This window comes from Cyclobacterium sediminis (assembly GCF_054781075.1).
This window is the reverse complement of the sequence record NZ_BAAGVC010000003.1, coordinates 403,701-461,371: the sequence shown is the minus strand read 5'-3', so window position 1 is coordinate 461,371 and position 57,671 is coordinate 403,701. Positions and strand designations below refer to the sequence as shown.

The window sequence follows — 57,671 nt, the reverse complement described above, 5'->3', positions numbered from 1 at the left end:
GACATTGGCATGAGCCCCGAAGCCAATACCGCTGCCAAAGCAATGTTGATGGCCGGTGATATCCAATCTGCCGCTGCCATGCCTCCCTGTCCTAATTTTGAAGAGATCATTGCCTGGGCCATTGAGCATCCTGAAATAGACCTTGGCTTGCACCTTGCTTTGACCAGTGAGTGGAAAACCTGGCGTTGGTCTTCTGTGGCTCCGGCGGAGGAAGTACCTGGGCTTATTGATGATGAAGGGATGTTATGGCGCTCTGTAGAAGAGGTGGTTGCCCATGCTTCTGCAGAAGAAGTGGCCACAGAAGTTAGGGCTCAGATTGAAAAATCCCTTGCTCTAGGTTACCGTCCCGATCATATCGACACCCATATGGGCACCTTGTATGGAGATCCCAAATATGCCATTGTCTACCTTAAAATGGCCATGGAATACGGTATTCCTGCCAATGCCATTGACCTTTCAAAGCCTGAAGTGGTTGAGATTTTTAGACAAGGAGGTTACCCCATCACCGATGAGGTGGTTGATTTTATGGCTACCTACACCTTGCCCAAGCTGGACTTTTTTACCAGTGCTCCGAAGGCAGATACCTATGAAGAGAAAAAGGAAGTTTTCAAGGATTTGATCAGGGCTCTTAAACCGGGATTAACAGAGATCATTTTTCATCCCTCAGCAGATACCGAACAATTGAAAACCATCACCGGATCCTGGCAGCAAAGGATTTGGGAAGCGGAAATGTTTGCAGATCCGGAAATGAAGCAATTCTTTGAAGAAGAGGGTATCATTTTCACCGACTGGAAAGAAATCATGAAGCGCTTTAATTCCTAAGTCGTTTTACAATTTCCAATCCTTCCCCTGTTAATACAAGCACCATAAGATGAACACAATAATAAAAATCAATGCCCTAGGCCTTTTGATGGCCTTTATTGGCATGGGCTGTGGGGAAACCACAGAGGTGGACATTGGTTCCGAAGGACAGTCTACAAGCCATACCGATACAGCCTTTGTACAGGAATACCATAAAGGTTTTGTGGTGCATAAGGAAATCCCTGCCGCCAATGATGTGCGTGCCATTCATTTGGCTCCTGATCAAAACGTATGGATTGCTACGGGGAATGGTGTTTACAGAAAGCCTAAAACAGGTGCCGATTGGGAACAAATGCTTCCTGAAGAAAATGTAGGGCCGGCTTATGACCTGGATACAGAACCTTCGGGCAAGGTTTGGCTGGCTTCATGGGATGGGGTTTACGTATTGGAGAATGATGCACTGGTGCAAGTTCCCGGGCCAAAACCTCCTATCGCGAAGGTACTCAGTACGCCCGAAGGTGTCTATGCATTTGGACCTTATGGGATTTGGCTGTACAGCGAGAACGAATGGAAGTCCAAGAATTTCACCAATGCCAGAAGTATTCGTGCAGTAATTTCGGACAAGAATGGTGGGCTTTGGTTGGGGACCGATATAGGATTGTACCATAGCAATGAAGCGCAAACAATAGCCTATCAAAAAAATGAAGAACTGATCAGTGCCTATGTCAAGGGGCTGGATTTTGATGAGCAAGGTAATCTATGGGTTGCAGGACTCGGGGGTGTCACCATAAGAAATGGGGACAGGGTAATCGATAGAAAAGAGCCGGCCGATGGCATTACCAATATCCATGTGAATTTTGTAAAAAAAGCCCCTGACGGTAAAATGTGGGTAGGAACTGATTATGGGATTACCAGGTTTCAGCCGGGAGAAAATGATTATTCCGTCCGCTTAAGCAAGCGTTGGTTACGGGCGGATGAGGTAAGAGACATTGATTTTGATGCACATGGAAATGCCTGGGTGGCGACTTCAGATGGCGTGAGTCTTATCGGAAGAAAAGAAATGACCTTGGCCGAAAAGGCAGATTATTTCTATGATCAGTTGATTACAAGACATGTTAGGGAACCTGGAATTGTCGCAAGGTTTAAACTGGAAGTGCCGGGAGATACCAGTAGCATAGTGGCCGATGACGACGACAATGACGGGGAATATACGGCCATGTATTTGGCCATGGAGTCTTTTCGTTATGCGGTCACCGGTAGCGAGGAAGCCAAAGTAAGGGCCAAGAAAGCCTTTGACTTTTTGCACCTTTTGCGTGAAGTCACCGGTAGAGAGGGCTTTTTTGCCCGGACAGTGGTTCCGGTAGACTGGGACAGGCCCATGCATGACATGAACAGGACCTATACCGACAGGGAATTGGCAGAAGCCATCATCGATAATCCAAGGACTAAGCCGGTGGAAGTTCGTTGGCATCCTTCAGAGGATGGGAAATGGTTGTGGAAGGGAGATACCAGCAGTGATGAATTTGCCGGACATTTTTTTGGGTATTACTGGTATTATTTACTCGTGGCCGATGAGGCAGAGAAGCAAAGAATAGCAGCCCATGTGGAACAAATCATGGATCATTTGTTGAGGAATGATTTCTATCTGGTAGGCGTAGACGGCAAGCCCACAAAATGGGGTGTATGGTCGCCTAAAAGCCTGAATGATGATCCTGAATGGTCACCGGAGAAACCCTTGAATTCGCTGGAGATACTGTCATTTCTCAAGTTTGCCCATGCGATTACCGGCAAAGCAGCTTATCAGGAAGCCTATATAAAGTTAATCAAAGAAGAGGGGTATTTGGAAAATGCCAAGCCATTGTATACCACCAATCCGGCTTTTGAAACTTATTTTGACATTTACATGGCCCTGTACATTTATCCGCCGCTTATTAATCTGGAAGAAGATCCTGAGTTGAAGGCCGAATACCGCAAGCATTTGGATCAATGGTTTGCTAAATTCAAAGATACCCGAAGTCCCTTGCTAAATTTCACCTACAATCTTTTGACGGGAGGAGCAGAAGAACTGGAAGCTTCTATTTTCTTTTTGCAGGATGCTCCCCTGAGTTTGGTAGATTGGCGCATAGACAATGGCAGGAGAGAAGACCTACAATTGGTGAGGTCTCCGATTTTGGAAGAGATTCAGGTAAATGAATTAAGGCCGCCCAGTGAATACCGCACCATGCGCTGGGATAGAAATCCCTATTTGGCTGTTTCCGGCAATCCCTCAGAGGAGAAAGAACCGGTTTACTGGCTTTTGCCCTATTGGATGGGCAAGTATCAGGGACTAATCAAGTAACCAATTTTGCCGTCATGGTTTCCATTTTCTCCACACCAATGCTGCCAAAATTTCTTTTTTTATTCTTCATTGCAGTAGCATATATGGCACTATGAAAGCACCTAATCCCGGCAGGGGAGATATGATTATAGCCAGCGGCTTCAGCCACTAGGTTAGTGAAAGAACACCAATTGATTTTGTCAGGCTTGCCTATTACTAAATTCACATGGTAACATTTAATCCAATCAAAAACCCCGGCAGGGGTGAAATGATTTTTGCCGGTGGGCCAAGCCACTGGAATAGATATGTAATGCAATCGATTTTGGCGGTATTGTTGTCATTTTCTGCAACAATGCTGACAAAATAATAACGACTATATTTTACAAAAAACGCATATAAAATTTTAAGACAACACCCAGCCCTAAAGGGGCGCAATATCTCAGCCAAGGGTGTCAGCCCTTGGGATAAAATGACCCACCCACCTTGATTTTGGCGGCATTGTTGCCATTTTTCTGCAACAATGCTGACAAAATCTCAACGGTACAGCCTTTTACCGAAACTACCCATTAATCTTTACGTCAACCTAAAACCCCTTTAGGGGTGACATGATTATAGCCGGTATCCCTAGCCACCGGGTTCAATAATGATCACTCCATCTTGATTTTGGCGGTATTGTTGCTGTTTTTTGCAACAATGCTGACAAAATCTCCCTGATGAAGAAATTGACCATGTATTCTAAATTTCAACTGACTTGATAACTATTATGTTAACCCCTTGAATTTTCAGCCTAGCGGTTTAAACAGAATTTGGAATAACATCTCGGAAGTGATAACTTTGTAATTACATAAAGTCTTAAGAAAATGGAAATATCAGTGGTGAAAATAGGTAATTCTAAGGGGATTAGACTTAGTAAAACGCTTATAGAGCGGTATAATATTAAGGATAGGATTGACTTAATTCTTGAAGAAGATCAAATTGTTTTGAGGCCATTGGCTACTCCTAGAAAAGGTTGGGAAAAGGCATTTAAAGAAATGAATGAAAATGGGGACGACAAACTTTTGATTAATGATATCTTTGAAGAGGACAATCTAGAAGAATGGGAATAGAACAATATCAGATCGTCTTAGTGAATCTTGACCCTACCATTGGGAGTGAAATTAAAAAGACAAGGCCTTGTGTTATTGTCTCTCCAAATGAAATGAATAAATACCTCAGAACCTTAGTTGTGGCTCCTATGACAACGAACTCCAAAAACTATCCCACCAGAATTGAAGTAAAACATGACAACAAAATTGGCTGGATTGTGGTTGACCAAATTAGAACAATTGATAAGGTAAGGATTGTAAGGCCTTTAGGTCGATTATCAAAACCAGAGATAAAAGAACTAAAAGCCATTATCAAAGAGACTTTCGTTGACTAACTGCAAATCAAACCTATCAAATTTAATGATGTATAGGGCTAAATTTTAGCTTAAAACTTTTTAATCCGTCGCAGTTCCTGTTCCGGTTGATTGTCGCAGCTAGATACATTACCAGACCGTTAATGTTTGCTGATATTTTTTTTAAGGCGTATATTCCATGGATACAAGGGATAATGCCAATTATAGCACAAGAACGATTTTCTGAGATGATTTAGATTAGGCCATTGCAAATGGCCATTTAAAATGACTTTTCTAAAGTTTATAGCCATTGATATAAAGGTGTAATTGCAAATTACACCTAGTCGAAGTTCAACTTCCCAAAATTGAAGTTAAGGAAAATTTCACGATATCCGAAGAAGCCTGAAAGGCTTCAATAATAATAACCGTGCGGTGTCAACCCACGGAAGTCTGAATAAAAGATCAATTGATTTTGGCGGGATTGTTGCTTTTTTCTGCAACAATGCTGACAAAATCTTCTTTATAAATGGCAAAGAAAAAGGGTCTCCTCATCGAAAAGCCAAATATGTTGCAGAAAGTTGAACTAAGGGAGATGTCACGACTAGTTCTAGGGTTAATATTCATTATTTCAAGATGTTGGAGAATTAAAGTTTCCTTTCATTGAAACTTTTTTTACCTTTGGTAGGTATTAATGCTGATTTGATGGACAAAAAGTTTGATATCAAATTATTGGAAGAGGCATTCGGATTTATCAAAAGCCAAAATGATAAAGTTCAGGACAAGATATTCTACAATATCCGAAAGGCACAACTTCTTAATGATCCGAAACTTTTCAAAAAACTAAATCAAAACATTTGGGAATTACGCACCAGATATGCAGGACTACAATATCGTATTCTTGCCTTTTGGGACAAGGATAATAATGAAATGACGCTGGTTTGTGGCACACATGGATTCGTAAAGAAGACAGATAAAGTAAGCCCTAAAGAAATTGAAAAAGCTGAAAAAATCAGAATTGATTATTTTAACCGGAAAAAGAAAGAAAAATGAAAACATACAGTTTGGACGAAGCACAGGATTTAATAATTGGCAAGGTGGGAACAGCTCGCAGAGACCAATTTGAATTTGAGCTTAAACTAGATCTTATTGGTGAAATGATCAAGACTGCCCGAAAGGAACGCCACTTAACTCAAGAACAACTTGGGGTATTAATTGGAGTAAAAAAGTCACAAATTTCAAAACTTGAGAACAATGCCAAAAATGTAACCATTGAGACCATTCTAAAAGTATTTGAGGCGCTAAAGGCAAAGGTCAACTTTAAGGTCGAACTTATCAACAACGAACCTAATATCTTCTGACTCAAGGAAACAGACACTAAAAAACATAGGCAAACCAAATCTTCTGAAAGGTAACCCAAAAAGAGGTTTTGCAATGCATCTAGCAACTGGGGCGCATATTCATTTTGATTCGACGTTATGACCAATTTACGCACATGAAAAATAAACGAATTGTAGCGATAACCTTTTCTCTTCTTTTAACCTTGAGCTCATATGGCCAACAAATCACTCCAGAAGAATTCCTGCAAAAGATTGAATTTTGCAACACCAATTTGCCAAATGAATTAATTCCAGAAATAAAGAAAGAACTAAAACAATTAGAAAATCACTTTATTGAAAGGGGGCTATTAGTAGATAACTCAGGTAAAAGCTATTACAACGTCTATAAACGAATTGCTGAGACAAACTCTTTCAACTTTCAAACAAATATTTCTCTGACCATTTTGGATTCATTAGCTCCCCAAACAATAACGACTTGTTTTTTCAAGCTACTGACAGAGGATCAATTGTCTAAAGTGAATCAGCATCACCTGGAGTCTGCCAGCAACAATGCTAAAGGATTTGATGGTGAAACCACAATTGGTGTAATTGCACAAAGATTTGTTGACCTCTTTACCTCTGAAGACTTTGAACTTGATTATTTTAAGCAATCGTCACTTCTAGGGTTTTATAAAATGTCAAGTCCCAATAATGGAATACTTTCTGTTTTTCCAAAATATGAGGTTAAAAGCAATGCAAACGAATTGCTGCAAATTAACCTTAACGAGCAAAGTGAAATATGGATTTTCGGCAAAGCCATTGACATGGACCACCTTACTAAATTGGTGGAAGATTTTATTAAAATAGATCCAATCCAGAGGGCGATTTCGATTAATTCATCCCGAAATGCGAGCTATGAATCTTACCTAAAGATGATCGAGGCTGTTAATAAGTCCATCAACGAATTAAGGGAGGAACTGGCTAGTCAGAAATTTAAAATGAGTTTTTCTGAGTTATCATCTGAACAGAAAAATCAAGTAAAAAAAGCTGTTCCTAGAAATGTAATTATTAGCGAATTGAAATAAAAGCTAATAACAGTTACTATAATCCCATTGGTTTTGAGCTATTTGCTTAGAGTAGTTGAATCAGTTTATTTGATGGAATAACAAAAGACAAGCCCAAAGAAATTTGCTTGGTGTTGTGAGCCGTAAGATATGAAACACGAAATCATAAAAACCAAAAGGTCAAAATTGATACTTCAAGTGTATCATAACTATTTTCTGTATCACAAGAATATGAAGTCATTTTCAGACAGAAAAGAACTAACAGCATGGAAGAATGAAATCAAATCTAAATCAGCATATTTGGAAGCCGAGAAATTGGTTTTATCTAAACCAGATTATAATCCTGATCTTTTAAATTGCGACTTAATAATTTTAAATGATTTTAATTCTAAATCAGAGATTGAAGCCATAGAAAGTCAAAATCAAAGATGGCAAAAGAAATTAATCGATTTTGAAGTAAAAACGGATGGACAAATTTGGGCAAATCTAAAACAAGTTCAATATTTCACTTTTTTTGGAAGTCAGAGAAAATTTGAGATATTCCAATTAAATATAGTTAACGGCCAAATCGAACTTCATCTTTTTTATGATTTGTTTGAGATTGGTGAACCTAAGCGGGAGAATTTCAAATTGTGTAATTTAGAAATGAACATTCCCATTGAGATTAAAATAAATGGGAAATTAGACCATTCATTATCAAGCGGTCGGGAACGTTCATACAAGGAACACTGCTATATTTTTCACCTAATTGGAGAAACTGATGAATTTGAATTGACAAGAGAACCATTTAGAGGGAGTGTAAAACAAATTCCTAAGCCTTTGAAAACAGTGGACTTAATGAAAGATTTATATTAAGAAAAACAGGTGAGGGGATAATGCCAATTATAGCACAAGAACGATTTTCTGAGATGATTTAGATTAGGCCATTGCAAATGGCCTTTTAAAATGACTTTTCTAAAGTTTATAGCCATTGAAATAAAGGTGTAATTTTAAATTACACCTAGTCGAAGTTCAAAATCCCAACGTCCATTCCTACTAAAATCGTATACCAAGTCCTATGATTACCCTAAGCCCTAAAGGGGCGCAATATCTTAGCCAAGGGTGTCAGCCCTTGGTAAGAAAGATTATAACTATCTTGATTTTGGCGGTATTGTTGCCTTTTTTTCCGCAACAATGCTGACAAAATAACAACGGTACAGCCTTTTACCGAAGCTACCCATTAATCTTTACGCCAACCGAAAACCCCTTTAGGGGTGATATTTTTGTAGCCGGTGGCCCTAGCCACCGAGTTAAATAATGATCAATCCATCATGATTTTGGCGGCATTGTTGCCATTTTTCGCAACAATACTGACAAAATCTCCTTAACGACCACTATATACCTGATCCGGGTAGGGTACGAATTGTCCGGTAGCGTTAATTGTTGGCATTTGTGCTTTGGTCTCTTTCAATAACATTGTCATCAATTCAGCCATTTCTTTGGTTTTAATCTTATTGGTTTGGCTTAGCTCAGTGGATTCACTGATATCATCTCTTAAATTAAATAATTCAAGTTTTTGATCCACATGGTGGTAAATCAGCTTCCAGTTTCCCTTTCTGACGACACTGTAAGGTGGGCTAAAATAGGTGTTAGGGAAATGCCAAAGTAGGGGTCTATCCCCGGAATTAGAATTCTCCCCTTTTAAAAGAGGAACAAAACTTTGACCATCTATACTTTTATTTGCCAAGCTCTTAAGTCCTGCAATTTCTAAAAAGGTTGGGTAAATATCCTCGATGATAATACAATCATCTGAAACTGTTCCCGGATTGGTCACACCTGGCCACTTGACCAATAGGGGGACCCTGATTCCTCCTTCATATGGACCTAATTTATGTCCTCTCAAAGGAAGGTTTTGAGGTGCCTGCGGATGAGGACCATTGTCTGACATAAAAACAACGATCGTATTGTCATCCACGCCAAGTTTATCCAGGTGATTCAAAATGTCTCCCAAGGATTTGTCAATGCCCTCAATCATTGATGCGTAGGTGGCTTCCAGCTCATTTAACCCTTGATCTATGTAATTTTGGTAATAGCGTTCATCCTTTTCCCTAGGAGGATGATTGGCATAATGTGATAGGTACAGGTAAAAAGGTTTGTTGTCCTTCACTGCCTTTGAAATTGCTTTTTGCCCTTCTCTGGTCAGTGCTTCAGTCAAGTATATCTCTTCTCCATGGTAAGCTTCTAGGCCGGGCAAATCCAATAAAGGGTTGCCGGAACCTTTCCAAGCGGAGCTAAAGTTATGGATACCCAGATAGCTACCAGGGCCACCTGTGGCATTTCCACCAATGTTAAGGTCAAATCCCAAGTTTAATGGATCCTCTCCTGGAGTACCTAAGGCCCCAAAATGTGCTTTCCCTACATGAATGGTCCTATAATCATTTTGACTCAATAGCAGTGGTAAATTTTCGTGATGAAAGTAGGTGTGGGGAATATTTGGGACTGGGCTCAGGCCGTTTAGATTCCAATCGGGGGACTTTACCACCTCGTGATCACTATCAGGTGATACGTCTTTTTTCAAGGTCCAGTTGGTAACTTTATGTCTGGCAGCATTTACCCCCGTCATTAAACTTACCCTGGAGGGAGTACAGACTGCACTGGCATAAGCTTGAGTGAATTTCATTCCCTCACGAGCCAATCGCTCCATATTGGGAGTTTTATACCTTTCGTTGAGTGCAGTGATTTCTTTATAAAATGGCACCGAAGTATCCTGCCATCCCATGTCGCCTACAAAAAAGAAAACGATGTTAGGCTGTTTTTTCTTTTTAGGAATTTCCGATCCATGTACTGCGCCGAAAGAGACTACTAAAAGAAAGCTCAATAGGATAAATTTTACATGTTGTTTTATCATTATTCTATAACTATTTGGTTGGCATAAAAAGAATACCAAGGTTTTGGCCTTTTCTTATAGGTCTTGAAAGGTGTTGGTTTTAAATGGATCCACTTCCCATGCTTATTTATCATTTAAGCCTTTTTAACTGGCCTCGGTTTGGTACTGCTACATGTAAAATTTCACTGAATTCACTGAATTCGTCATACCAATTTAGAAAAGTTAACTATCCCGATTCAACGTTCTTAAATACATTTTAATATTGAGCATTTTCTTTTACAGGAATGGTTACAATAAAAGATTCGTTTCCCACCTTGCAGGCCAGTCCCAATACCTTCACCATTCCTTGTTCTTGATACACAAAAGGCCTTTCCATCCTGTCAGGCTTGATATCTTCCCCTTGCAGGGTAGGGATGGCTTTGGTCATAATCTCAAAATCTTCCGTTTTTTCCCAGTGAATACCATCTGTAGAACTTACCAAGCCTATAAAAGTATGGGAATGAAAAATACCGTAGTATTTCTCTCTGTTTTGGTCATACCATAAAGACATGTCTTCAGTATCCATATAATCTATCACTGGCTTTGGTTGAATGATGAAAGGTCCTGTGGGGCTATCACCTATGGCCATGGCTTGATTTCGCACAAAGTTTTCATCATTAGGCTTGTCTCCTTTGATAATCAGGTAATACCTTCCGTCCTTTCCCTGATCAATTGCAGGGTTTACCGTTAAAGTACTTATTGGGCCTGATGGCTCAATCAACGGCTTATCCGATCGCTCCCAGGGGCCATCAAGACTTTCAGCAACTGCTACACCGGTTCTTTGGTTTGGGCGTAGGATTTTCCAGTTGGGATGACTATAGCCAGTTGTACTGGTTTCTTGGAGTTCTTGGTCTGAATAGCTGTCATCTTGGCCCATATTGGTGGAGATATAGTACAAATAATATTTCCCATTAAAGTTTTTGATTTTCGGGTTATGTGCTGTTATGGCATCCCAATGACCCTTTCCTCGCCCTTTTAAGACTGTTTCCTTATATTTCCACGGACCGCTTGGCTTGGATGAAACGGCATGGGCTATTTCTGAGTAAATCAGCCATCCGGTGAATTGGCTGGACCTTGGCCATCTGGAGTAAAACAGGTGATACTGGCCATCCTCACCCTTTAGAATGGAACCTCCCCAATTAAAGTAAACCTCAGAAATAAAAATATTGTCTTCTGAAATGGCTTGGAGCTGACCTTTGATCTTTGGAGAAGTTTGCGCCTTTGTGGCTTGAAAAAAGAATAAAAAGAGTATAAAGAGAGCTAGAAGTTTTTTGCTGAAACTCATCATTTTTTTAAATATTTATTTTAAAGCAATAATATTAAATTTTATTTAAGCTTTATCGATCAATCATCGATTCAAAAAGCTGAATTTTGTTTGACCGCATGCTTGGATAAATAGGAGAGTGAGAGGTCCGAATTCGTAAGGCTTATATCAACAGGTTCTTTAACTGTATAGCTATGAATTTTTGCTTTCTCCTCGATTCCCTTGGCAGGTGTAAGATATGATTTTTGGATTTCTTCTGCTACCTAAAACTGATGCAAAACAATTTGATTATGGAATTAGTCCAATTAATACAATACAAGATTATGATGCTGCAATAAGTAGGATTGAAGAATTGTTGGGACTGTCGCAGGTAGCGGGAAGCTATACCAAAACCATTAATGATTTACTGTTATTTTTTGGCCTACTTTCCGGAGATTTGGAGAATAATACCAATACTATCACATACAAGCTTTTCTGAGGTGATTTGTTTTAGGCCATTACAAATGGCCTTTTAAAATGACTTTTCTAAAGTTCATAGCTATTGATATAAAGGTGTAATTGCAAATTACACCTAGGTGAAGATCAAAATCCCAACGTCCATTCCTTAGCAAAATCGTGCACCAAGACCTATGATTACACCAAGCCCTAAAAGGGCGCAATATCTCAGCCAAAGGTGTCAGCCCTTGGTAAGGAAGATTATACCAATCTTGATTTTGGCGGTATTGTTGCTGTTTTCTGCAACAATACTGACAAAATCTCTTTCCTGTATGCCTCCTGAATTCCAATGAAAATCCCCCCTTGATGGAAATGTTTGTCCTATAATTGTAAATTGGCTTACCAAAGGAAAAAACCAATGAATTATATAAAAATTAGTAGTGCTATTGGGATTTTATTGTTTTTGTTTATTCAATTTATTCCCAACGCCTTTGCATCGGCAAGCCAAATTAATAAAAACGAGCTCACGATTTATGTAGCCCCTAATGGTGACGATAAAAACAAGGGCACAATGGACCAACCATTGGCAAGTCTTATTGGCGCTCGGGATTGGATTAGAAACCACAAAATGAACAATGGGTTTACCGGTCCGGTTACCGTGCTGATACGTGGAGGAGAATACCAGATGTCAGCTCCCTTTGAATTGTACCCTCAAGATGGAGGGTCGCAAGAAGCTCCCGTGGTCTATAAAGCCTATCAGGATGAAAAACCAATATTCAGTGGTGGTAAAACACTAACCGGATTTAAAGTAAATGCAAAAGGTGTATGGGAACTGGATGTGCCGGAAAGTCGCCTTTATAAATGGCGGTTTGACCAGTTGTATGTCAACGGAAAAAGGGCAACTTTGGCACGTACCCCCAATGAAGATTTTATGCATATAGGGGCAGTGAAGCAAAAAGATTGGATCAAAGGTACAGGAAGGGTAGTAGAAAAAGCACAGCAAATCCTCTCTTTTGATGAAGACAATTTCTCCCATCTTAAGGGGATTCAAGCGGATGAGTTGGAGAATGTTCGCTTTAGGGCCTACCATAAATGGGATTTCACCATGCGCCACATTGATAGATTGGACAGAGACAGTGCCCGGGTGTTTACTTCCGGTAAAGGAATGAAACCCTGGAACCCGATTAAGGAGGGAGGTAGGATTGTATTTGAAAATTTTGCTACCGCTTTGGATGCAGCAGGAGAGTGGTATTTAAATCCTGAAGGTACCTTGTATTATATTCCTCGTCCCGGAGAGCAACCCGAGAATGCGGAAGTAGTCGCACCCCTGCTGGAAAACCTGGTAATGGTCAAAGGGGATGCTGCCAATGGGAAGCCCGTTGAACATGTCCGATTTGAAGGTCTTTCTTTTATGCATTGTCATTATGCGGTTCCTCCTACCGGTTCTGAACCCAATCAGGCCGCTGCTTTGATCAATGCGGCAGTGATGCTAGAAGGTGCAAACCATGTTGATTTTGTAAATTGTGAGATTTCTAAAACCGGTCAACATGCCCTTTGGTATGGCAAAGCTTGCCATAATTCTACGGTCGAACGCAGTTATTTACATGATCTAGGTGGAGGAGGAATTTACCTTGGGGACTTCCGACCCCAAAAAGGTGAAAACCATACTTCCCATATAAAACTCCACAATAATATCTTACAGACCGGAGGTTTGGAATACCCCTCGGCAGTAGGCGTTTGGGTAGGCCATAGTTCTGACAATGAAATCAGCCACAACGATATAGGTAATTTTTATTATACCGGAATTTCAGTTGGCTGGGTTTGGGGATATGCTGAAAGCAAAGCCAAACGGAATAAAATCACCAATAACCATATCCACCATATAGGTTGGACCCTGCTTAGTGATATGGCAGCAGTTTATACCTTGGGGAAATCCGAAGGCACAGTGATCAGTAATAATATTGTTCACCATGTTCATGCCTACTCTTATGGTGGTTGGGGCTTGTATACAGATGAAGGTTCCTCTGATATAGTAATGGAAAATAACTTGGTTTACAGTACCAAAACCGGCGGTTTTCACCAACATTACGGGGCAAATAATACCATTCGAAATAATATTTTCGCCTATGCTAAAATGTACCAGGCCCAATGTACACGGGTGGAAGAGCACAGGTCTTTTGATTTTATGAACAATATTATCGTCTTTAATGAAGGGGTCGTATTGCAAGGTGCCTGGGAAAAGATTGACATTGCCATGGACCATAATATCTACTGGAATACGGGAGGAGAGGAGTATGACTTCAACGGTAAAAGTTTTGCGGAATGGCAAAAGATAGGGCATGATAAAAATAGTGTGATCAGAGATCCTCGATTTGTTGATGCAGAAAATTTCAACTTTAATTTTAAAAACAAGAGAGCTGTTAAGCAGATTGGTTTTGAGGTTTTTGACCTTGATAATATTGGTGTCTATGGAGACGCGAGTTGGAAACAAAAAGCCAAATTGCCTTCAGCTATATTGGAAGCATTTGATGCGCAGGTAGCGAAGAATATGGAAAAGGAATAGAAAACCTTTAAATAATTGTAAGCAATATCAATTTCTAATCCTAGCTTATTCAATTGGAATGATGTTAAGCCATAGGGTTTCCTGACCATACTGTGGGAGTGTTGCAATCGCAAGAAAATCAGAATTTATGGGGGTGGCATTGCATCGTTTTGGTGTGATTGGAAACTGCAACAAAGTGGCTAATTTTGGAGTGTTTTCATCTAATAGGTTGTCGATTGCTTGTTTTAGGTTAAACAACCTATGTCTTATGGAAGGGTGTTGAATAAACTGAAATTAATTATTGAATTGAGCCCCTTCATCAACCCGGACCTACTTTATGGTCATAATGTGGGACAAGTTTTTTTACAAAAATTCCTTTTCGACCTCAGTCTATATAAAATAGTGTCGTGAAATTGAAAAATACCGGTTTATATTTGCGGGCTGTTTGCCATTAGCTTAATGTACTTACATTATCGTAAGTAGATTTTTAAAGGCTTCACTACTATTAAAAAACCTAACAATAACCCTTTTGTAATAATGCATTCAATACACTGTAAATCACTGTTTTTAATTTTAGCAACAATTTTTCTTGCCTCTTATTCTTTTATTCAAGAACCTGCCTTGTATTTAAGTGATGGGAATTACCGGTTAAAAGTGGAGCTTATCGGTATGAAAATGGAAATTCAGGACCGATTAGGGACAGTTAAGGTTCCTAAGGATCAAGAATCAGGACTTTTTCTCAATGGCCATCCTGTCATTTCGTCAGAGGTATTAAAAAGCAGTTCAAAAAGTGCAAAGCTAAAGGTGAGCCTGTCCAATGGAGCTTATGCACAGGTTGACTTGGTTTTTAAAGAAGGGCGAATTACTTTAAATGTGTCTCCCCAAAATGATAATATAAATACAACCTCTATAAGGTTTGGAGGGATGCCTGTGGCTTATGGTTTAGGGGATGCCGGAGGTTGGAACAAGACCTTTAACCTAGTTGCTGAAAATGAAAAACGCTTTCGGCTCATCAATGATGGCGCGCGAAATAGGTGGGTGAGCTCATTCTGTATCTTTCCGAAAAACGATTTTGCCGGCGTTTTCTTTTCTCAAGGGAAAAAATCGGTGACTTTGTCAACAAATTCCTATCACCAGGAAATAGAGGGCAAAGGGGCTTCATCCTTCTATCTTTTCGTTGGTAAAGTACCTGAGCTTTACAAGCATTATAAAAATGCCAGGGAGGACAATGGCTATTCAGAAGTAAAGCCAAAGTTTACTTTGTTTGAATTAGGCTGGGAATCCTGGGACGCTCTGGGATGGAATACCAATGAAGAAACAGTGAAAGGAATTTTGGCAAAGTTTCTAAAAGAAGGATACCCCATTAAATGGGCAGTAACTGGGTCCGGCTTTTGGGATCAAGGAGGTACCACTACTAGTTTTGGTCGTTGGGGAGAAAAATTCCCGGAGCCCCAATCCCTAAAAAATTGGATGGGTGATAATGATATTCACTGGATGATAGGGTTGAGGACCAACTTTATACCTCAAGGAGGACCCTATTTCCCAAAAACGACCAAGAGAGATAAAAACTTGAAAGTGAATTCATTTTATGGTAATGAACTCTCCGAGGTTGGCTTAAACAAGGGTTATTTTGTTAAAGATATAGAGGGAGTTCCTTTTCGTATAACTTCCTCTATTTTCCCCATAGTTCCAAGTTATTTGCTTGATGGTAGGAATAAAAAGGCTGCAAAATGGTATGGGGCTTTGTATAAAAAATGGGAAGTAGCGGGAATAAAAGAGGACACCATGATGGATCTTGATTCTTTAATTGGGATATTTAACCAACCGATAAAAAATATTAGTGATGATGGTGGTCTGGTAATGGCTAGAAATGGTGCTTTTGTTTCGCCGGGAACCTTATTGAGGATCAATGATTCTGGGGTAGGAGAAAAAAATTCAAGGATACCGATCAACTATTTCCAGTTCGCTGCTTCAGGTTTTCCCAATGTTTATTCAGATGTGGCAGGTGTCCATAATATGCATAACCTTGCCCAGGTTTCATCAAATATCGAACATGCCTGGCTATTGGCCTTAACGGCTGGAATGGCAATAGGAGCATTTCCGGAGGGTTGGCCGGAAGAAGCTAGGAATACCTTTAAAAAACTTGTTAACTTTCACTATCAATTAGGCCCCTATTTGTATAGTTCTGCAATAAAGGCTTATCATTCAGGGTTTCCTTATACCCTTACCCCTTTACCTTTAGCCTTTCCCGGAGATGATAAAGTTTACCAGCAACAAAGGTTTGAGTGGATGATCGGTGAATCAATTTTAGCAGCACCCTTGCTCTCTGAGGAAAGCATAGAAAAGGTAGCTGTTTATTTACCGGATGGAATATGGTATGATTTTGAAAGTGGGGAAAAATTTGTTGGCCCAAAACTTCTGGATAATTATCCACACGATTTAAATAAGGTACCTGTATTTATCGGCGGAAAGGGGGTAATAATATTAAGGAAGGATGCTTCCCAAAATATAGCCCATGTGTATCCTACTTCCAGTTTGCCGGTCAGTTATGTCCACCATTTTGGTGAAAATAAAAGGGATGCACAAATTAATGTGATTAACAAGGGTATAGGGACTCCTAAGGTGCTAGGAAAAAGTGGTCAAGAGATAGACTTTCATCAGGATAATATTAGCGGTAAAGTAACCTTTAGGATTAGCCCAGGTACAGACTATAAAGTGATTTTTTAAGTATAGGATTTGAAAACCGGTTAGCATGCTATAGGAGAATAAAAACTCAAGATTAAAAAAATGGTACGAATTCTTTTTTAAAGCTTTGTACCATTTTGTGGAGTTGGCGGGAGTCGACCCCGCGTCCAGATTGGGAAACACCTTAACATCATCATGTATATTCACCGTTTGGATTTGCGACCGTTGTTTGTTGGGGGATACACCGGACAACAGCTTAGCTGTGATTGTCACCTTCTTTTTTAACCTCGCAGGGAGTAGCATTATCAAGTCGATACCCCAAATCTTCGAATCCGGTTGAAAAATTGAAGTTCAGAAACTTCAGGGAATTGATTTAATTTTTTCAATCGATAATATCGTAATCACGGGTACAGACATCAGGAAAACAGGTACATCATTTGGAGCTGGTTGAAAGATGTCTTCCTTGTTATCCAGGATCTGAAATTTGATGTTTACAGGTATGGGTTCCTGAGATACCACCCTAAATTCATCTGGTAAGTTTTCAGGAAAATAAAGATCGTCGTCGAATTCTATGAGAAACTGATAAAATCCCCTTGAAGCTACTGAGATGGCCACCTCGGCAGTACCCTCTTTATTCGGGTCAATATTATTTTCACAGGAGAAAATCAGAAGAAGGAAAAATAGAAAAGGATTAACTTTATAAATCTTCATATATTAAAGACGAATGGTACCCAGGAATTGCTACAGTTTCCTCAATTTATTTAATCCGCTGCAGAGACGGTGATAAAGATTACGGGGCATGCAGACTACCAAAGCTTTCAACGATATGTTAATTTACTGAAGAAAGAAAAAGAAACGAGATGCAGAAAGCTTGGGGCGGTCTTGAATGAATTAAGTAACCATGTGATTTAAAAGTTCGAGACCAATACCATTTTGACTTTAAAAACTCCAAAAATACCTGTCAATGTTTGTAGGCGGTTCCTAAGAAAGATAAACAATGAAATGAATAGATGCTTATTTTATCCTCGGAAACAAGGATATTAAATCAAAGTGTTAACTAAAACCTATTTAATGAGCTTTTTTTAGAGGGTATTCCCTTATAAGCCATTCTGCCGGTATTTTCAGTAACTGGCTGAATTTTCTGATCATTGTCAATGACAGGGACTGCTTATAATTCAACACCTTGCTGATGGTCCCTCTGTCACCGTAGGCCTTTGCCAGGGTGGCAGCATTATAACCAAAATCGGCCATCCGGATTTTGATCATTTCGACAGGATCCACTTCCGGCAAATCCCAAAGCTTTTTTTCGTATTGGGCAATCAGATGGACCAAAAGCATTTTTTCCTTATGTGCTCCCGAACCTTTTTCCGCATCTTTCAACTGCTCATACCTTTTACTTGCAGCTTCAAAATCAGCTTCTGATTCCAGTAAGAACCAATTATTATTTTTAAGCGTTTTCATTTTTGCTAATGTTTAAATGGTTGTGGCATCTATCTTATCATATTGATCAAGGGTTCCGATAAATCGAACTTCTACCGTTTTATCCTCAAAATTCACTTCGATAATCAAACGGTATTTATTTCCCACAATTTTAAAGCGTGCCCTATTGCCTTTAATGATCTTAGCAGTTGGGAAACTCTCCAAAATATCCTGGTTTTTTTCCCAATTGGCATTTTCTACAATAACCTTCCAGGTGGTCAGACTTTTGGCCGAATCGGAATGCTTCTTTGCAAAAACAATCAACTTGGTCAAGTAGATAATTACCATGTTTTTTTATTTACTGTAAAATTACAAATATGTTGGTAAAATACCAACATATTTAAATACCGTTCTTCCCTATTTTTTCCTAATGCCATTCACAAGGTTTCTCTAAACCTTTCGTCAATTTTTTCTTATCAAATCAAAACTTCCCCTAAAAGGAATAGATTATTAAACACAATCAACCTACTACTTACTACATATAGGTTGCAAATTAAAGGAAATCAGCAATTTAACTTGTAGTAAGATAAAGTAAATCAAGTTACTACACCTTACTACAGAGAGTGTTTTTGTAGTAAGATGGATTTTGAGTCATGACTCCCATAAGATGCAGGTTATCAATTGGTAAAATGCAAAATGTAGTAAGGTAGTAGGTGTAGTAGGTGGTTTTCACGGAATTTTAAACTTTAAAAATAAATGAAAATAAATATGGCTGATATAATGTTGGAAGCTTGGAAACAAACTGCCTTCTAAGTGGATTCACTTTTTTCTTCAATAAGCCAGCTTTTTCCCGAACTGACTTCCTATTGAGTGTCCCAGACTAAACTAACCTGAGGTACAAGAAATTCCGCTGAGTGGAATATTTTAGCATCATGGAAAAATGATAGTAGGAGCTAGGCTTTCCACCTGCCCGGATAGTTTTCAAATATTTACATATACCTATAATTATCTTTATGCATAAATATTAAAAATAATATACCTATACCTCTATACATAACTTTTCAGACAAAGCGAACGAGACACATAGGAATATTTGACCATTCTTATAGGTTTTTAACTCCATATTGAAATAATAAAAATAGTCATGTCCTAAAATAAGTAAATTTGATTATTGATAAAATAGTCCTGAATAATTCGTCCAGTGCCAAAACAACCTCTTGGTCACACCACCATTTGGCTGTGCCGGATCTTTGCAAGTTGTGTCTTTGTCCTACAAAATCCTATCGGTTTTATTGTGCCAAAAACGAACCTGCCCCACCAATTTCAAACCCGGCCAGCTGGTTTTGGAATTTGGGGGGAATGAAAAATCCTCGCAACTCGGATTTTTAAAGGATGAGAAGAGAAAGGCAACTGATAATGACTAAAGACAAAACTGGATCAAGAACCAACTATCCGGAATTTTCGGATAGTTCAATTGGAAGGCAACGAAAAGGTCACCAGGAACATTGATCATTATAATCTTGATAGGATCATCTCTAACACTTCTTATTGCGGCGAGTAAGCCTGAAGAAATGGAAACCGTGAAAAAATTGGTTATTTTAGAGTATTGAATAGAAACAGGTAATTGCTCATCTTGAATTCTTTTTTTGCATTTTTTTTGATCGTTGAAATTATGGAAAAAATAAACCTTAGCCGGACCGTTAAAGACTGAAACATTCCGCCCCATAATCCGCCCCAGACCAAAAAATAAAAGCCCTGACTACTTTTTAAAGTAATCAGGGCTTCTTTTGTGGAGCTGGCGGGAGTCGAACCCGCGTCCAGATAGGGAAACACCGTACCGTCTACATGCTTAGTCAACTATTGAATTGTCGACCGAAAGCCGCTGGTTGACACACCTACTTTCGGCTTATCTGCTGATCTTAGCCCTGCTTAGCAGCATCACAGAGAGCAGCACTGTCGAGTCGACACCCCAAATCCATCCGGACAGCGCAACGGATGGTGGGATGTGGCCGGGGAGCATCTATCGAAGCTCAACCCTTTAAGCATTATCTATTCCCCTAAGGGTAAGATTAGGCAGCCATGGCGTAATTATCTTCGCCAATTAGGATTTGTATGAATCTTTCAAGGCCGTACATACTCCAGCCTGCATGCGAGCCCAATCTTCACTCCTACTGTCAAAACCGGTCAGCCCCATTTGAATTAAGTTGACAAAACTAACACAAATTTGGTTCCAAAACCTAAAAATTTTTAATTCAACGATTATCCCGCAACCAGCCATGCTATGTTTAGCTTTAAAACCTAGCCCATAATGGACAGGTAATCTTCAACTAAGTTGTGGTTAGAGGTGGATGGTGCTTGAACCGGCAAGTTTAAAACAATAATTCCAACCCACCATCCAATTTCCTCCTTAACCAAATTATAAAAAAAAGGCCATGGAGTCGTAACCATGGCCTTTGAAATAAAAAAGATGAAAAAATGATTTTATCAGAAGTGTATTAAAGCTGTTAATTTTTCTATCACTCCTGTTTTATTGAATATTTGATGGCATATACGCAGCCCCTTTGCTGTTTGGATTTTTTCTTGCCTTTTTTCTTAAAATGTATTATTTCAATGGGTAGTTTATAGCGCTTTTTTTAATATTGGAATACTTCAATGATAGTATGCCTTGGCGGTATAGCTGTCTTAAAGCACTATAAAAAGTTTCATTGCACTATTATTCCAATATTTACTGGTATTACTGCCCTTTATAAAAAGGGACTATCCCGATTTGTGAGATTTGTCCTGATATTTTGTGCCTAATCATTAATGTATTCCATATTTCGGTTTAAATTGCTTCGTGGTTGCCTCGGATCCAGTAGGAGATCTCGATCACCTACTCACAAAGGAACCTAACCTTGTTTTTTCTTAAATTTCTATTTGTTCATGTTTGAAGCTGATTCTAGAAGTGGTGCCAGAAATCTATACAGGAAGCTTAAGTTAAATTGGATTTTTAGTACTTCTACCTTTGTAGGAAATTTTCTGATAGCACTTTTAATTAGCTATTTTTTTAGCAAGATAGGATACGATGCACCCGTCAATTTTGTGTTTTTTATCAGTATTTTGGCCATAGGCTTATGGATTTCTGAAGCCTTACCTCCTTTTGCTGTGGGAATCTTTATTATTGCCACCCTCCTACTTGGGTTTAGCACAGATTTCTTTTTTGATAAAACCATGCCCCCGGAACTCTATGTGAGTACCTGGACAAGCAATGTAATTTGGCTTTTACTCGGTGGCTTTTTTTTAGCAAAAGCCATGAGTTTGGTAGAGCTTGATCGACAGCTTTTTCAATTCACGGTCAAAAAATTCGGTCATAAGCCTGAAGGTTTGCTCCTTGGCTTGATGATGACCACGGCCATTGCCAGTATGATCATGTCCAATACAGCAACCACAGCCATGATGATCTCTTCGATTTTACCTCTGGTGCGGATAATTGGAAAAGACTCTCCCTATGGTAAAGCTTTATTGACGGCCATACCGGCTGCAGCTTCTGTAGGAGGGATCGGGACGATCATTGGAAGTACGCCCAATGCTATTGCAGTAGGCGCTTTACAAGAGAAAGGGGTAAATATCACTTTTATTGATTGGATGGTGGTAGGCTTTCCTACCGGACTGATATTGGTTTGGCTTTTTTGGAAATTCCTATGTAAAACCAGAGACTTTTCATCGGTAACACTTGACCTATCACTCCTTCCCAAAGGCAAAGGTAAGGTCAGGCCTTTTGAAAAGAATGCCGTTATATTCACTTTATCGTTTACTGTTTTGATGTGGTTAACAGAGCCATTGCATGGCATACCTGTTGCTGCCACCTCTGCCATCCCCATAGTATTGCTCACCATGACCCAAGTCATCCATTCTGAACATGTACGAAGCCTGCCTTGGGATACCCTGATGTTAGTAGCCGGAGGACTCGCCCTTGGCATTGCGCTGGTAGAAGTGGGGCTGGCCGAAATAGTCATGGTGAAAATTAACGCCTTGCCCTTACCTAGGCTTTTTATCGCCATTGTCTTTTGTTTAGTAGCAGTGTTACTTTCCAACGTAATGAGCAATACTGCAGCAGCCTCAATTTTGGTTCCTCTTAGTTTGGCCTTGCCGGGGATATACGGAATTGCCGGCCCTGTGATGGTTGCGATAAGTTGCTCTTGTTCATTATTGCTTCCTGTGTCCACCCCCGCAAATGCCATTGCTTTTGCTACAGGCTTGGTGGAACAGAAAGACTTTCGTACCGGTGGCCTGTTCTTTATTTTCCTTGGACCAATATTGGCTTTTTTAGCGGTAATGGCCTGGGTTCTTGTTTTACTTTAACTGACCTATTCCTATGAAAATTCACTTGCTAATCCCCTTAGTCCTTCTATTATCATGTAATTATGGTAACGAAGAAAAAAAACTGACTCAGCTAGAGGAAGAAATAAAAATGCTAATAAATGAAACAGAAGGGGATTTTGCCCTTGCTTTCAGGTCATTGGATGGTGATGAAAATGAATTGTTTCTCAATGAGAAAGAATCATTCCATGCAGCGAGCACCATGAAAACCCCGGTTATGATAGCACTATTGGAGCAGGAAGCAGCAGGAAAGTTTTCTTTGCAGGATTCAGTCATGATTCGAAATTCATTTAAAAGTATACTTGATGGAAGCCTTTACAAAATGGACTTGGGCGTAGATAGTCAAGAGGCCTTGTATCAGCGAATAGGTGAGAAGGCAAGCCTATATGAGTTGATGTATGAGATGATTGTTCGAAGTAGCAATTTGGCCACCAATATTCTGATAGAGAAGGTGGGAGCGGCAAATGTTACACAATTGATGCGTGAATTAGGGGCTGAAGACATTCAGATCCTTAGAGGTGTAGAGGATCTCAAAGCCTATGATGCAGGCCTAAGCAATACCACTACGGCCCTTGACATGATGCTTGTCATGGAAGCCATTGCCAGGCGCAAGGTGGTAGGCTCTCAAAATATGATGCAAATCCTTTCGGACCAGCATTTCAATGATTTAATCCCTAAATACCTGCCAAAAGAAGTCAAAATAGCGCATAAAACAGGCGCTATTACTGGGGTGCAGCATGACGCTGCCATATTAGAGCTTCCCGAAGGCAAAAAGTATGTATTGGTTATTTTAAGTAAAAACCTTCGAGATGAGGAAGCTGGTAAAGAGTGTATTGCCAGCGTTAGCCAGTTAATTTATAATTATGTCAAAGACTTATAGATAAACAAGCTATTTTGCTTGCATTCAGTTTATTCTCTCTGTAAAAGACCAAATAATATTTTAATTAAATATATTTTTAATATCTTTGCGCCTTATTTCCTTATGGAAATCACCCAAAATCCTAATTTTTTAAATTAATCAATCTATTAATAACATCATCAATCTTACAGACCTATGACTCAGGCCTTTTACAACTTATTCAGACCAAAGGAAGCCAATATCAAAGATGAAGTGCTTTCAGGCTTAACTGTTGCCCTGGCTTTGGTGCCCGAAGCAGTAGCATTTTCTTTGATTGCAGGGGTAAGCCCGTTGATAGGCTTGTATACTGCTTTTATCATTGGTTTGATTACCTCTATTTTAGGGGGTAGACCGGGGATGATCTCAGGAGCTACCGGCGCCATCGCTGTGGTGGTAGTGGCTTTAGTTATTGATCATGGGGTGGAATACCTTTTCGCTGCGGTGGTCTTAATGGGGCTGATCCAGATTTTAGTAGGGGTGTTGAAATTAGGGAAATTGATTCGCCTAGTGCCTCACCCGGTAATGTTCGGATTTGTGAATGGTTTGGCAATCATCATCTTTACAGCTCAGTTTTCGCAGTTTAAAACTGTGAATGCCCAGGGTGTTACAGAATGGATGAGCGGTACGCCACTTTACCTTATGTTGGCTTTGGTGCTAGTTACCATGGTTATCATCAAATACCTTCCTAAGTTAACCAAGGTAATTCCTTCTGCTTTGGCAGCCATACTTGCGGTTACTTTGATTGTGATCTTTGGAGGTTTGGATACCCGAACGGTAGGGGATATGGCTTCTATTTCAGGTGGCTTGCCGCAATTTCATATTCCAATGGTGTCCCTGTCTATGGAGACCTTCTGGATCATTTTACCTTATTCTGCGATAATGGCCGGTGTGGGCTTGATTGAAAGTTTACTTACTTTAACCCTTGTAGATGAAATTACAGAAACTAGGGGAAGTGGAAATAAAGAGTGTATAGCCCAGGGTGTAGCAAATGTTACCACCGGATTTTTTGGAGGTATGGGTGGATGCGCCATGATCGGTCAATCCCTTATCAATGTAAATGCTGGAGGAAGAAACCGACTTTCGGGGATTGTGGCAGCGCTAGGTCTGCTTACCTTTATTTTATTCTTTTCTTCTTATATAGAAATGGTGCCTATGGCAGCCCTCGTAGGGCTTATGTTTATGGTGGCCATCGGAACTTTTGAATGGGCCTCTCTAAGGGTATTTAGAAAAGTGCCTAAATCAGATGTCTTGGTGATGATCTTGGTAACCCTTGTCACAGTATTCCTTCACAACCTCGCCTTGGCTGTATTGATAGGGGTGATCATCGCGGCTTTGGTATTTGCCTGGAAAAATTCAAAAATGATCCGTGCCAGAAAGCGAATGGATGAAAACGGAATCAAGCACTATGAAATCTTCGGTCCTTTGTTTTTTGCCTCAGTAACCGCTTTCGGGGAGAAATTTGACCCACTGAATGATCCTGATGAAATCATTATAGATTTTGAGGAGAGTAGAATAGTGGACCATTCCGGATTGGAAGCTGTACATAAAGTGACTGAACGCTACAATAAATTAGGAAAAACTGTTTATGTAAGGCATTTAGACTCATCAAGTAAAGCATTGCTTCACAAGGCTAGCCCTATAATTCATGTAAATTATAAAGAGGATGATCCTGATTTTATGCACGCCGATGAAAAAGTGCTGAAATAGCATAAAACTAAACTGAAATTATTGATCCGGATTGATTTACTCAGTCCGGATTTTTTTGTTTAGGGCCCTTTGCTTTATCAGTAATGGCTGATAATTCCGGCCATCTATTTTAAAGTTCAGCTTTAAAGCATAATCAGGGTTAATTTTTTTTATTTAAACTATGAGACGGTGGGTTTTTGTATGATTCTCAGAGGCTAAATTTAATTTTTAGAGGTTTTTAGATAAAAAATAAAGCCAATGTTTGCATGAGATTTAAATATTTAGTTAATTATAATCTTTCCAAATATTCTTTAAAATAATATTAACCCTTTAGCCAATAAAAGACATGAACAAAACACTCTTATTTTGTTCCCTTGTAATCCTTTCCGCTTGCGGTGAAGAGACCAAGGAGAAAGAGGAAATCCCTATGGAGACTTTCAGGGATGAAGTTCAAGCCACTTCCGTAAAAGTGGGCTTGTCAGAAAAAAAGTCTTTTGATTACCTAATCAATGCGACCGGAAAAATTGAAGCTGAAAATCAAGTAATGTCTGTGGTTGAACGAAGTGGCTATTTAATAGATTTAAAGGTAGAGGAAGGACAACAAGTTAAGGAAGGGCAGGTGATTGCCTTATTGGACAAAACCGATAGTCAGCTGGAATGGGAGAAAGCTCAGGTAAATTTGCGTTCTTCTCGAGCTGAATATGAGAGCCGAAAAATTACCTCTACGGTTGAAACTACTTTTTCTGAAGATTTGAATAAAGAGGCAAGGGATGAATATTGGAGGGCTTCCAGTGGCTTATTGGCCGCGGAAATTGCAGTGAGAGAGGCAGAAATTAATCTAGACAAGACGGAAGTAAAAGCACCAATATCCGGAGCAATAGCAGATTTAAAGTTAAAAAAGGGTAGTTTGGTGAGTGCAGGAGATGAAATCTGCTTGGTGTTAAGCACTTCCTTATTGGAGATGAAAGTCAAAGTTTTGGAATCGGATATTTCCTTTGTGAAAAAGGGGCAAAAGGCGGAAATATATCCTGTCTCCGGATTAGGGGATAGTATTACCGGTTCAGTGGTTAGCATCAATCCAAAAGTGGATGAAAACGGACTGGTTCAAGTTACTTTAAAACTAAGCAAAGGAGGGAGTTTATTGCCTGGGATGAATGCCAGAGCAGTGATAAGAGCTCCTCAAAATAACAATTTGGTGGTGCCAAAAGAAGCTGTAGTATACCGTTCCGGTAGGCCTGTAGTCTTTACCATAGATAATAATGAGGCCATTTGGAATTATGTGGAGGTGGGGAAAGACAATGGTAGAGAAGTGGAGGTTTTGGATGGCTTGGAAGCTGACCGAACAGTGATTGTTAGCAATAATGTTCAATTGGCCCATCAGGCTCCTGTCCAAGTTTCAACAGAATAGGATATGGTAAAGTTTTTACTCTCACGTCCCATAGCTGTCGGCATGACATTTTTGGCCTTGCTTATTTTCAGTGTAATAATGTTTAGGACACTGCCGATCTCTTTGTTGCCACCCATAGATGTCCCGCAAATTATCATAAAGGTTAATTATCCCAATACCTCCCCCGAATCCATAGAGCGAAATGTTTTGAAGCCCATTCGAGAGGGCATGGTAACCTTAAATGGACTTCAAGATATAGAAAGTAAAGCAGGGTCTGAAGTAGGAAATGTGCGTTTGACTTTTGATTTTCAAACAAAAATGGAGTTGGCCTATATAGAGGTCAATGAAAAAATTGATCGACTGACCAATAGTTTGCCCGATGACATGCCCAGACCACAGGTTGTCCGGATCAACTCCAATGATATTCCTATTGTTCGACTGCAAATCGTTCCAAACGAAGGGGTGGATTATGCGGAAGTTTCATTGCTTACAGAGAATGTAATCAAAAAGCGCTTGGAACAACTGGATGGTGTTGCTCTTGTAGACATAAATGGGCGCCAGGAAAAAGCCATTTCTGTAACCCCCAACAAAGCTGTAATGTCGGGTTTGGGTTTTAAAGAATCCGATTTAGTTCAGGCCATTCAGGACGGAAACAGAGAGCTTCCCGGAATTAGCGTAGAAGATGGACAGTTTAGGTATTATTTGCGTTTGGCCAGCAAGCTGGAGACGGCAGAAGACGTGGGGAATCTGCCTGTAAGGGGCCCCGAAGGAAATACTGTTTTACTATCAAAGATTGCAAAAGTTAACCACACCCTATCCAGTCCAACCGGGTATCATTTATTTGATGGTAAAGAAAGCTTGGTGGTAACAGTGCATAAACAGACAGCAGCCAAAATGAACGAAACCATGCCCCTAATATATGAGGCGGTAGAATTGTTTAAAGAAGATTACCCACAGGTAAATTTTGAGTTGACACAAGATCAATCTTCCCTTCTGAACGCTGGAATCGACAACCTCCAAACCAGCTTGTTTTTTGGTGGATTGTTTGCCTTTGCTATTCTGTTTGTGTTTATGGGAAATTACCGCATGCCGATTATCATAGGGATAAGTTTGCCGGCTTCTCTGGTGATTAGTTTTATGGTCTTCTATTTTTTTAATATTTCCATAAATGTGATTTCCCTTAGTGGGCTTGCTCTCGGTTTAGGGATGCTAATAGACAATGCCATCATTGTTTTAGACAATATAAATCGAAAACGAGAGGAGGGACTTCCCTTATTTGAGGCTTGTGTGGTTGGGGTTAATGAGGTGCAGTCCGCACTTATCAGTTCTGTGCTCACTACCCTTGCAGTATTTGTGCCCTTGGTGTTTTTAAGTGGGGTAGCAGGAGCATTGTTTTATGATCAAGCTGTATCTGTTGCCGCTATTTTATCCGTCTCATTATTGGTGGCTTTTATTCTGCTCCCCTTATTGTATTTTCTTTTATTTAAGAACAAAGCCAAAGGTACTTTCAAAGAGGATAGTCGCCTTTTTAAAGGAATGCTCAAAGGGTATAAGATACTGTTTAAAAGGTTTTTTTCAAGGCCGGGTTTGTCATTGGTGGTATTGTTCCTATTGATACCTTTACTTTTGGCATCTGTACAGTTTTTAAAAGTAGAAGGTTTACCAGCCATTGAAAAGTTTGATGTTTTGATTTCATTAGATTGGAATGAACCAATCAATGCAAGCCAAAACAAAAATAGAATTCAGCATTTACTTGAGCAATTGGAAGGGAAATTTACAGTGGCAGAAAGCGATGTGGGGTTAAGGCAATTCATCTTGTATGAGGGAGAAAATGCTATTCAGCAGGCAGATCTTTACTTATTGTTTGCCAATCAAACTGACAAAGAAAATGTTGCAAGGCAGCTTCAGCAATTCTTCCTCAGGCAATACCCTCAGGCCAGTATAGAAATAAAAGACGCCCCCAACGCCTTTGATCAGTTATTTAGTTCAAATCGTCCAAATTTCGAAGTGCGATTTATGAATTTAGAAACAAAGAGGCCGGTAGGTCCCAATCAAATGAATGCATTAATGGAGGCATTTCCCGTTAAAGATTGGTCTAAAGGACCAGGTCTACAAGAGGGGGCATCTGTAATTTTTAAGACTGATCTTGAGAAATTAGCACTCTATGGTCTCGATGTCAATCAGTTGATTACGGCTATTGAGCGTTTATTTGGTGATTATTTGATTACAGATATTCGACAATTTGGAGAGATCATCCCTATACGCTTGAAAAATGATCAACTTGATTTTCAATCCCTCCTGAGGAGAAATTTTCTATATGGTGAAGAAGGGGTTCCTTATGCATTAGATGAGTTTATTTCTTCTGCTTACGATACCCATTATAAGTTTGTAACAGCAGATAGGTCCGGTATTTTCCAATCCGTAAACCTCCATGTTCCAGAACCGACAAACCATGAGGAGGATATTCGTTCATGGGCAGTAAATAAAAATCTTTCAGTGAATTTTACCGGTCAGTATTTCGAGGATCAGGAAACCATAAAACAGCTAATGGGTATTTTAATGGTTTCTATTTTATTACTTTACTTTATTCTTGCGGCACAGTTTGAAAGTTTTTTACAGCCACTTATTGTAATATTTACACTACCCTTAGGTGTAGGAGGGGCTTTCTTGGTGTTATGGCTAACCGGAACCTCTCTTAATGTTATGTCAGCCATTGGTTTGGTGGTAATGCTTGGAATCATGGTCAATGATGCGATACTTAAAATAGACACCATCAATAGACTAAGGGTAAATTATCGAGCAAATGGAACTTTGGGTAAAGAGGCCCTTACCAAGGCATTGTACCATGCAGGAGAAATTAGACTCAAGCCCATTGTGATGACATCCATCACCACGATTCTTGCGTTGGTGCCGGTGGTGTTCAGTGCGGGTTTGGGAGCAGATTTGCAAAGACCCCTTGTCTTTTCAGTAATCGGCGGCCTTACCATAGGTACTTTTACAGCATTGTATTTTGTTCCGCTGGCCTATTATTTTCTTTCCGGCGAGCGTGGTTCAGTGAAATTTCAATAACGAATAGTGGTTTAACGCGGATTATTGACCTTCTAGGGTCTTGTCTTAGGCTTTTTTTAATTCGATAACGGTGATTTCAGGCCAGATCCCTACTCTTCCGGCAAAAGCATGGAATCCAAAACCTCTGTTTACATAAAGGTATTTCCCTGTTTGCTCTGCGATTCCCGCCCAGTTGGTGTACCTGTATTGTGCCGGGCTCCATCGGATAAATGGCGTCTCGATGCCCATCTGCATGCCATGCGTATGTCCACTCAGTGTCAAATGGATGTTTTTGGGATGGTTTTTAACTTGTTCGTCCCAATGCGTAGGGTCATGCGAAAGCAGGATTTTAAAGTCTTTTTCCGGTACATTTTGTAGGGATTTTTCAAGGTCTCCCTTAGATTGGAAACCAATTCCCCAATTTTCAACACCAAGCAGGCTTATTTTTTGCCCGTCTTTTTCTATGGTTCTGCTTTCATCCAAAAGCAGATCAAAGCCCATCAACTGATGCTTGTTTTTTAACGATTCCAGGTTTTGGGCTTTTGCTTCAGGACTTGGCCAAGAAGTGTAGTCTCCATAATCGTGGTTGCCTAAAATAGAGAATTGACCATATGGGGCTTTGATTTTTGAAAAAACATCCAACATTGGATCAATTTCATTGGCCTTGTGATTGACCAGATCTCCTGTAAATACAAAAAGATCAGACTGCTGAGCGGCAGCCATTTCTGCCCCTTTTTTTACAGCCTGAATATCTTTAAAACTACCGGCATGAATGTCTGACAACTGAGTGATGGTAAACCCATCAAAGGCCTCCGGCAAATCTTTAAAGTAAAGGGTTTTTCTGATCGTTCTAAAGGCATATTTCCCTTTAACAATCCCATAAATAAAGCCTGTCATAGGTATGGCAGCCACAGCAAACGCCAACTGGCTAACAAATTTTCTTCGAGAAACCAATAATGTGCCTTCATTGGAATAATTGGTAGCATATCGGTAAACAGAGCCCAAGCCCCTAATTAGGTCTTCACCAAATAAGAAAAGGACTACGGTTAGTTGGGTAACAAGAATAACCAAAAACCAATTGAGAGATTGCTGTGAAGAGGAGGAAATTTTGCCCTCTTGCATAATGGTGTAAAACGTATACCCAAACCACATGGCGATTGCAGCAGTTAGCACCCAATAGACCGTTTTTCCCTGCGCTAAATAAGCTGAAGGTAAAATGGTTTTGATTCCTTGAAATACATACCAATCCAGAAAAAATATTACGGATAGTAAAACGATGATAAATATTGTGCCTCCCACTTTTTTCATAGAATTTTTTGTGTTATTCTATTAAACTGAAAGCAGGTTAAAAAGGTTAATAAAATTTTGTTTTATTGGGTTTGTTTTAGAAGAAATGGATTTTTGTTTTAAATCTGATGGATGCTGACCGAAGTTTGTAATGTTGAAGGCTTGAGGTTTTCTCCGCCAAAGGTTCCGTGCACAGGAAGCGTATTTTCGGGGAGAAAACTTGAAGCAAGGGGTATGTAATGTTCGTCTACCATAAGCCCCAGGCTAGGGTCCAACCCCACCCATCCTGCACCGGGAAGATAAGTCTCAACCCAAGCGTGAAGTTCATGCCCTTCTTCCAGTTCGGGATTAAAGGCATAACCGCTGACAAATCTGGCCGCCAAGCCTACATGCCTCAACATTTCCATCAGCATAAAGGAAAGGTCTCTACACGACCCTTTTCCGGCAGCAAAAGTCTTGGCAGCAGACCAAAGATTTTCTTCTTCCCGAATGATATGGTGCCAATCGGCATGAATGGCAGCATTCAATTGAGTCAAAAATTGAATGGGATCATTGGATTTGAGTTTCTCTAGCGCATAGCTTTTTAGTAAATTGTTTTTATTGTGTGCCAAAAAGGCTGCCAATAGGGGCAAGTTCTTGGGCCGGTAAGAAAAAGGTTTTTCACTTTCAGGATTAAATTGTTGTAAAAACCATTGATCCATTAAAAACAGGAAAGGGTTGAAATGTTTTGTGTTGACCTGAAAATTCAAGTGAATCTCCATGGATTCAGTTTCTCCTGTAAACCAAGCTTGAAAATAGGGATTGCCTTCAATGCTGTACCTCTCGTTGATCCCTTCAGGTTTGGGGTCGATTTCCAATGAATACGCTTCGACTTCCAAATAATTTCGCTGGAGGGGTTTCAGGTAAAAATGATGAGGATTTAACCTGACAAGTTTTTGGTATTCATAAGTTGTGATATGTTGAATTTTCAGGCGCATAATAGTTTATTTGACCGATAAATTCCAATACTATCAAACCCTTTCCAAGAAGTGATTTTATCAGCCGGAAGAGGCATTGCTACATTTGTCGGTGGTACTTACTTTTCTTCCTTTTTGGGCAGAAAAGCTTTTTTTAAGATCTCTGCCGGTAAGTCATGAATGACATTTTTTAAAGAATCGTTCCAAAATTCAGAAAGGTGATTTAATTCGTGTTGTTCAAATCGGTTTTCTACAATATTGTAACTATCATTTTCTAAGATAACAGTATCTATCGGATAATCAACATCATTGGAGCTGATTCTAGTGGCGTCGAAAGCCAAAAAAGCACTTTTAAGTGCCAACAATAAGGGCTCCTCATACTTTAAAGAACGCTTAAGGACGGGGTTACCAAAGCCGGTGTTTCCGATAATAACAAATGGAGTTCCCTGTCTAATTTCAATCCAATTGCCCTGAGGGTAAAGTAAATAGAGTTTGGGTTCTTTGTCCTCCTCGAGTTGCCCACCAATGATTGAAAATAAATTAAAGAAAAAACCTGATTTTTCTAGAGAGTCTTTGTCTTCTTCCGCTACTCGCTTTACTTGATCAGCAAAGCCATTGACAGCTTTGTATAGCTTGTCATAGGTTGAATCATTTTTTTCAATTAATTCACCAAAATAGGTAATGGCTTTGTCTCTTACAGACCGCAAGCCGGAGGTCATAATAAAAAAAGAATGGTTTCTCCTATTAACTGTATATACTTTTTTTGAGGTGGTTGTATCATTACCTGAGGTAATCCTAGTGTCTGACAAACCTAAAATACCGTGTTTTGTTTTTATTCCGATGCAGAAAGTCATTCTTGTGCCATAGTTTGGCTGGCAAAGTTATCTTTTATTTGGAAATAATTGTCGTTTATTTTATTAGAGATATTATTAATTTTTATTTGTAAATGTTCTATGTATTCATGTAATCCGCTGGAAATAATATCGTTGACATCGTCAAATTCTAATTTTGATCGTAATTCTCCCATTGCCTTTTCAGCACTGTTGGAATACCCTTCACCGCTTGAATTTGAGATTTTGTACAAACATGTTTCTGCTTCTTTCAAGCAAAAGAAAACTGATCTAGGGAAGTATTTATTTAAAACCAAGAACTCGACTACCCCTGAAGGAGAAATGTTTCCATAAAGCCTCCGGTATGTGTTGAAAGCTGTAACAGACTTTAGTAAAGCCATCCAGTGAAGGAAATCCAATGGGGACCCCACTTCCTCGGCAGAGGGGAGGAGGATATGGTATTTGACGTCTAGAATCCTTGAAGTTTTGTCTGCTCGCTCCAAATATTGGCCCAGTTGTCTGAAGTGCCAGCCTTCTGTACGGGCAACGGTATTATCCGCCAGGCCGTAGGACAACAGTATTTGAGATTTTACGTCTTCAAAGAAATTTCTTGGGTCTTCCTTTTTCCAGATTTTTCCATTGGCAGCCTTGTTGACAAAATGATAGGTTTCATTTAGTTTTTCCCAGGTTTCTTTGGTAAGGTTTTCTCGTATCATTCTGGCGTTTTCCCTGGCATTAGAGACAGATGATATGATAGAATTCGGGTTGTTTTGATCGAAGGCTAAAAAATAGATAACCTCCTGCATGTCAAAGGTTTGGTTTCTGGATTTGTATTGTTCATGGTCCCCTGTAGCCATAATTAAAGGTTCCCATTGCTCCTTTAGGTCCGGCGGTGAGTCCAACATAAGGTTGAAATTTACATTGATAAATCTGGCATAATTTTCTGCTCGCTCCATGTATCTCCCCAGCCAGTAAATTGAATTTGCAACTCTACTTAACATATTGTTTCGTTTTAAATTAATATAGCACCCAAGTGTCTTTGCTTCCGCCACCTTGAGAACTATTGACAACAAGAGAACCTTTTTTTAATGCAACCCGAGTAAGGGCTCCGGGTATTACTTCTACTTCCTTTCCATACAATACATATGGCCTTAAATCTACATGTCTGCCTTCTATTGTTTTGTGATCCACTAAGGAGGGTACAGTAGAAAGGGATAATGTAGGCTGTGCTATGTAGTTGTTAGGGTTTTTCTTTACCAATTGTCTGAATTTTTCGTGCTCTTCTGCACTAACTTTAGGTCCTATCATCATGCCGTAACCGCCTGCCGCATTGGTCTCCTTCACTACAAGATCAGAGATGTTTTCTAAAACATGTGCCCGGTCTTTCTCTTCTCGGCACAGAAATGTTGGGACATTATGGAGAATAGGATCTTGATCCAGATAGTATTTTATTATTTTTGGCACATATGCATACACCGCTTTGTCATCGGCTACTCCTGTTCCCGGTGCATTGGCAAGGGCAATATTGCCGGCTTTATAGGCGTCGAAAAGACCAGGAACACCTAGCATTGAGTCTGGATTAAATGCCAGTGGATCTAGAAAAGTGTCGTCAAGCCTTCTGTAAAGCACATCGATTTGCTCCAGTCCTTTAGTTGTTTGCATGTAGACTTTCTTGTTTTGGACCAAAAGATCCATTCCGGAAACAAGTTCTGCTCCCATTTGTTGGGCTAGGTAGGAATGCTCAAAGTAGGCAGAGTTATATACACCTGGTGTTAGTACGCCAATAACCGATTTGGGTTTGTCCGATAAGAATTGAAGCATATCCAAGAGTTGTGTTGGATAATCTGAAACAGGTCTTACCCCCAATTTATTGAATAGGTTGGGAAAGGCACTTTTTATGATTTCTCGACTCTCCAGCATATAAGATACACCGGAGGGACAGCGAAGATTGTCCTCTAAAATATAAAATTCTCCATTATTATCTCTAACCAAGTCTGTCCCTGTAATGTGACACCAAATGCCTTTTGGAGGGGTTAAACCTATACAGGGTTTTAAGAAATCCTTGCTTCCCAATATTAAATCGGCAGGAACAACTTTATCTTTAAGAATTTTTTGCTCGTTGTAAATGTCCTGAAGGAAAAGGTTTAAAGCAGTAATTCTTTGTTTCAGCCCATCATTTATTTTTTGCCATTCATTGCCGGGAATAATTCGTGGAAGGATATCTAAATGCAGAATCTTTTCTACGCCTTCTTTGTCGTGGTAAACATTGAAAGTCATACCCATGGCCATTTGAGCCTTGTCTGCAGAGAATTGGAGTTGGTTGAGCTTTTTTGCTGAAATGTTTTCAATAAATTCTCCGAAGCTTGAATAATGTTCCCGTAATGTTCGGTCTTCATCATACATTTCATCGTAAAATGATTGTTGGTGTTCGTGGTTTACCTTCATCTTGGTTAATTTAAACAGTTGGTTTATTTACCTGAAAATTATAGAAGTTATAAAAATTAGGCAAAATATTTTATTTATACAAATAAATGGAAGTAGTTGTTGGTTTTTTAGAAAAACCACCTTTGGATTTCATACCCGCTTATTAATTATTTTGTTTTGATATCAGTCATAAGTCTGGGGCTTGTTTTAAAATAATTTTGTCCACGCTAGAAAAGTTGCTTTAACTCCAAATTAGAAGCTATAAAATAAATGTTTAGGCAAAATTGTAAATGCAAGCTAGATTAACTAAGTTATCAGGTGTAAAAAAATGATACCTAAGTATTATAGGGCATTGGCTTTAGGGTTTATAGACTTGAAATTTCAGTAGCTTAAGAAGATAGTGGTAGGGCAAAAAAAACAGGTTCCGTGAAAAGGATGAAACTTGGAAGTAGGGCCATTACATTTATAACAATAGCAACATGGGTAGAAGACAAAATCCATTTGACAAATATAAGCGATACAAAATCTCTGGATTCATAGTGATTTTAGCGATGGTTTTTGCATGTGAAAAGGATGAAAAGGGTAAAGCTACAGTGCTAAAAAAATTAGTTCAATCCTCAAATTCTATAAGAATACCGATTGATTCATTGACAGATAATAGAAGCATGCAGCTGGCGTATCATCAGGAATCTAAAGATTGGTTTTTTAATCTAAATCCAAAAGCGAATGAGATTCAGATGTATGACATGGAGGATAATACCTTACGTAAAAGGTTAAGGTTCTCAGTTGAAGGCAACAATAGCGTAGGTCGGATTTTTTCATTCTACATCCATAAGTTAGACAGTATCTTTCTTTTTCAGCAATTTAGTCCAAATATATATTTAACGGACACAAGCGGATCGGTCAGAAAAAAAATCACAGTTCAGGTACCAGAGATGCATACTTCCCCTTTTGTCCATTTAACGTATTTTTCTTCTCCGGCGGTGCTAGAAGGAGAGGCTTTGGTGGTAAAAACCCGTCCTGCGGATGACCATAACCAAATTACAAATGATGTGTTGTCTAAAAGACATTTGACTTATAGCATCAACCTCAACAATGGAGAGACAAAGCTCTTGCCCCACAAATTCCCCATTAACTATTTGGTAGATGGTTATAGGTTTTTCGATTTCAGCTTTGCCAAAGGCTTAGACAAATGGGTTTATTCTTTTCATTCCGACCATGACTTGTATTATTCAGATGCAATGAATACTTCTTTAGCTTCAGTTTCTGCAAAAAGTAAGTACATTAACCGCTTTCAAAACTTCGATTTGTCAGGATCTAGAGAGGAGAATTATAGATATATTGCTAGTGCACCGAATTATAAGAGTATCCTCTACGATAAATTCAAAAACCTCTATTATAGGGTTTGTTATCCGGAAATAGAATTAACTAGTGAGGAGGAAATAATGAAGTATAGATTCGATCCAAAGGTGTTTTCCATATTAATTTTAGACAGCGGGTTGAATGTTATTGGAGAACCCTATTTGATAAGGAAAAATTTTTACCGGACAACCTGTTCATTACTGAAGCAGGAGTGTACTTGTCAAAAAACCACTCGGGTAACCCGGATTTGGAAGAAGACTACCTGTCTTTTGCTTTATTTGAACTATTGGATCTAGAGTGAAATTCATGTTGATTAAACCCAAAGTAGGTAAGCCCTCTGCTAATAGGGGATGCATTTACTTTCTCATGGATTAGGAACAGATATTCCCCCTAACTAAGCTCCGGATGGAGGAAGTTTATGTTATACTATAAGGGAAAGAAAAAGCCTGTTGAAAGGAACAACAGGCTTAATAGAGTTTTTGATCTTAATTTAGGTTAATTTTTAACAAGAGATAGAATAAAGGCATATTCCATGGCCAATTCTTTCAAAGCGTTAAAACGACCTGAAGCACCGCCATGACCGGCCTCCATATTGGTGTGAAGCAAAAGTAAATTATTATTGGTGCGCAAAGCCCTAAGTTTTGCTACCCACTTGGTAGGTTCCCAGTACTGTACCTGACTGTCGTGTAGACCTGAGGTTACCAGTAAATGTGGGTAATCCTGTGCTTTTACATTGTCATAGGGTGAGTAAGAAAGCATATAATCATAGTAGCCCTTTTCCTTGGGGTTTCCCCATTCGTTGAATTCCCCGGTAGTCAAAGGAATGCTTTCATCCAACATAGTAGTCACCACATCTACGAATGGAACGGCAGCGACCACTCCGTGAAAGAGATCCGGCCGTTGATTGATTACAGCTCCTACAAGAAGGCCTCCTGCACTTCCTCCCATGGCAAAAAGTTTGCTTGGATGGGCATATTTTTCTTGAATTAAAAAATCCCCACAAGCGATGAAGTCTTCAAAGGTGTTGTTTTTCTTGAGCATTTTCCCGTCTTCATACCAGTGGCGTCCCAGCTCTTGACCTCCCCTGATATGGGCAATGGCAAAGACAAAGCCTCTGTCCAACAAACTCAACCTACTTGAGCTAAAATAGGGATCTGAACTCAGTCCGTATGAGCCATAACCGTAAAGGAGTACAGGATTTTGACCTTCTTGGGCAAACAATTCTTTTTTATAGACTAGAGACACAGGAATTTCAGTTCCATCTTTAGCGCTTGCCCATATGCGTTCGGATTGGTAGTCCGCCGGATTATGACCCCCCACGACTTCTTGTCGCTTCATAAGGGTTTTCTCCCTGCTTTCCATATGGTAGTCATAGACTGAAGCAGGGGTGGTAAGGGAGTTGTAACCATACCTTAGCACTTCAGTGTAGAACTCGGGGTTGGTGCCAATCCAAACTGTATAGGCAGGGTCCTCCATTTTGATGGTATGCTTTTTTTCTCCGTCCCAAGATCTGATTTCCAGTCTTTGCAGTCCATTGAATCGATTAGCGATGACCAAGTGATGCTTGAATACTTCAAATTCCTCCAAGAAGACGTTTTCTCTTACCGGAATAATGTCTTCCCAATTTTCTTTTTCCGGTTGGTCAATAGGTGTCTTTACCAATTTGAAATTCTTTGCTTGATCAGCATTGGTTAGGATGATAAAGTTAGATCCATAATGATCCACTTCATACTCCAGATTGTCCTGCCTTTCCTGAATTATTTTCCAATCTTCGTTAGGCCGGTCCACCGGAAGAAAACGGTACTCAGTAGAGATGGTGCTTTGGCTAACAATGAATAGAAACTCTCTGGATTTTGATTTCTTTAAGCCAACAGTAAAAGTCTCATCTTTTTCTTCAAAAATCAATTCATCTGTTTCCTGGGCGGTTCCCAATACATGACGGTATACCTTATTCGGACGAAGGGTTTGAGCATCTTGTTGGGTATAAAAAACTGTTTTATTATCCGCTGACCAGACAATATTCCCTGTAACGGCTTTTAGTTGATCCTTTACAACCTTGGCACTATCAAGGCCTTTAAAATGAATGTTGTATATTCTTCTGCCTACTGTATCCAGTGAATAGGCTAAAAGCTTATTGTTTTCAGAAATTGCCAATGCATTGACATTGGTGTATTCATGGCCTTCAGCCAAATCGTTTACATTCAAGAGAATTAACTCTTCTGATTCCAAATGCCCTTCTTTTCTACAATAAACAGGGTATTCTTTGCCTTTTTCAAAACGATTGTAATAAAAGTAGCCGTTTTTAAAATAGGGGACACTACTGTCATCTTCCTTTATCCTTTCTTTCATTTCCTTGAAAAGTGATGCTTGTAAGTCCTCAGTTTCTTTTAGTAAGCTATTTTTGTAGGCATTCTCTTTTTCTAAATATTGAATTACCTCCGGATTTTCTCTGTCATTCATCCAGAAATAGTTGTCTGTTCTACTGTTATCATGCCAAACAAGTGTTTTTGGTTTGATTGGTGCGATTGGTTGGTTTATATGGTTTGTTTTGGACATTTCTGTTTTATTGAAATTATGTTTGGTGTATAATTATTTTGTAATAATCATAGAATTTTTCTTATATTGAATGGCTTATTAAATTTATCTATAGAACCATTAACCAACAAAAGTATGGGATTGATTAAAGAATTCAAGGATTTTGCCGTAAAAGGTAATGTCGTCGATTTGGCTGTTGCGGTCATCATTGGGGCTGCATTTGGGAAGGTAGTTTCTTCTCTTGTGAAAGATATTATCATGCCTCCTATCGGCCTTTTGGTCGGAGGAGTGGACTTCACAGATTTAGTGGTTGTCCTCAGGGAGGCCTATATAGATCCGGCCGGAGAGGAAATTAATGCCGTAACCATTAATTACGGTACCTTTATTCAGTTTACGGTTGATTTCGCTATTGTTGCTTTTGCAGTTTTTATGATTGTTAAGGTAATCAATAATTTGAAGAAGAAAGAAGAAGCTGCACCCACTCCGCCACCACCGACTGTCAATAAAACAGAGGTATTGTTAGAGCAAATCAGGGACTTGCTTAAGGAAAAATAGAATTTGATATTGGTATTGGGGATTTAACCGGTAAGAAAGCAGATGTCTGACTTACCGGTTAAATTGATACCTTAATTGAAAAGTGGTCTCAACCATTTTATTTCCTGGGATTTCTTGCAGACCGGAGCCAATATGTTCCCTGTTGGTATAGCTGGTTTTAGCCCATCTACCCCAAATAGTAAGTCTTGGGTTTATTTTATACTGCGCCAATAAATAGGTTCTTAACCCTTGATCGTAAAAATTGGGGATAGAAAAGGCCCACAAGACATTTTTTTCATACAGGTATTGCCTGTTTTCGTAGTCATCCGTGTCAAATAAAGCTAGGCTTCCAGAAAATCTCCAGGCCCCGGCTTCTCCGGATAAACTCTGTGCGATTAAGAAACCTTTGGTTTTTTTGCCAGCAAACTTATAAAAACTTTGTTGAACCCTCGTTTTCAACTGCCATTTGCGATCAGGGAGATAATTGAGACTCCATACAATGTTTTGCCTTTTTCCTTGAGCAAGCAAATACTGGCTACTAGGTTGGTCCTCAGATAGAAGATTTCTGCTTTTTGTTTCCTCCCGGAATTGAAAAAACATAGTGAGTTGCTTGTTGGGTCGGAATTTCAACCTGCTAAGCCACTCATGTCCTACAGAAGGTGCATAAACCCTAAATCGCATCCAAGGAAAGCTGAAATAGTCATAATAAGCAGACCAACTGAATTTTCGATTGGGCTTAAAATAAATCCCCAAGTACAAGCCTTCTTCATTGATGGGACGAGAGCCTTCCGAAAAAGCATTCCCATAAAAGGTGTGAAAATTCCGGTCATATTTACGCCATACCATAGAAAAATCTACTTTACTATTCAGGCTACTCATTAGGCCTGCCACATGGCCCTTGCCTCCGCTTTTAGAAATTGCAGTTTCACCAAAGAAATAATGGTTTCTATAATTGTAAGTGAAATACAAACTGTGGACACTATTGCTTTTGCCTCTAAATTCAAATTGATTGTATACCCTTTCTGTTGGATAAAGGGGCTGGCTGTATCCTGTATACAATGCGTTAGTACCAATTCGAAAAGTTTTACTGGTATTCTGATAGTTTAAATTCAGACCTAAATTCTGCTCCCTTGCTTGTGCTTTCTTTTGGATTTCATTTTCTGTACGGTGCAAACCGGATAAAACCAAAGAAGATAAATAGGAGGAAGCGTTGTCCATGCTGTCTAGAATGAATTGTAAATTTGCATCCCTAGCCTTGTTGGAAAGCATAAGTGTACCCTCCATTCTACCCAAAGAGTAGCTTGCTGCAATGCCTCTAAAATAGCCTGCTTCCAAGACAGAGGTATAAGGCCTTACTCCGGTAGAGCTTCTTTTTACTGTGGTTATTGTTTCTGCTCCTTTGCCTACAGAAAACCCTGAACCAAAAACCAACCCTTGCCCATATTGTAATTGATAATCTCCCAGAGATAATATTTTTAACCGGCCCTTATTGTACAAGGCATAGTGGAAAGAAAGAAAATTAAATCCATACCTTTTGGTTTGAGGATCCCAAGTAAATGCCTCTCCGGCATCTTTATCTAAGGTGATTCCAAGGCTAAAATCTGCTGCCTGCTGTAAACGAAATCTTAAATAAAGGTTATTTGGATCTCCCAGATACCTGTTACTCAAATCTCCATTGTTCAAAGTATCCGGAATACTAAACCCTTTTCTTGTTTGCCAGACCTTTTGATGACGCAAGAGTAAATAGGCATTTTCGGCCTTTGCCATACGCTGAAAACCCGGGAAGCTTTGGTTTGGATTTGAAGAATTGATAACCACAAAGGGCAGTAGGTTTTGGATGGTGGCTAAGGACCAATCAGGAATTGCCTGAAGTTCGTATAAGGATACAAACTTGCCCAATTGATCCCTGTAATGGATAAAAGATTCAATTTGTTTTGGGCTAAGAAGGTAGAGGGATTGCAAGTCTGTGCTTGTGGCCTCTTGCAGATCCAAGGGCTGGAAATAATGTTGAAGCAGACTTTCGTAAAGGTCTTCATAAGGTATATCTTCTTCCTGAAAAGCAAACCTTTCCTCAATAAATGCTTCAATATCAAGTTCTGCTTGAGGGTTTTGTTGGGCATAAAGCCCCATTGACCCTATTAGCAGGGCAAGTCCGGTGATGGCCGGGCCTTTCATTGCGCCGAAAGGTTATAATTTAAAGAAAAATGGTGAGTGAACCCAAGTAAATAATTTCTTGATAAAGCATAATCTACCTGAAACCTTCTGGGCCTAAATCCAATACCGAAATACAAATTGTTGGGCTGACTTGTAATGCCAGTTCTGGCCCAAAATTTCTCCTCAAAGTTATAGGCTATCCCGGCTTTGAATCGGGCAGGGGAGGAAAGCTCCTTTTCAGTTTCAATATTGACCATCAAATTGTCTGATGGACGATACGAAATTCCTGTTTTCACAATTGTGGGCAGGTAATTCAAATTGCCCTTGCTAATGGCTGCTCGAGTGAAATTGTAAATGTGGGCCCCAAAAAATACTCCGGGGATCAGTTCTGCAGTACCTCCAAGTTCCAGTACCGGCCTAGCGCTTCTACCAAAACCTTCAATATTGGTTTGGAAATAATTGAATTTTATCCCTAGGCTGGCCAGCCCCAATTGTTTGGCAAGACCCAAGCCGATCTGTTGTTGGTTGAAAAGTGCTCCACCATAATTTGAAATTCCTATGCCTAAAATGCCGATATTTTCTGTTGGGACTGTAATTCCAGCCGCCAAGGTAGTCAGTTCATTCAGACCTAGCCTATGGTCGTATCCTACTACAGCTATAATATCCGTTGGACTTTTGCCCAAAGCACCTATATTGTTAAAAATAGCCCATGGTTCGTTTAGGGTTACACTGGCGTTGCCCAAGCCTATACTTTGTGCTCCTTTTGGAAAATGGTCCATGCCATTTTGAGCATAAGAAGTCCCGGTAAAAAGCACGAATGAACCAAGTAGCACCCATTTCTCCATAACCAAAAAAAGAAAGAAAAAATAAAGTAGTATCGGAATATACTAAAAAACTGGGTAATCCGAAAATAAATAACGAATTAAATAGGAGCCTTCACGTTAACAAAGAAACTACCTGCCCCCATATTGTTTACAGAATATTCAAATCTAAATACAGCATCATACATGCCTATTAGGTCTAGTCCTAAACCATATCCCAATAAGTATTTGTTGGTTAGTGCGGCGTTTAATGGGAGACGATTGGCATCCCTAACATAACCATGGTCGAAATTGCCGCTGAGGTAAAGTTTAATGGGAAACATTGAAAATTCATCTATTGGCATGATGTCAGAAATATCATAGGCTATGTCTAATATCTCATAACGCAAGCTGTTTTTGTGGGCAATTAATTGCTGGCCTTCGATTACGTTGAGCTCATAGCCCCTTATAAAATCAGGTTTATAACCTATGCCACGTACCAATGTGTAGGGCTGGTTATCACTAAAGAAAGCAGAGGCTGAAATCCCTGTGGCCAAGTGAAATTTATCTCCGAATTTGTGGTACTTACTGGCTATAATACTAAACTCCAGCTCATCAATGTCGTCATTTCTGAAGATTCCATATTTGGTTAGGCTGGCATCCAACATGGTGCCATGGGTGGCATAGGAAACATTGTCACGGTTGTCGTGACGGTAACGGTAGGAAGCCACAAAATACTTTAATTTTTGGCCATCATGAGTAAAGTAATTGGGCTTTTCTTGAATAACATCTTCATGAATCCAAGTGTTGTGGTAGCCGGTAGTGAAATAATGGAAATTATAAAAACTGCCCCTAAAACTATATGTAAGGGAGGTAGCGAGTGTTTTTTTTAAAATATTCTCTTCCGGATTTCTGTAAAAATACTGCTTATTACCGACCGATTTTATAGGGATATTTTTATTCGTATTGTACCTGAATTTGGCTGCCAAACCATGCAGTTGATTTTTATCAAAATAAGGGATGGTATAGTTCAATAGAATGGCTTGGGTAAAGCCAACTTGGCCGATTACGCGAAGTTTTTCATTTCTTCCCCCTATATTATTGTGATCTAGTTTTATCCCATAGTTTACCCTGGAAAAATCCCTATTTTGATTGGACCACCATTCGGAGAAATTTCTGTCTGCCAAATTAAATATAATGCTGGGCAGTATGTACCACCTTTCTTTAAGGGATACTAAAATTTCTACCTGTTCTTCCCCAACAAAAAGCGGGGTTACAGTGGCTGTAGTGAAAAGCCGTAGGTTGTAGATCTTTTTTTGATCTGCTTCGACTAGATTTACAAATTCATCCCAATTATAGGTTACATTTTCAGCTAAATTCATCTCCCTAAGAATGATATTCTTGCGTGTTTTTTCATTGCCAACAATAAAAATATTATTAACTGTAACTTGTTTTGGGGTACTGGTATTATTGGGGCTGATGTATAAGCTGTCACTATTTTGGGCAAACAAAATTTTACCACCTGTTCCCAGGATGCATATCAATAAAAAAAGCCGGTAAAATAGCGGTTTTAGGTTCAAGAGAATCTAAATTTTGATGTAAGAAATAGAACTTTATTTATATAAATTGACTTGTTTAATGTAAATACGAAAAAGTGAAGAAAATAGTGAAAAAAATTGCGGTATTTCCAATATTGATTTATCAATATGCTATTTCTCCCTTGATTCCAAGGTCCTGTCGTTACTATCCTACTTGCAGCCAATATACAAAAGAAGCCATTATGAAGCATGGTGTTTTGAAAGGTGGATGGTTGGGAATCAAGAGGATAGGCAGGTGTCACCCATGGGGAGGACAGGGCCATGACCCTGTCCCTTAAATTAGTTTTTAAGAGATGATGGGCTTTTTTTATTTTTTAAGGAATAAACGATCAAGCCCAGACCAATGACAACCAAAGGAATGCTTAAAGCCTGTCCCATATTAAATGTGAGGTTGTCCTCAAAATCTACTTGATTCTCCTTGAAAAATTCCCAGACAAATCGCATTCCGAAAACAGAGATCAAGAATAATCCTAAGTATAAACCTTCCGGAATCCCTTCTTTGTATTTTCTCCAGCCTAGGAATAATAACAAGAAAATCAGGAAATAAGTTATGGATTCATAAATTTGAGTTGGGTGTTTGGCAAGACCAAAAGTTTTTACCACGGCTAAGTAATGATCTCCTTGATCTTTAATTTCCAGATTAAGCGGCGCCTCAGGATCTTCGGCCATGTATTTTTTTGAACTTGAAAACCTCGTCAGGGCATATTTTACATCGCGCTCTAATACAGCTTTAAGGTTCGCCTCATCAAAACCTCCTTTTTCAATTTTTATGTCAAAATTTACAGGAACACGTCCCTCACCGGTAAGTTCTTCTTGGCGATCTTCAGGTTTATAAGCATTGATTGCAAGAATGGGTAGATTCATTGTTTCCAGAATTTCTTCAGTTTCTCTGGCGAATACAAATCCACTGTCTGTACCTGTTGCCTTTCCTCCAATTTCTGAGTTCATCAAGTTTCCAAAACGAATCAAAGCTCCGGTTAAAGCTACAACAATAACAATTCTGTCTACCACCCATAAATAAGATTGTCCGGGTGTTCGTTTCGCATAAAGCCATAATGCGAAGAGAATGGCAATAGCCGCACCATGGCTGGCTAGGCCACCTTCCCATACCTTTAAGATGTCTATAGGATTGCTGAGGTAGCGCTGAGGTTCATAAAATAGTACATGTCCCAGTCGGGCTCCAATAATGGTGGCAAGCACCATATAAATGGTCAATTTGTCTACAAGGTTTTCATCATGCCCTTCCTTTTTAAAGAAATGAATCATGAACTGTTGGGAGATTATAAAACCCATAGCAAACAACAGGCTATACCAACGCAACCTGTCAAATCCTGAAAAAATCGAAGGATTGGGACTCCAAACGACGTAATACAAAATACTATTAATCATGGTTTATACTTTTTGATGATAGTCGTTGATTTATTCTTCAAGGTTTTCCATTAAGCCCAATTCTTCCCGATACCCACCGGATAATACCGGAAATCTGTACCATGTTTTAGGATCAACATTGAACTCATCCAAATGAAAAGAAACAGCCAATCTCTCTCTTTTCCATTGATTGATTGACCATAGCCTAAAGAATTTGGCAATGTAACCTTTTAAAATAGATGGTTCAAGAGAAATTTCTTCTTTCAAAATAAGGTATACATCCATCGGTGATCGCTTGTCTCTAATGGCCAGTTTTTCTATCGCAGAAATAACTGGGTAAGGCATCAGATCCTCCTCATCTGTTTGACTACGTTCTTGTGGTCTTAATTCGGCAGTAGGTTGTAAGGAGTTGACAAAACTTAAACCTTGGTAAGCTTTTTCCTTCTCGGCCCACCTTAGCCATTGCAAAATAAAGTCCTTACTTACCGCTGCAATTGGTGATATACTACCACTGGTGTCTCCATCCATCGTAGCATAGCCCAAATCTCCCTCACTTCGATTAGAAGTGCTTAAGAGTAAGAATTTTTTAATATTGGCCAGCATCCAAATAATAGGTGACCTTGCCCTTGCCTGAATATTTTGTAGGGCGATATCGTCTTGTTCCCAGTTTAATTTTCTGCCCAGGGCCTTTTCTATTTTATGCGTATAGGAATTTACTTCTTCATCTATGGTCCAGTGGTGAAAAGTCGCGCCCAGACTTTTGGCGAGGTTTTGGGCACTGTTTAGGGTGGCAGTTGAAGAGTTTTTTGTTCCCTGATATGCAGTGGTGAAAATTTCACCTGTAATTTCTTGTATACTACTGCTAGGACTGATGTCTCCCTCCCTATGGATTTTTTTTATAAACAATGGACCACCGAGCATTTCTACTCCTCTTTTCACCATTTCAGCTACCAAAATGGCAATGGTGGAGGAGTCTGCTCCACCGCTTAAGGAAAGGACAAACCCCCTACTTCGACTCTTTCTTAGGTAGTCAAAGAGAGCCAATGTGGAGGCTGCCATAAATTCCTCATTTTTAGTATGTAAATTGTGTACCAACTGCAAAGGTTTAGCGGCTTTGGCAGGGAATTGGAAAGTTTGAAGTTGAACAGCTTGGAAGGAAAGCAATTTGTTTTTTAGCAAAACTTCTCCCCTCTCGGCATAAAGTATTTCTCCATCAAAAATCATTCGGCCACTTTCGTTGCCTAACAAGTTGACATAAAAATAAGCTACACCTAATTCCTTGGAGCTTTCTTTTACCAGTAACTCTCTTTGTTCACTTTTACCCATGGCAAAATGACTTGCGCTTGGGTTAAAAATAATATCTACCCCTCTTTGTTTAAGGCGATGTCCGGGTCTGAGGCTACCTCTCCAAGCATCTTCACAGATTTCAAAGCCATACTTGTGACCCTTTTTATTAAAAATTATATCACCAAATGGGTACTCCTTACCAAAGCATTCAATGGTGGAGACTTCTCCTCCTATCCAGGGAGTAAACCATCTGCCTTCATAGTGTACTCCGTCTATGGCTAAAAATTGTTTGGCTACAAAACCTAGGATTTCCCTATCCTCTAAAACTGCCATGCAATTGTACAATTGGTTGTTGATTCTGCAGGGCAGGCCTACCAAAACAGTGATGTCTTGGGTATGAGGAAGAATTTTTTGTATGCTGTCTAGTGCTTTTTTAGGGTACCAATAACTCAAAAACAGGTCTTCACTTCCATATCCTGTAATACTCAATTCCGGCAAACACAGGAGGTCAACTTTTTTTTCTTTGGCCATGGCAATGGCCTGAATTATATTGTCAAGGTTACCTTCCCAGTCCAATGGAGTTTGATTGAGCGTGGCACCAGCGAGAAGTATTGGAGACATGATAATGTTTTTTTAAGACCGGTTTAGGGATGCTTGTATTTAGGGGATTATCTGTAGTTTTTCACAGGCCATTCTAGCAGCTTCCTGTTCAGCTTTCTTCTTGGTTGCACCTTTGCCTTCTGAGAAAGGTGTACCATTGATCTTCAATTCTACTTTGAACTCTTTGAACCGTTGGCTACCTTCTACGGATTTTAGTTTAAAGTCTATTGCTTTATTGTCTTTTTGGGACCACTCAATAATTTTACTTTTAAAATTGGTTGTGGTGGCAATAATATTGTCCAAATCAAAAAAAGGATTGATGAGCCTGCTGTTGATGAATTTTCTACAAAAATAGTATCCCCTGTCTAAATAAATGGCACCGATTAGGGCTTCCAACGTATCGCCATAAAGAGATTTAAAGCTGTAGGGGACTTTACTGCCCATTTCGGATTCCACAATTTTAGGTAATCCAATTTTTTGGCCTACCTGATTGAGGGCTTCCCTGTTGACAATTCTAGACCTTGTCTCGGTAAGAAAACCTTCGTCACGATAGGGGAATTTTTGGAAGAGGTATTCGGCCACAATGGTGCCCAATACAGCATCTCCCAGATATTCTAGGCGCTCATTACTGATTTTTACACCGGCTTTTATTTCCTTCGATGCAGAAACGTGTCTGAACGCAAGTCTATAGAGAGATAAATTTAAAGGCTTGCTACCCACTATATTTTTAATAGCGTAAGCAAGCCTTTTATCTTTCTTATTATAAGTTAGCTCTTGAATTCTGAGCAACCGAAGTAATTTCAAATTTATTCTGCTATTTTTTTGAAAATGATAGAACAGTTATGTCCACCAAAACCAAAAGTGTTACTCAGTGCTACATTGACCTCTTTTTTCTGGGCTTTATTAAAAGTGAGGTTCAGTTTTTCATCCACTTCCTCATCATCTGTAAAATGGTTGATGGTAGGTGGAATAAGACTGTTTCTCATAGCCAAAATGGATGCTATGGCTTCTACAGCACCTGCAGCTCCCAGAAGGTGACCTGTCATGGATTTTGTACTACTGATATTCAAATTGTACGCGTGATCACCAAAGATTTTTTTAATGGCTTTTACTTCACTGAGGTCTCCAAGAGGAGTGGAAGTACCATGCACATTAATATAATCTATGGCCTCAGGTTTTAAACCGGCGTCTTCAAGAGCGAATTTCATCACGTTGGCTGCTCCTCGTCCTTCCGGATGTGGTGCAGTGATGTGATGGGCATCACCTGTCATTCCGCCACCGATCAATTCTGCATAAATTTTGGCGCCACGTGCTTTCGCATGTTCGTATTCTTCCAAAATCAATGCGCCGGCACCTTCTCCCAATACAAAACCATCCCTGTCCTTATCAAAAGGTCTGGAGGCAGTTGCTGGGTCATCATTTCGCTGAGACAAAGCCTTCAAAGCATTAAACCCGCCTACACCTGCTTCAGTAACAGCAGCCTCAGATCCTCCGGATATAAATATATTGGCTTTTCCAAGTCGGATATAATTGAATGCATCTATCAGGGCGTTGGTAGCAGAAGCACAGGCTGAAACGGTTGCAAAATTAGGCCCTTGGAATCCATATTTTATGGATATAAACCCTGCCGCGATATCAGCTATCATTTTAGGGATGAAAAAGGGGTTAAATCTTGGTGTACCATCACCTCCTGAAAAGCTTGTTACTTCATCCTGAAAGGTTTTCAATCCACCTATTCCAGATCCCCAGATTACTCCGGCTCTGGTAAGGTCTATCTTTTCTAGGTCAAGCCCGGAGTCTTGCATGGCTTCAGCGACAGCTACCATTGCATATTGGGAATACGGATCAATTTTTCTGGACTCTTTTCGGTCCATAAATTGAAGTATGTCCAAATCTTTTACTTCGCAGGCAAATTGGGTTTTGAATTTTGAGGCATCAAAACGGGTAATAGGCGCAGCACCGCTTACACCATTCGATAAGCCGTCCCAGAATTCCGGGACAGTATTGCCGATTGGTGTAAGGGCACCTAAACCTGTTACTACAACTCTTCTTAAATTCATAAATGATTTTAAGTATGGGTTATTTTACGTTAGCTTCCAAATAGCTAACAGCCTGACCAACCGTACCGATCTGCTCAGCCTGGTCATCTGGAATAGAAATGTTGAATTCTTTTTCGAATTCCATGATAAGTTCCACTGTATCTAAAGAATCAGCACCAAGGTCATTGGTAAAGCTCGCTTCAGGAGTAACTTCAGATTCTTCGACGCCTAACTTATCAACGATAATGGCTTTTACTTTTTGTGCAATTTCAGACATTTTGTGATCAGTTTAGTTTAAACACACCGCAAAGAAAATTATTTAATACCTTAATGTCAAAAAAAATGACAAACTAAATTAAGAACTTTCGCTCAAAGTAAGAAGTTGAAATAAAATTTTTACCTTTGAGCTTTTAAATTCTTCCTGAATGAAGAAAAGCAAACTTCTTTTTGAAACCACCTTCGATTTTGATCTTTTAGGCCTTGTAGCCCCTTTAAAGGACTATAAATTGGCCTGGCTGATCAATACAACTTTGGGGATTCGTTTAAAAAAGACTGAAGATTATCACTTGGAATTCTTGAATCAACCGGATTTAATTATTTCTCAATTTATGTTAAAAAAAGAACATGGATTTATTCAACTATTGAAAAATAAGTCATATCCGGTGGGGGGACGCTCAAGATACCTCATTCCGGAACTCCTGAGTATGGATTACTTTTTACTCTGCCAAGACTTTACAGATGAAGTGGATTTAAATACGTATATTGACGCCCTTTCCAATGTAAGTGGAATACACAGTATTGTTAAAATTGATACGATTAAACTAAAATCAAAAGAAAACCTGTTAACATATTAAATATATAGAAAATGAGAGTACCTATTTTTAATAAAACCAAAATATTAGCTACTGTTGGTCCTGCCAGTAATAATAAGGAAACCATTACTGAGCTTGTGATGGCCGGGGCTGATATTTTCAGGTTAAACTTCTCCCATGGTGATCATACCATTCATGCAGCAGTCATTAAGACCATTCGTGAAATGAATGACAGCTTAAATCTAAGCACAGGAATACTGCAGGATCTTCAGGGACCAAAAATTAGAGTGGGTGAGGTGGAAAATAATGAGGTGCTAATTAAGCCCGGAGATCCAATTACCATTACAAATGACCCTGTGGTAGGAACAGCCAGCTTGGTGAGCACGGTTTATCAAAATTTGCCCAATGATGTGGTTAAAGGTGACCGTATCCTCATTGATGATGGTAACTTGGAATTAGTAGTTCTCAAAACAGATGGTAAAAATGTGGACTGTACTGTAGTTCATGGTGGCATTTTGAAATCCAGAAAAGGTATTAACCTTCCCAATACAAAGATCAGTGCCCCTTCTCTTACAGAGAAAGACTTGATTGACCTTGAGTTTGGCTTGGAAAACGAAGTGGATTGGATTGCCCTTTCATTTGTAAGAAGTGCAGAGGATATCCTGGACCTTAGGCAAAGAATTAAAAAAGCCGGCAAATCTTGTAAAATTGTTGCCAAAATAGAAAAACCTGAAGCACTTGAGAATATTGATGAAATCATCAATGCTACAGATGCAATTATGGTGGCTAGGGGAGACCTTGGTGTAGAAGTGCCTATGGAAATTGTTCCACTTTGGCAAAAAAGAATGGTGGAAAAATGTAAAATCGCCTGTAAGCCTGTTATCATCGCCACCCAAATGATGGAAAGCATGATCGTAAACCCAAGGCCGACAAGAGCTGAAACCAATGACGTGGCTACAGCTGTCCTTGATGGGGCTGATGCTGTGATGCTTTCTGCTGAAACAGCTTCAGGTAAATTTCCTGTTGCAGCTGTAAAAGCAATGAGTAGTATCATTGATCATATTGAAGTCAATGGTGATGTGTACCACAACCTCTATAAAATCCCTGAAGATACTGAAAGTTTCTTGAGTAATAATTTATTACTTATGGCCAGTAGGTTGTCTAGAAATGTAAAAGCCAAGGCCATTGTCGGAATTACGGCTTCAGGTTTTACCGCATTCCGTATTTCGTCTCATCGTCCTTCTGCAGATATTTTTATTTTTACCCGAAACAAGAAATTGCTAACCCAATTGAGCTTGGTCTGGGGTGTAAGGGCTTTTTATTACGATAGCCAAGTATCAACGGATGGTACATTTCATGACATTCAAGAAAGATTGAAATCTGAAAAACATGTGTCCGAAGGTGATATTGTTATCAATACAGCCAGTATGCCACTAAAAGCTAAAGGCAAAACCAATATGTTGAAGATTCACGTGGTAGATTAATTTTCTACGATGAAAATAAATGGAAATGGATTATCATTTCTTAAGTTAAATGGCAGTCTGATTTTTTAGACTGCCATTTGAATTTTTATTTGATTAAAAAAATTTTGGTAGTAGGAATTAAAGCAGGTTGATGTGCCGCACTATGCCTAGGTTACCTTTAAAAAAAGCGCTGAGAGAATTCGGTATCTTTTATTTAAATTTCTTCCGGTCCCTCAGGTTTAATTAAAATGACTTTTTCACGATCCACCATTACAGCACCTGGAAGGGAACCTTTTACCTTCCTGACATATTTACAAGGGGTGTACATGACTGGGGCTAGAGAAGCAGTTTTGTTCTTGGAGTAATGGGCAGCCAAGGCCGCTGCGCGTTCTAAAACAGATTTGGTTGGGTTCATGCCTGATTGGGTCTTGATGATCACGTGAGAGCCTGAAACGTCCTTGGCGTGTAGCCAGATGTCCTCTTTCCAAGTATACCTTCTCAATAATTCATCATTGGCCTTTGCTGATTTCCCAACCCATACCTCAAACCCCTCAACTTCAAACCGCTTATAGGGCAGTTGTACCTGTTGTTTTGCAGTAGAAAATTTATCACCTTTTTTGAGCAATGACTTTATGGATCTAAAATCCTCAGACTGGTTTACCTCTTCCTCTTCTTTCGCAATTTCATCCAACTCCTTTTCCTTCTGGGAAAGGTTTTTTCTCAGTTGGTCAAACTCAATTTTCTTATTCTTGCTCTTTTTATATAGTTGCTCCGCGAACTTTTGGGGGCTAAGCCCTCTTTTTAAATTTATTTCCCGGTTGGTGTTTAAATAAAAATCAAAAAGATCTACTTGATTCGCTCCGGGAGGAATTTGGTGGAGGTTGGCCATGATTACATCAGCTGTTTGGCTTGGAGGAGGTTCCTTCTCCATACTCTCAAGTTTTTCCCTGGTTTTATGGATGTAATTCAATGTTTTTTTTCGACGCTCATTAAGTGTTCGGAGCAATTGGTTTTTTATTGTTTCAAAGTTTTTCCTTACAACGGCTTTCTGAAAATAAAGATTGCATGCCTCAAGTGGGTCAGCTGTGCTTGCAATAGCTGATTGGCAAGGCAATAGGCTGAGTAGGTAATTGTCATTTTTCTTGAAAATCGAAAAAAATGGCACTTCCATCATCTCCAGTAACTCGGTCATCAATGAAAACCTCTCTTCGAGATCGGCTTCCAGATAACCTGCTTCTTTTAACCAAGCCCTAGGGAGCTTGCCTAGGGTGGGTAAAAACTGAGATGCATTGCCATCCAGTTGCTGGAATCTCTCCCATGTAAGTGTCAGTTCTTTTTCTAAGTCACGAATTTTTATGGCTTGGTCTTCTTTGAGTTCTTTTCTGAAAAGGTTTGAAGGAAGATCATCTTTTTCTGTAAATAATAGAATGTTGGATCGGCTTCCATGCATTTTAAACAGCAATGCCTGCTGGTCATCCAAAATGAAATAAAAGGCCCGCTCGTAGCTGAGTAGATGTAGTTCAGTAATCTTTTTACCTATTACTTCAGGGAAAAGATCTACATTGTTTTTTTTGCTTCTCTTAAAATCTTTTGGAAAACTTAGACAAGGGTTGGAAGGCAATAGCAAAGCCCTAATAAAAAAGGGATGGTCATCCTTTGTCTGTATTTCAATAATTAACTCCTCTTTGTTTTGAGAAAAACAAGCCACAATATTGCCTCCTAAAATCTCACTTTTAATTGCTGGGCATAAAAACTTAAAAAAATGGTAATTCAAGTGCATATTATAGTTGCAATTTCATGCCGTCAAATGCAATTTCAACATTGGGAGGAAGCGAGCTGCTTACCTCTCTATGGGTTCCCATTTGATGGCTTATGTGGGTTAGGAAAGCTTTTTCGGGACCAATAATTTTAATGAACTCCAGAGCTTCCGCAAGTGTGAAGTGGGAGATGTGTGGTTTAATTTGTAGTGCGTTGATAACGAGAACCTTACTCCCTTTTATTTTTTTTACTTCTTCAGGAGAGACGTAATTTGCATCAGTAATATAGGTAAAATCCCCAATCCTGTATCCCAAGACTGGAAGTTTGTGGTGCATCACCTGAATGGGATTAAATTGAATATCACTGATTTGGAATGGAGTATTTGTGATTTCATTTAAAATTACTTTGGGTACTCCGGGGTATTTCGATGGTGCAAATATATAGGAAAACTCCCTTTTGATTTGATCCAGCACTTGGGCAGTTCCATACAAAGGAATGTCCATTTGCTGCTTGAAATTAAATGGTCTTATATCATCAAGTCCGGCCGTATGGTCTTTATGCTCGTGGGTATATACTACTGCATCTAATTGGGTAATTGGGGCCCTGAGCATTTGGGTCCGAAAATCCGGTCCTGTGTCAATAACTATACTTTTCCCATTTATGTCAAGGTGTATGGAAGACCTAAGTCGCTTGTCTCTATAATCCAAGGAGGAACAAACATTACAGGTACAACCGATTACCGGAACTCCTTGGGAGGTTCCGGTTCCTAAAAATGTGATATTCAAAGCTTCAATTCTGTTTGTTTAAGTTCAATTAGGAAATCCTGTTGTTTTTGATCTTTAAAGGACTGAGGATTGAAATCAAGCATCTTGAGAATATCTAATAATGCATTGATTTTGCCTTCTAAGGTGAAATATTTATTAATAATTACAATTTTGGTTTCCTTTAAAATACAAAAACCGGATTTAAAATTGCCCTTCTCATACCTCAGGTGATAATCTGATGAAGCAAAGATATTCTCCAGTTTGTCCAAAAAGTTTTTGGTGTATTTTATGGGCATTTTACTTATAAATATGTTTTTTCACAGTTGACAATAACAAGTCATAATCCAAAGGTTTCTGGACGTAGTCATCCAACCCTGCTTTTTTAAAGTCATCAAGGGTGAAATTTTTATAATTCCCTGTAATGGCGATTATAGGGATTTTGGACTTAACAGGGTCCGAAAGATTTCTGATCGCCTTGGTGCAAACTATGCCATCCATTACAGGCATATTGATATCCATAAGGATTAAATCAAAATCCTCCTCGGCGAGTTTGTTTAAAACTTGCTGGCCATTCTTAACAGCGGTAATTGAAAAATTCTCAAAAGAAAGAACATTCTTTGTTAGATTGATAATTACTGAGCTGTCTTCAGCTACCAATACTTTTTTTGCTTCACTCATATTTTATAAAAATTTTATCATTTTCAACCAAGGTCTTAAATTTACTAAGACTGCTTTCCAATAGGTCAATGTCTTCGGTCATTGCTTCTGTCGAGGAATTTTTAATCTTATTTTCGAACAAAGCAGTAACTCTATACATCACATTTATACCCAGTGTTCCTGAATTCCCTTTCAATATGTGAAGTTTTTCACCAATTTCTTCAAATTTATTAAAATCTGCCAATAATTTTATTTCTTCGGTGAGGTTTTCGGCTTCTTCTAAGAAATCTTGGTACACAGATTTAATGTTCTCCAGACTGTGATACTTCAATAATTGTTGGATGACAGATTCATTTATGTCCACATCAATGTCTTTGTCTTTTTCTGAAATGACTACCCGGTTCTTCTGATGGTTAAGATGAAAATGAATTGTTTCCAGAAGGTCTTTTGGCTTTACCGGCTTAGCAATAAAGTCATCAAACCCTGTTGATAAAAAATATTCTCGGTCTCCTTGATTGGAATAAGCAGAAATGGCGATCACAGGAATATCTGCTATCTCTTCTTCTTTGATGATTTTTAAACAACTAATACCATCAAGTTTGGGCATTTGAATGTCCATTAACACAATGTCGTACTCGTTTTCTTTTAGGAGTGCTATGGCCTCCTGTCCATCACCTGCAGATTCGAAAAAATAATTGTGTCCGATTACATTCTCAAAAACTTTTCTATTTAGAGCATTGTCGTCTACGATCAAGACTTTTTTGTTTTTCATGGTCGAATTTTCTTAAATTCGGAGTTCTAAAATATAAAGCTAAATTTTGACTCCTTTGAATAAAATAATTCTGGTGATAGCAGGCCCAACAGCTGTTGGAAAAACTGATTTGTGCATAAATTTAGCCAAAAAATTTAATACTGTCATAATATCCTCCGATAGTAGACAATTTTTTCAAGAAATTAATATAGGAACTGCCAAGCCCAGCAAGGAAGAATTGGACATGGTGCCCCACTATTTTATTGGCAATAAATCCATCCACGATCATTATGACGTTAGATCATACGAGATTGAGGCACTTTCCTGTATAGGTGATTTGTTTAAAAGGAAAGACCTACTCCTATTAACTGGAGGTTCAGGTTTATATACGGATGCCGTAGTAAATGGTTTGGATGAAATGCCTATAATAGCTCCAGAAATTCGACAGGAGTTAAACTTGCTATTTGTCAAAGAAGGTATTGCTCCGCTTCAGGAAATGTTGAAAAAACTAGATCCCGACTATTATGAAAATGTAGATCTGCAAAACCCGCAGCGTTTGATTCGAGCTTTGGAGGTTTGCCAAGGTACGGGTAAGGCTTTTAGTGAATTTAGGGTTCGGAAGAAAGTAAAACGTCCTTTCAAAACGATCAAGATTGCCTTGAATAGAGATAGGGAGGAGCTTTACCAAAGGATAGACAGTCGAATGGATAAAATGATTGCCGATGGGCTCTTTATAGAAGCTGAAGAAATGTACCCCTTCAAAAATAGGAATGCATTGAATACTGTCGGCTACAAAGAAATTTTTGGCTACCTGGAAGGGGAGTATGACAAAGACGAAGCCATCAGACTCCTTAAAAGAAATTCCAGAAGATATGCCAAGAGACAGGTGACCTGGTTAAAAAGGGATGAAGCATACCATTGGTTTCATCCTGATGATATCAATGGTATACTTTCCCTAGTACAGGATTATAGGGCCTGATGTCCCGTTAATTTAGCGGCAAAAGAATAAGGTTTGGTTTCGATAAGTTTGTTGTGCTCGTATCGAACTCTTTTTATTTCCCCAAGTTTTTGTCGGATACCTGTGGCTTGGTTCTGATATTCAACTGAATTCTCCATTCCACCAATTGTCTGTAAAGTTTTTATTGCTTCCTCGATTGTATGCACATTCGGATCAGGTAAACCTTTGTTTGCCAGGTTTGAAATGGTTTTAAATTCGGAGGAAATGATGCTCAATTCATGCTGAATTTTGTTTTTCTTTTGTTTTAAATTTTGATGTACCAACATTATAAACAAAAAAACAAAACCTCCCAGTGTGATGAAAATTGGAATAAAACCCATATTATATACTTAAGATCTCTTGCAACCTTAGGTAGTCTTTATTTAATGGCTTGCTCTTATTGATACAATCCTCAAAAGGAGTGTAAACGACCTGATCGTTGATTATACCGGCCATGCAGTTGAATTTACCATTAAGCAAGCCCTCTACTGCCGCTAAGCCGCTTCGGCTACCCAAAAGCCTGTCTTTGGCTGTGGGGCTTCCGCCTCGCTGAATATGACCAAGAGTGGTTACTTTAAATTTCTTTTCTTCTTCGCCTACGAACTCGGATTTCACCTTTGCCATAATGGTGGCTGCATCTCCTTCTTCATCTCCTTCTGCCACCACCACTATGCTTGAAGTTTTAGATTCTCTTAAATTTTTTAAGTAATCAGATACTTGTTTGGAAGTGGTTATGGTTTCAGGTACCATCACTACTTCTGCTCCTCCTCCTATGGCGCACTCAACAGCAATGTAACCGCTGTCTCTGCCCATTACTTCTACAAAAAAGACACGGTCATGTGCTGCCGCTGTATCCCTGATCTTATCGATGGCTTCCAAGGCTGTATTTACTGCTGTGTCGAAACCAATGGTGTAATCCGTGCCATAGATGTCGTTATCAATGGTGCCGGGGCAGCCAACTACCGGAATTCCGAATTCCTCGTAAAATACTTTAGCACCGGTGAATGTACCATCGCCACCTATGGCTACCAGCCCATCTATACCGTGCTTGGACAATTGATCATAGGCTTTTTTCCTTCCTTCTTTGGTGCGAAACTCATTGCTTCTTGCGGATTTTAATATGGTTCCGCCTCTTTGAAGTATGTTGCTAACCGAGTGGGACTCCATTTTTGTAATGTTCCCATTGATAAT

49 protein-coding genes and 1 other RNA gene (2 of these 50 cut by a window edge) are annotated in these 57,671 nt (G+C 39.3%); 22 read left to right on the top strand and 28 right to left on the bottom strand.

Annotated features, from left to right (window positions below):
- Together ACYVHJ_RS04225 and ACYVHJ_RS04220 are read left to right on the top strand one after the other, a co-directional pair.
- Positions 1 to 822, top strand: the 3' portion of a protein-coding gene (locus ACYVHJ_RS04225; protein WP_460512829.1) for a polysaccharide deacetylase family protein. The gene continues 174 nt to the left of window position 1, outside the view; 822 of the gene's 996 nt are visible here — the last part of the coding sequence; the start codon falls outside the window, past its left edge; the stop codon is at positions 820 to 822.
- 49 nt (positions 823 to 871) lie between these two features.
- Complete coding sequence (locus tag ACYVHJ_RS04220) at positions 872 to 3,139, top strand: ligand-binding sensor domain-containing protein (RefSeq protein ID WP_460512827.1); 2,268 nt, start codon at positions 872 to 874, stop codon at positions 3,137 to 3,139.
- Here the strand turns inward: ACYVHJ_RS04220 and ACYVHJ_RS04215 are convergent.
- Positions 3,132 to 3,344, bottom strand: a complete 213-nt coding sequence (locus ACYVHJ_RS04215; protein WP_460512825.1) for a hypothetical protein — start codon at positions 3,342 to 3,344, stop codon at positions 3,132 to 3,134. The two genes, ACYVHJ_RS04220 and ACYVHJ_RS04215, sit on opposite strands and share 8 nt — an antisense overlap.
- Positions 3,345 to 3,978: 634 nt before the next feature.
- Here ACYVHJ_RS04215 and ACYVHJ_RS04210 point away from each other — a divergent pair.
- From ACYVHJ_RS04210 to ACYVHJ_RS04185, 6 genes are all read left to right on the top strand, one after another.
- Positions 3,979 to 4,224 (top strand): AbrB/MazE/SpoVT family DNA-binding domain-containing protein, encoded by a 246-nt coding sequence (locus ACYVHJ_RS04210; protein ID WP_339905166.1) that lies wholly within the window; start codon positions 3,979 to 3,981, stop codon positions 4,222 to 4,224.
- Entirely contained in the window at positions 4,215 to 4,538 is a 324-nt protein-coding gene (locus ACYVHJ_RS04205) for a type II toxin-antitoxin system PemK/MazF family toxin (protein ID WP_460512823.1), read from the top strand. The genes ACYVHJ_RS04210 and ACYVHJ_RS04205 overlap by 10 nt, the downstream gene beginning before the upstream one ends.
- A 618-nt stretch (positions 4,539 to 5,156) precedes the next feature.
- Positions 5,157 to 5,546: a type II toxin-antitoxin system RelE/ParE family toxin gene (locus ACYVHJ_RS04200; protein ID WP_460512821.1), complete on the top strand. Its 390-nt coding sequence runs from the start codon at positions 5,157 to 5,159 to the stop codon at positions 5,544 to 5,546.
- Positions 5,543 to 5,854 (top strand): helix-turn-helix domain-containing protein, encoded by a 312-nt coding sequence (locus tag ACYVHJ_RS04195; protein ID WP_460512819.1) that lies wholly within the window; start codon positions 5,543 to 5,545, stop codon positions 5,852 to 5,854. The genes ACYVHJ_RS04200 and ACYVHJ_RS04195 overlap by 4 nt, the downstream gene beginning before the upstream one ends.
- Before the next feature lie 134 nt (positions 5,855 to 5,988).
- Positions 5,989 to 6,897 (top strand): hypothetical protein, encoded by a 909-nt coding sequence (locus ACYVHJ_RS04190; protein ID WP_460512817.1) that lies wholly within the window; start codon positions 5,989 to 5,991, stop codon positions 6,895 to 6,897.
- Positions 6,898 to 7,107: 210 nt separating this feature from the next.
- Positions 7,108 to 7,731, top strand: coding sequence for a hypothetical protein (locus ACYVHJ_RS04185; RefSeq protein ID WP_460512815.1), 624 nt, complete (start codon positions 7,108 to 7,110; stop codon positions 7,729 to 7,731).
- Positions 7,732 to 8,239: 508 nt separating this feature from the next.
- Here the strand turns inward: ACYVHJ_RS04185 and ACYVHJ_RS04180 are convergent.
- Together ACYVHJ_RS04180 and ACYVHJ_RS04175 are read right to left on the bottom strand one after the other, a co-directional pair.
- Positions 8,240 to 9,763, bottom strand: coding sequence for a sulfatase (locus ACYVHJ_RS04180; protein WP_460512813.1), 1,524 nt, complete (start codon positions 9,761 to 9,763; stop codon positions 8,240 to 8,242).
- A 235-nt stretch (positions 9,764 to 9,998) separates the two neighbouring features.
- Positions 9,999 to 11,069, bottom strand: coding sequence for a glycoside hydrolase family protein (locus tag ACYVHJ_RS04175; protein WP_460512811.1), 1,071 nt, complete (start codon positions 11,067 to 11,069; stop codon positions 9,999 to 10,001).
- Between the two features lie 214 nt (positions 11,070 to 11,283).
- On the opposite strand from ACYVHJ_RS04175, the gene ACYVHJ_RS04170 reads away from it, so the two are divergent.
- The 3 genes from ACYVHJ_RS04170 to ACYVHJ_RS04160 all read left to right on the top strand — a co-directional run bounded on the left by ACYVHJ_RS04170 (position 11,284) and on the right by ACYVHJ_RS04160 (position 16,749).
- The gene (locus tag ACYVHJ_RS04170; RefSeq protein WP_460512809.1) at positions 11,284 to 11,523 is read left to right on the top strand and encodes a hypothetical protein; all 240 of its coding nucleotides are present in this window, start codon (positions 11,284 to 11,286) and stop codon (positions 11,521 to 11,523) included.
- Positions 11,524 to 11,898: 375 nt separating this feature from the next.
- On the top strand, positions 11,899 to 14,043 hold the full coding sequence (locus ACYVHJ_RS04165; protein ID WP_460512807.1) for a right-handed parallel beta-helix repeat-containing protein: 2,145 nt from the start codon (positions 11,899 to 11,901) through the stop codon (positions 14,041 to 14,043).
- Between the two features lie 516 nt (positions 14,044 to 14,559).
- Positions 14,560 to 16,749, top strand: coding sequence for a TIM-barrel domain-containing protein (locus tag ACYVHJ_RS04160; protein WP_460512805.1), 2,190 nt, complete (start codon positions 14,560 to 14,562; stop codon positions 16,747 to 16,749).
- A 318-nt stretch (positions 16,750 to 17,067) separates the two neighbouring features.
- Here the strand turns inward: ACYVHJ_RS04160 and ACYVHJ_RS04155 are convergent, their stop codons facing one another.
- From ACYVHJ_RS04155 to ssrA, 4 genes are all read right to left on the bottom strand, one after another.
- Entirely contained in the window at positions 17,068 to 17,418 is a 351-nt protein-coding gene (locus ACYVHJ_RS04155; protein ID WP_460512803.1) for a hypothetical protein, read from the bottom strand.
- Between the two features lie 357 nt (positions 17,419 to 17,775).
- Complete coding sequence (locus ACYVHJ_RS04150; protein ID WP_460512801.1) at positions 17,776 to 18,168, bottom strand: helix-turn-helix domain-containing protein; 393 nt, start codon at positions 18,166 to 18,168, stop codon at positions 17,776 to 17,778.
- Positions 18,169 to 18,180: 12 nt separating this feature from the next.
- A complete protein-coding gene (locus ACYVHJ_RS04145) occupies positions 18,181 to 18,474 on the bottom strand; it encodes a type II toxin-antitoxin system HigB family toxin (protein ID WP_460512799.1) in 294 nt (97 codons plus the stop codon).
- 1,439 nt (positions 18,475 to 19,913) lie between these two features.
- Positions 19,914 to 20,318: a transfer-messenger RNA gene (gene ssrA / locus ACYVHJ_RS04140) on the bottom strand.
- Positions 20,319 to 21,048: 730 nt separating this feature from the next.
- Between ssrA and ACYVHJ_RS04135 the strand changes: the two genes are divergently transcribed.
- The 5 genes from ACYVHJ_RS04135 to ACYVHJ_RS04115 all read left to right on the top strand — a co-directional run bounded on the left by ACYVHJ_RS04135 (position 21,049) and on the right by ACYVHJ_RS04115 (position 29,525).
- The gene (locus tag ACYVHJ_RS04135; RefSeq protein WP_339905290.1) at positions 21,049 to 22,467 is read left to right on the top strand and encodes an SLC13 family permease; all 1,419 of its coding nucleotides are present in this window, start codon (positions 21,049 to 21,051) and stop codon (positions 22,465 to 22,467) included.
- Between the two features lie 13 nt (positions 22,468 to 22,480).
- A complete protein-coding gene (locus tag ACYVHJ_RS04130; RefSeq protein ID WP_460512797.1) occupies positions 22,481 to 23,365 on the top strand; it encodes a serine hydrolase in 885 nt (294 codons plus the stop codon).
- Positions 23,366 to 23,539: 174 nt separating this feature from the next.
- Positions 23,540 to 25,090: a SulP family inorganic anion transporter gene (locus ACYVHJ_RS04125; RefSeq protein WP_460512795.1), complete on the top strand. Its 1,551-nt coding sequence runs from the start codon at positions 23,540 to 23,542 to the stop codon at positions 25,088 to 25,090.
- Between the two features lie 325 nt (positions 25,091 to 25,415).
- Entirely contained in the window at positions 25,416 to 26,477 is a 1,062-nt protein-coding gene (locus ACYVHJ_RS04120; RefSeq protein WP_460512793.1) for an efflux RND transporter periplasmic adaptor subunit, read from the top strand.
- A gap of 3 nt (positions 26,478 to 26,480) precedes the next feature.
- Positions 26,481 to 29,525, top strand: coding sequence for an efflux RND transporter permease subunit (locus tag ACYVHJ_RS04115; protein ID WP_460512791.1), 3,045 nt, complete (start codon positions 26,481 to 26,483; stop codon positions 29,523 to 29,525).
- Positions 29,526 to 29,570: 45 nt separating this feature from the next.
- On the opposite strand, the gene ACYVHJ_RS04110 is transcribed toward ACYVHJ_RS04115, so the two are convergent.
- The 5 genes from ACYVHJ_RS04110 to ACYVHJ_RS04090 form a co-directional block, all read right to left on the bottom strand.
- Positions 29,571 to 30,812: a metallophosphoesterase gene (locus ACYVHJ_RS04110; protein WP_339902313.1), complete on the bottom strand. Its 1,242-nt coding sequence runs from the start codon at positions 30,810 to 30,812 to the stop codon at positions 29,571 to 29,573.
- A gap of 98 nt (positions 30,813 to 30,910) precedes the next feature.
- Positions 30,911 to 31,768, bottom strand: a complete 858-nt coding sequence (locus ACYVHJ_RS04105; protein ID WP_460512788.1) for a transglutaminase family protein — start codon at positions 31,766 to 31,768, stop codon at positions 30,911 to 30,913.
- 98 nt (positions 31,769 to 31,866) lie between these two features.
- On the bottom strand, positions 31,867 to 32,601 hold the full coding sequence (locus ACYVHJ_RS04100) for a peptidase (RefSeq protein ID WP_460512786.1): 735 nt from the start codon (positions 32,599 to 32,601) through the stop codon (positions 31,867 to 31,869).
- Positions 32,598 to 33,578 (bottom strand): alpha-E domain-containing protein, encoded by a 981-nt coding sequence (locus ACYVHJ_RS04095; protein WP_460512784.1) that lies wholly within the window; start codon positions 33,576 to 33,578, stop codon positions 32,598 to 32,600. The genes ACYVHJ_RS04100 and ACYVHJ_RS04095 overlap by 4 nt, the downstream gene beginning before the upstream one ends.
- 16 nt (positions 33,579 to 33,594) lie before the next feature.
- On the bottom strand, positions 33,595 to 35,022 hold the full coding sequence (locus tag ACYVHJ_RS04090; protein WP_460512782.1) for a circularly permuted type 2 ATP-grasp protein: 1,428 nt from the start codon (positions 35,020 to 35,022) through the stop codon (positions 33,595 to 33,597).
- A gap of 458 nt (positions 35,023 to 35,480) precedes the next feature.
- Between ACYVHJ_RS04090 and ACYVHJ_RS04085 the strand changes: the two genes are divergently transcribed.
- The gene (locus ACYVHJ_RS04085) at positions 35,481 to 36,659 is read left to right on the top strand and encodes a DUF4221 family protein (protein ID WP_460512780.1); all 1,179 of its coding nucleotides are present in this window, start codon (positions 35,481 to 35,483) and stop codon (positions 36,657 to 36,659) included.
- A gap of 199 nt (positions 36,660 to 36,858) precedes the next feature.
- Here ACYVHJ_RS04085 and ACYVHJ_RS04080 read toward each other — a convergent pair whose 3' ends face one another.
- Positions 36,859 to 38,919, bottom strand: a complete 2,061-nt coding sequence (locus tag ACYVHJ_RS04080) for a S9 family peptidase (protein ID WP_460512778.1) — start codon at positions 38,917 to 38,919, stop codon at positions 36,859 to 36,861.
- Positions 38,920 to 39,033: 114 nt separating this feature from the next.
- Between ACYVHJ_RS04080 and mscL the strand changes: the two genes are divergently transcribed.
- Positions 39,034 to 39,453 (top strand): large-conductance mechanosensitive channel protein MscL, encoded by a 420-nt coding sequence (gene mscL / locus ACYVHJ_RS04075; protein WP_339905163.1) that lies wholly within the window; start codon positions 39,034 to 39,036, stop codon positions 39,451 to 39,453.
- A 51-nt stretch (positions 39,454 to 39,504) separates the two neighbouring features.
- Here mscL and ACYVHJ_RS04070 read toward each other — a convergent pair whose 3' ends face one another.
- The 3 genes from ACYVHJ_RS04070 to ACYVHJ_RS04060 form a co-directional block, all read right to left on the bottom strand.
- Positions 39,505 to 41,607 (bottom strand): ComEA family DNA-binding protein, encoded by a 2,103-nt coding sequence (locus ACYVHJ_RS04070; RefSeq protein ID WP_460512775.1) that lies wholly within the window; start codon positions 41,605 to 41,607, stop codon positions 39,505 to 39,507.
- Complete coding sequence (locus ACYVHJ_RS04065; protein WP_460512773.1) at positions 41,604 to 42,431, bottom strand: PorV/PorQ family protein; 828 nt, start codon at positions 42,429 to 42,431, stop codon at positions 41,604 to 41,606. The genes ACYVHJ_RS04070 and ACYVHJ_RS04065 overlap by 4 nt, the downstream gene beginning before the upstream one ends.
- 77 nt (positions 42,432 to 42,508) lie before the next feature.
- Positions 42,509 to 43,966 (bottom strand): BamA/TamA family outer membrane protein, encoded by a 1,458-nt coding sequence (locus tag ACYVHJ_RS04060; RefSeq protein WP_460512771.1) that lies wholly within the window; start codon positions 43,964 to 43,966, stop codon positions 42,509 to 42,511.
- A 74-nt stretch (positions 43,967 to 44,040) separates the two neighbouring features.
- On the opposite strand from ACYVHJ_RS04060, the gene yidD reads away from it, so the two are divergent.
- Entirely contained in the window at positions 44,041 to 44,262 is a 222-nt protein-coding gene (gene yidD / locus ACYVHJ_RS04055) for a membrane protein insertion efficiency factor YidD (RefSeq protein WP_339901872.1), read from the top strand.
- A 1-nt stretch (position 44,263) separates the two neighbouring features.
- On the opposite strand, the gene ACYVHJ_RS04050 is transcribed toward yidD, so the two are convergent.
- The 5 genes from ACYVHJ_RS04050 to ACYVHJ_RS04030 are packed head-to-tail and all read right to left on the bottom strand — an operon-like array spanning position 44,264 to position 49,555.
- Positions 44,264 to 45,373 carry a prolipoprotein diacylglyceryl transferase gene (locus ACYVHJ_RS04050; protein ID WP_339901871.1) on the bottom strand — a complete coding sequence of 370 codons (1,110 nt, stop codon included), beginning with the start codon at positions 45,371 to 45,373 and terminating at the stop codon, positions 44,264 to 44,266.
- A 30-nt stretch (positions 45,374 to 45,403) separates the two neighbouring features.
- Positions 45,404 to 47,260 (bottom strand): glutamine-dependent NAD(+) synthetase, encoded by a 1,857-nt coding sequence (gene nadE, locus ACYVHJ_RS04045; RefSeq protein ID WP_460512768.1) that lies wholly within the window; start codon positions 47,258 to 47,260, stop codon positions 45,404 to 45,406.
- Positions 47,261 to 47,299: 39 nt separating this feature from the next.
- Positions 47,300 to 48,043, bottom strand: coding sequence for a ribonuclease III (gene rnc / locus ACYVHJ_RS04040; protein WP_339901869.1), 744 nt, complete (start codon positions 48,041 to 48,043; stop codon positions 47,300 to 47,302).
- A 2-nt stretch (positions 48,044 to 48,045) separates the two neighbouring features.
- Positions 48,046 to 49,299: a beta-ketoacyl-ACP synthase II gene (fabF, locus tag ACYVHJ_RS04035; RefSeq protein WP_303611711.1), complete on the bottom strand. Its 1,254-nt coding sequence runs from the start codon at positions 49,297 to 49,299 to the stop codon at positions 48,046 to 48,048.
- 19 nt (positions 49,300 to 49,318) lie between these two features.
- Entirely contained in the window at positions 49,319 to 49,555 is a 237-nt protein-coding gene (locus ACYVHJ_RS04030) for an acyl carrier protein (RefSeq protein WP_010855324.1), read from the bottom strand.
- A 148-nt stretch (positions 49,556 to 49,703) separates the two neighbouring features.
- On the opposite strand from ACYVHJ_RS04030, the gene ACYVHJ_RS04025 reads away from it, so the two are divergent.
- Both ACYVHJ_RS04025 and pyk read left to right on the top strand, forming a co-directional pair.
- Positions 49,704 to 50,132 (top strand): IPExxxVDY family protein, encoded by a 429-nt coding sequence (locus ACYVHJ_RS04025; RefSeq protein ID WP_339901868.1) that lies wholly within the window; start codon positions 49,704 to 49,706, stop codon positions 50,130 to 50,132.
- A gap of 11 nt (positions 50,133 to 50,143) precedes the next feature.
- Positions 50,144 to 51,574, top strand: a complete 1,431-nt coding sequence (pyk, locus tag ACYVHJ_RS04020; protein ID WP_339901867.1) for a pyruvate kinase — start codon at positions 50,144 to 50,146, stop codon at positions 51,572 to 51,574.
- A 193-nt stretch (positions 51,575 to 51,767) separates the two neighbouring features.
- Here the strand turns inward: pyk and ACYVHJ_RS04015 are convergent, their stop codons facing one another.
- The 5 genes from ACYVHJ_RS04015 to ACYVHJ_RS03995 are packed head-to-tail and all read right to left on the bottom strand — an operon-like array spanning position 51,768 to position 55,504.
- Positions 51,768 to 53,333 carry an NFACT RNA binding domain-containing protein gene (locus tag ACYVHJ_RS04015; RefSeq protein WP_460512764.1) on the bottom strand — a complete coding sequence of 522 codons (1,566 nt, stop codon included), beginning with the start codon at positions 53,331 to 53,333 and terminating at the stop codon, positions 51,768 to 51,770.
- A 1-nt stretch (position 53,334) separates the two neighbouring features.
- Complete coding sequence (locus ACYVHJ_RS04010; protein ID WP_460512762.1) at positions 53,335 to 54,096, bottom strand: MBL fold metallo-hydrolase; 762 nt, start codon at positions 54,094 to 54,096, stop codon at positions 53,335 to 53,337.
- On the bottom strand, positions 54,093 to 54,371 hold the full coding sequence (locus tag ACYVHJ_RS04005) for a hypothetical protein (RefSeq protein WP_014018604.1): 279 nt from the start codon (positions 54,369 to 54,371) through the stop codon (positions 54,093 to 54,095). Before ACYVHJ_RS04005 ends, ACYVHJ_RS04010 begins: the two co-directional genes overlap by 4 nt.
- Position 54,372: 1 nt before the next feature.
- Positions 54,373 to 54,753, bottom strand: coding sequence for a response regulator (locus ACYVHJ_RS04000; protein WP_339901863.1), 381 nt, complete (start codon positions 54,751 to 54,753; stop codon positions 54,373 to 54,375).
- Entirely contained in the window at positions 54,746 to 55,504 is a 759-nt protein-coding gene (locus tag ACYVHJ_RS03995) for an Hpt domain-containing response regulator (protein WP_339901862.1), read from the bottom strand. The genes ACYVHJ_RS04000 and ACYVHJ_RS03995 overlap by 8 nt, the downstream gene beginning before the upstream one ends.
- Before the next feature lie 46 nt (positions 55,505 to 55,550).
- On the opposite strand from ACYVHJ_RS03995, the gene miaA reads away from it, so the two are divergent.
- Positions 55,551 to 56,462, top strand: a complete 912-nt coding sequence (gene miaA, locus ACYVHJ_RS03990) for a tRNA (adenosine(37)-N6)-dimethylallyltransferase (protein ID WP_460512759.1) — start codon at positions 55,551 to 55,553, stop codon at positions 56,460 to 56,462.
- Here the strand turns inward: miaA and ACYVHJ_RS03985 are convergent.
- Positions 56,450 to 56,767: a hypothetical protein gene (locus ACYVHJ_RS03985; protein WP_460512757.1), complete on the bottom strand. Its 318-nt coding sequence runs from the start codon at positions 56,765 to 56,767 to the stop codon at positions 56,450 to 56,452. The genes miaA and ACYVHJ_RS03985 overlap by 13 nt on opposite strands.
- 55 nt (positions 56,768 to 56,822) lie before the next feature.
- Positions 56,823 to 57,671 carry the 3' portion of an ATP-dependent 6-phosphofructokinase gene (gene pfkA / locus ACYVHJ_RS03980; protein WP_460512755.1) on the bottom strand. The gene runs 129 nt beyond the window's last position, so only the last 849 of its 978 coding nucleotides appear in the window; the start codon falls outside the window, past its right edge; its stop codon occupies positions 56,823 to 56,825.

Bases quoted from the DNA above. Each gene is read 5' to 3' on its own strand.
- ACYVHJ_RS04220 (WP_460512827.1), top strand. From the start codon at position 872: ATGAACACAATAATAAAAATCAATGCCCTAGGCCTTTTGATGGCCTTT.
- ACYVHJ_RS04210 (WP_339905166.1), top strand. From the start codon at position 3,979: ATGGAAATATCAGTGGTGAAAATAGGTAATTCTAAGGGGATTAGACTT.
- ACYVHJ_RS04205 (WP_460512823.1), top strand. From the start codon at position 4,215: ATGGGAATAGAACAATATCAGATCGTCTTAGTGAATCTTGACCCTACC.
- ACYVHJ_RS04195 (WP_460512819.1), top strand. From the start codon at position 5,543: ATGAAAACATACAGTTTGGACGAAGCACAGGATTTAATAATTGGCAAG.
- ACYVHJ_RS04190 (WP_460512817.1), top strand. From the start codon at position 5,989: ATGAAAAATAAACGAATTGTAGCGATAACCTTTTCTCTTCTTTTAACC.
- ACYVHJ_RS04185 (WP_460512815.1), top strand. From the start codon at position 7,108: ATGAAGTCATTTTCAGACAGAAAAGAACTAACAGCATGGAAGAATGAA.
- ACYVHJ_RS04180 (WP_460512813.1), bottom strand. From the start codon at position 9,763: ATGATAAAACAACATGTAAAATTTATCCTATTGAGCTTTCTTTTAGTA.
- ACYVHJ_RS04175 (WP_460512811.1), bottom strand. From the start codon at position 11,069: ATGATGAGTTTCAGCAAAAAACTTCTAGCTCTCTTTATACTCTTTTTA.
- ACYVHJ_RS04170 (WP_460512809.1), top strand. From the start codon at position 11,284: ATGATTTTTGGATTTCTTCTGCTACCTAAAACTGATGCAAAACAATTT.
- ACYVHJ_RS04165 (WP_460512807.1), top strand. From the start codon at position 11,899: ATGAATTATATAAAAATTAGTAGTGCTATTGGGATTTTATTGTTTTTG.
- ACYVHJ_RS04160 (WP_460512805.1), top strand. From the start codon at position 14,560: ATGCATTCAATACACTGTAAATCACTGTTTTTAATTTTAGCAACAATT.
- ACYVHJ_RS04155 (WP_460512803.1), bottom strand. From the start codon at position 17,418: ATGAAGATTTATAAAGTTAATCCTTTTCTATTTTTCCTTCTTCTGATT.
- ACYVHJ_RS04150 (WP_460512801.1), bottom strand. From the start codon at position 18,168: ATGAAAACGCTTAAAAATAATAATTGGTTCTTACTGGAATCAGAAGCT.
- ACYVHJ_RS04145 (WP_460512799.1), bottom strand. From the start codon at position 18,474: ATGGTAATTATCTACTTGACCAAGTTGATTGTTTTTGCAAAGAAGCAT.
- ACYVHJ_RS04135 (WP_339905290.1), top strand. From the start codon at position 21,049: ATGTTTGAAGCTGATTCTAGAAGTGGTGCCAGAAATCTATACAGGAAG.
- ACYVHJ_RS04130 (WP_460512797.1), top strand. From the start codon at position 22,481: ATGAAAATTCACTTGCTAATCCCCTTAGTCCTTCTATTATCATGTAAT.
- ACYVHJ_RS04125 (WP_460512795.1), top strand. From the start codon at position 23,540: ATGACTCAGGCCTTTTACAACTTATTCAGACCAAAGGAAGCCAATATC.
- ACYVHJ_RS04120 (WP_460512793.1), top strand. From the start codon at position 25,416: ATGAACAAAACACTCTTATTTTGTTCCCTTGTAATCCTTTCCGCTTGC.
- ACYVHJ_RS04115 (WP_460512791.1), top strand. From the start codon at position 26,481: ATGGTAAAGTTTTTACTCTCACGTCCCATAGCTGTCGGCATGACATTT.
- ACYVHJ_RS04110 (WP_339902313.1), bottom strand. From the start codon at position 30,812: ATGAAAAAAGTGGGAGGCACAATATTTATCATCGTTTTACTATCCGTA.
- ACYVHJ_RS04105 (WP_460512788.1), bottom strand. From the start codon at position 31,768: ATGCGCCTGAAAATTCAACATATCACAACTTATGAATACCAAAAACTT.
- ACYVHJ_RS04100 (WP_460512786.1), bottom strand. From the start codon at position 32,601: ATGACTTTCTGCATCGGAATAAAAACAAAACACGGTATTTTAGGTTTG.
- ACYVHJ_RS04095 (WP_460512784.1), bottom strand. From the start codon at position 33,578: ATGTTAAGTAGAGTTGCAAATTCAATTTACTGGCTGGGGAGATACATG.
- ACYVHJ_RS04090 (WP_460512782.1), bottom strand. From the start codon at position 35,022: ATGAAGGTAAACCACGAACACCAACAATCATTTTACGATGAAATGTAT.
- ACYVHJ_RS04085 (WP_460512780.1), top strand. From the start codon at position 35,481: ATGGGTAGAAGACAAAATCCATTTGACAAATATAAGCGATACAAAATC.
- ACYVHJ_RS04080 (WP_460512778.1), bottom strand. From the start codon at position 38,919: ATGTCCAAAACAAACCATATAAACCAACCAATCGCACCAATCAAACCA.
- mscL (WP_339905163.1), top strand. From the start codon at position 39,034: ATGGGATTGATTAAAGAATTCAAGGATTTTGCCGTAAAAGGTAATGTC.
- ACYVHJ_RS04070 (WP_460512775.1), bottom strand. From the start codon at position 41,607: ATGAAAGGCCCGGCCATCACCGGACTTGCCCTGCTAATAGGGTCAATG.
- ACYVHJ_RS04065 (WP_460512773.1), bottom strand. From the start codon at position 42,431: ATGGAGAAATGGGTGCTACTTGGTTCATTCGTGCTTTTTACCGGGACT.
- ACYVHJ_RS04050 (WP_339901871.1), bottom strand. From the start codon at position 45,373: ATGATTAATAGTATTTTGTATTACGTCGTTTGGAGTCCCAATCCTTCG.
- nadE (WP_460512768.1), bottom strand. From the start codon at position 47,260: ATGTCTCCAATACTTCTCGCTGGTGCCACGCTCAATCAAACTCCATTG.
- fabF (WP_303611711.1), bottom strand. From the start codon at position 49,299: ATGAATTTAAGAAGAGTTGTAGTAACAGGTTTAGGTGCCCTTACACCA.
- ACYVHJ_RS04030 (WP_010855324.1), bottom strand. From the start codon at position 49,555: ATGTCTGAAATTGCACAAAAAGTAAAAGCCATTATCGTTGATAAGTTA.
- ACYVHJ_RS04025 (WP_339901868.1), top strand. From the start codon at position 49,704: ATGAAGAAAAGCAAACTTCTTTTTGAAACCACCTTCGATTTTGATCTT.
- pyk (WP_339901867.1), top strand. From the start codon at position 50,144: ATGAGAGTACCTATTTTTAATAAAACCAAAATATTAGCTACTGTTGGT.
- ACYVHJ_RS04015 (WP_460512764.1), bottom strand. From the start codon at position 53,333: ATGCACTTGAATTACCATTTTTTTAAGTTTTTATGCCCAGCAATTAAA.
- ACYVHJ_RS04005 (WP_014018604.1), bottom strand. From the start codon at position 54,371: ATGCCCATAAAATACACCAAAAACTTTTTGGACAAACTGGAGAATATC.
- ACYVHJ_RS04000 (WP_339901863.1), bottom strand. From the start codon at position 54,753: ATGAGTGAAGCAAAAAAAGTATTGGTAGCTGAAGACAGCTCAGTAATT.
- ACYVHJ_RS03995 (WP_339901862.1), bottom strand. From the start codon at position 55,504: ATGAAAAACAAAAAAGTCTTGATCGTAGACGACAATGCTCTAAATAGA.
- ACYVHJ_RS03985 (WP_460512757.1), bottom strand. From the start codon at position 56,767: ATGTTGGTACATCAAAATTTAAAACAAAAGAAAAACAAAATTCAGCAT.